The organism is Duganella sp. AC237 (assembly GCF_979254035.1).
The window spans coordinates 1714091-1769785 of record NZ_CEEDEW010000003.1; the positions used below are offsets into that span (position 1 = coordinate 1714091).

The 55695-nt window shown below is 63.7% G+C and carries 54 protein-coding genes (2 of these 54 only partly in view); 36 read left to right on the top strand and 18 right to left on the bottom strand.

All coding sequences use genetic code 11. The annotated features are described in order from the left end of the window. From alaS to AC0IYS_RS07975, 6 genes are all read left to right on the top strand, one after another. Positions 1–2063, top strand: the 3' portion of a protein-coding gene (gene alaS, locus AC0IYS_RS07950) for an alanine--tRNA ligase (protein ID WP_471704657.1). 556 nt of this gene lie to the left of the window's left edge; 2063 of the gene's 2619 nt are visible here — the last part of the coding sequence; its start codon lies beyond the left edge, outside the window; its stop codon occupies positions 2061–2063. A 246-nt stretch (positions 2064–2309) separates the two neighbouring features. Continuing rightward, entirely contained in the window at positions 2310–2537 is a 228-nt protein-coding gene (locus AC0IYS_RS07955) for a sulfurtransferase TusA family protein (protein WP_036623531.1), read from the top strand. A 185-nt stretch (positions 2538–2722) separates the two neighbouring features. Next, positions 2723–3472, top strand: a complete 750-nt coding sequence (locus AC0IYS_RS07960; RefSeq protein WP_090315761.1) for an electron transfer flavoprotein subunit beta/FixA family protein — start codon at positions 2723–2725, stop codon at positions 3470–3472. 10 nt (positions 3473–3482) lie between these two features. After that, a complete protein-coding gene (locus AC0IYS_RS07965) occupies positions 3483–4412 on the top strand; it encodes an electron transfer flavoprotein subunit alpha/FixB family protein (protein WP_471704658.1) in 930 nt (309 codons plus the stop codon). A 73-nt stretch (positions 4413–4485) separates the two neighbouring features. Next, complete coding sequence (locus AC0IYS_RS07970; protein ID WP_471704659.1) at positions 4486–6276, top strand: acyl-CoA dehydrogenase; 1791 nt, start codon at positions 4486–4488, stop codon at positions 6274–6276. Positions 6277–6498: 222 nt separating this feature from the next. Further along, positions 6499–6729 carry a hypothetical protein gene (locus AC0IYS_RS07975; protein WP_471704660.1) on the top strand — a complete coding sequence of 77 codons (231 nt, stop codon included), beginning with the start codon at positions 6499–6501 and terminating at the stop codon, positions 6727–6729. Here the strand turns inward: AC0IYS_RS07975 and AC0IYS_RS07980 are convergent, their stop codons facing one another. Together AC0IYS_RS07980 and AC0IYS_RS07985 are read right to left on the bottom strand one after the other, a co-directional pair. Further along, a complete protein-coding gene (locus tag AC0IYS_RS07980) occupies positions 6730–7092 on the bottom strand; it encodes a VOC family protein (protein ID WP_471704661.1) in 363 nt (120 codons plus the stop codon). A gap of 10 nt (positions 7093–7102) precedes the next feature. Then, positions 7103–8101, bottom strand: coding sequence for a proline dehydrogenase family protein (locus tag AC0IYS_RS07985; RefSeq protein ID WP_471704662.1), 999 nt, complete (start codon positions 8099–8101; stop codon positions 7103–7105). 354 nt (positions 8102–8455) lie between these two features. Here AC0IYS_RS07985 and AC0IYS_RS07990 point away from each other — a divergent pair, with 354 nt between their 5' ends. Both AC0IYS_RS07990 and AC0IYS_RS07995 read left to right on the top strand, forming a co-directional pair. Then, on the top strand, positions 8456–11653 hold the full coding sequence (locus AC0IYS_RS07990) for a TonB-dependent receptor (protein ID WP_471704663.1): 3198 nt from the start codon (positions 8456–8458) through the stop codon (positions 11651–11653). Continuing rightward, positions 11653–13767 (top strand): family 43 glycosylhydrolase, encoded by a 2115-nt coding sequence (locus tag AC0IYS_RS07995; protein WP_471704664.1) that lies wholly within the window; start codon positions 11653–11655, stop codon positions 13765–13767. Before AC0IYS_RS07990 ends, AC0IYS_RS07995 begins: the two co-directional genes overlap by 1 nt. Before the next feature lie 97 nt (positions 13768–13864). On the opposite strand, the gene AC0IYS_RS08000 is transcribed toward AC0IYS_RS07995, so the two are convergent. Both AC0IYS_RS08000 and AC0IYS_RS08005 read right to left on the bottom strand, forming a co-directional pair. Further along, complete coding sequence (locus AC0IYS_RS08000) at positions 13865–14461, bottom strand: glycine zipper 2TM domain-containing protein (protein ID WP_471704665.1); 597 nt, start codon at positions 14459–14461, stop codon at positions 13865–13867. 22 nt (positions 14462–14483) lie between these two features. After that, a complete protein-coding gene (locus AC0IYS_RS08005; protein ID WP_471704666.1) occupies positions 14484–14936 on the bottom strand; it encodes a TM2 domain-containing protein in 453 nt (150 codons plus the stop codon). Positions 14937–15153: 217 nt separating this feature from the next. Between AC0IYS_RS08005 and rpsP the strand changes: the two genes are divergently transcribed. The 10 genes from rpsP (at position 15154) to AC0IYS_RS08055 (ending at position 23899) form a co-directional block, all read left to right on the top strand. After that, complete coding sequence (gene rpsP, locus AC0IYS_RS08010) at positions 15154–15399, top strand: 30S ribosomal protein S16 (protein ID WP_090315733.1); 246 nt, start codon at positions 15154–15156, stop codon at positions 15397–15399. 14 nt (positions 15400–15413) lie between these two features. Further along, positions 15414–15974, top strand: a complete 561-nt coding sequence (gene rimM / locus AC0IYS_RS08015) for a ribosome maturation factor RimM (RefSeq protein ID WP_471704667.1) — start codon at positions 15414–15416, stop codon at positions 15972–15974. A gap of 21 nt (positions 15975–15995) precedes the next feature. After that, the gene (trmD, locus tag AC0IYS_RS08020) at positions 15996–16742 is read left to right on the top strand and encodes a tRNA (guanosine(37)-N1)-methyltransferase TrmD (RefSeq protein ID WP_471704668.1); all 747 of its coding nucleotides are present in this window, start codon (positions 15996–15998) and stop codon (positions 16740–16742) included. A gap of 120 nt (positions 16743–16862) precedes the next feature. Continuing rightward, positions 16863–17249 carry a 50S ribosomal protein L19 gene (gene rplS, locus AC0IYS_RS08025; RefSeq protein ID WP_090315727.1) on the top strand — a complete coding sequence of 129 codons (387 nt, stop codon included), beginning with the start codon at positions 16863–16865 and terminating at the stop codon, positions 17247–17249. Positions 17250–17317: 68 nt separating this feature from the next. After that, entirely contained in the window at positions 17318–17986 is a 669-nt protein-coding gene (locus AC0IYS_RS08030; RefSeq protein WP_471704669.1) for a CoA pyrophosphatase, read from the top strand. An 86-nt stretch (positions 17987–18072) separates the two neighbouring features. Beyond that, entirely contained in the window at positions 18073–19041 is a 969-nt protein-coding gene (locus tag AC0IYS_RS08035; RefSeq protein ID WP_315216836.1) for a CobD/CbiB family protein, read from the top strand. A 236-nt stretch (positions 19042–19277) separates the two neighbouring features. Continuing rightward, positions 19278–19610, top strand: coding sequence for a DUF3579 domain-containing protein (locus AC0IYS_RS08040; protein WP_471704670.1), 333 nt, complete (start codon positions 19278–19280; stop codon positions 19608–19610). Between the two features lie 98 nt (positions 19611–19708). Then, complete coding sequence (locus tag AC0IYS_RS08045) at positions 19709–22492, top strand: M16 family metallopeptidase (RefSeq protein WP_471704671.1); 2784 nt, start codon at positions 19709–19711, stop codon at positions 22490–22492. A 44-nt stretch (positions 22493–22536) separates the two neighbouring features. Beyond that, positions 22537–23001 carry an Rrf2 family transcriptional regulator gene (locus tag AC0IYS_RS08050; RefSeq protein WP_471704672.1) on the top strand — a complete coding sequence of 155 codons (465 nt, stop codon included), beginning with the start codon at positions 22537–22539 and terminating at the stop codon, positions 22999–23001. After that, positions 22976–23899, top strand: coding sequence for an NAD(P)/FAD-dependent oxidoreductase (locus tag AC0IYS_RS08055; protein WP_471704673.1), 924 nt, complete (start codon positions 22976–22978; stop codon positions 23897–23899). Before AC0IYS_RS08050 ends, AC0IYS_RS08055 begins: the two co-directional genes overlap by 26 nt. A 5-nt stretch (positions 23900–23904) precedes the next feature. Here AC0IYS_RS08055 and AC0IYS_RS08060 read toward each other — a convergent pair whose 3' ends face one another. Continuing rightward, entirely contained in the window at positions 23905–24645 is a 741-nt protein-coding gene (locus tag AC0IYS_RS08060) for a GntR family transcriptional regulator (protein ID WP_471704674.1), read from the bottom strand. Positions 24646–24848: 203 nt separating this feature from the next. On the opposite strand from AC0IYS_RS08060, the gene AC0IYS_RS08065 reads away from it, so the two are divergent. The 4 genes from AC0IYS_RS08065 (at position 24849) to AC0IYS_RS08080 (ending at position 30330) form a co-directional block, all read left to right on the top strand. Beyond that, positions 24849–25025 (top strand): hypothetical protein, encoded by a 177-nt coding sequence (locus AC0IYS_RS08065; RefSeq protein WP_471704675.1) that lies wholly within the window; start codon positions 24849–24851, stop codon positions 25023–25025. Continuing rightward, positions 25026–27920 carry a TonB-dependent receptor gene (locus AC0IYS_RS08070; RefSeq protein WP_471704676.1) on the top strand — a complete coding sequence of 965 codons (2895 nt, stop codon included), beginning with the start codon at positions 25026–25028 and terminating at the stop codon, positions 27918–27920. Between the two features lie 78 nt (positions 27921–27998). Continuing rightward, positions 27999–29024, top strand: coding sequence for a cupin-like domain-containing protein (locus AC0IYS_RS08075; RefSeq protein ID WP_471708821.1), 1026 nt, complete (start codon positions 27999–28001; stop codon positions 29022–29024). Between the two features lie 16 nt (positions 29025–29040). Further along, positions 29041–30330 (top strand): glycoside hydrolase family 18 protein, encoded by a 1290-nt coding sequence (locus AC0IYS_RS08080; RefSeq protein ID WP_471704677.1) that lies wholly within the window; start codon positions 29041–29043, stop codon positions 30328–30330. Between the two features lie 139 nt (positions 30331–30469). Here the strand turns inward: AC0IYS_RS08080 and AC0IYS_RS08085 are convergent, their stop codons facing one another. From AC0IYS_RS08085 to AC0IYS_RS08115, 7 genes are all read right to left on the bottom strand, one after another. After that, positions 30470–31771 (bottom strand): tetratricopeptide repeat protein, encoded by a 1302-nt coding sequence (locus AC0IYS_RS08085; protein WP_471704678.1) that lies wholly within the window; start codon positions 31769–31771, stop codon positions 30470–30472. A 203-nt stretch (positions 31772–31974) separates the two neighbouring features. Then, entirely contained in the window at positions 31975–33297 is a 1323-nt protein-coding gene (locus AC0IYS_RS08090; protein WP_471704679.1) for an MFS transporter, read from the bottom strand. An 18-nt stretch (positions 33298–33315) separates the two neighbouring features. Next, positions 33316–34821, bottom strand: coding sequence for a beta-N-acetylhexosaminidase (gene nagZ, locus AC0IYS_RS08095; protein WP_471704680.1), 1506 nt, complete (start codon positions 34819–34821; stop codon positions 33316–33318). A gap of 18 nt (positions 34822–34839) precedes the next feature. Further along, positions 34840–35853, bottom strand: a complete 1014-nt coding sequence (locus AC0IYS_RS08100) for an SIS domain-containing protein (RefSeq protein ID WP_471708822.1) — start codon at positions 35851–35853, stop codon at positions 34840–34842. A gap of 5 nt (positions 35854–35858) precedes the next feature. Next, complete coding sequence (gene nagA / locus AC0IYS_RS08105; protein ID WP_471704681.1) at positions 35859–36956, bottom strand: N-acetylglucosamine-6-phosphate deacetylase; 1098 nt, start codon at positions 36954–36956, stop codon at positions 35859–35861. Continuing rightward, the gene (locus AC0IYS_RS08110) at positions 36953–37630 is read right to left on the bottom strand and encodes a GntR family transcriptional regulator (RefSeq protein ID WP_471708823.1); all 678 of its coding nucleotides are present in this window, start codon (positions 37628–37630) and stop codon (positions 36953–36955) included. Before AC0IYS_RS08110 ends, nagA begins: the two co-directional genes overlap by 4 nt. A 72-nt stretch (positions 37631–37702) precedes the next feature. Next, positions 37703–38596, bottom strand: coding sequence for a glucosamine kinase nucleotide-binding domain-containing protein (locus AC0IYS_RS08115; protein ID WP_471704682.1), 894 nt, complete (start codon positions 38594–38596; stop codon positions 37703–37705). Positions 38597–38892: 296 nt separating this feature from the next. Between AC0IYS_RS08115 and AC0IYS_RS08120 the strand changes: the two genes are divergently transcribed. Continuing rightward, positions 38893–39159 (top strand): hypothetical protein, encoded by a 267-nt coding sequence (locus AC0IYS_RS08120; RefSeq protein WP_090315688.1) that lies wholly within the window; start codon positions 38893–38895, stop codon positions 39157–39159. Positions 39160–39168: 9 nt separating this feature from the next. Here AC0IYS_RS08120 and AC0IYS_RS08125 read toward each other — a convergent pair whose 3' ends face one another. Next, the gene (locus AC0IYS_RS08125) at positions 39169–40551 is read right to left on the bottom strand and encodes a GIN domain-containing protein (protein WP_471704683.1); all 1383 of its coding nucleotides are present in this window, start codon (positions 40549–40551) and stop codon (positions 39169–39171) included. Positions 40552–40759: 208 nt separating this feature from the next. Here AC0IYS_RS08125 and AC0IYS_RS08130 point away from each other — a divergent pair, with 208 nt between their 5' ends. From AC0IYS_RS08130 to bufB, 9 genes are all read left to right on the top strand, one after another. Then, positions 40760–40945 (top strand): hypothetical protein, encoded by a 186-nt coding sequence (locus tag AC0IYS_RS08130; protein ID WP_471704684.1) that lies wholly within the window; start codon positions 40760–40762, stop codon positions 40943–40945. 2 nt (positions 40946–40947) lie between these two features. Next, positions 40948–41472, top strand: coding sequence for a hypothetical protein (locus AC0IYS_RS08135; RefSeq protein ID WP_471704685.1), 525 nt, complete (start codon positions 40948–40950; stop codon positions 41470–41472). Positions 41473–41496: 24 nt separating this feature from the next. Then, positions 41497–43206 carry an ExeA family protein gene (locus AC0IYS_RS08140; protein WP_471704686.1) on the top strand — a complete coding sequence of 570 codons (1710 nt, stop codon included), beginning with the start codon at positions 41497–41499 and terminating at the stop codon, positions 43204–43206. 1 nt (position 43207) lies between these two features. Next, positions 43208–43882 (top strand): general secretion pathway protein GspB, encoded by a 675-nt coding sequence (locus AC0IYS_RS08145; RefSeq protein ID WP_471704687.1) that lies wholly within the window; start codon positions 43208–43210, stop codon positions 43880–43882. Positions 43883–43949: 67 nt separating this feature from the next. After that, positions 43950–44138, top strand: a complete 189-nt coding sequence (locus tag AC0IYS_RS08150; RefSeq protein ID WP_471704688.1) for a hypothetical protein — start codon at positions 43950–43952, stop codon at positions 44136–44138. Positions 44139–44221: 83 nt separating this feature from the next. Beyond that, positions 44222–44779 (top strand): molybdopterin-guanine dinucleotide biosynthesis protein B, encoded by a 558-nt coding sequence (gene mobB, locus AC0IYS_RS08155; RefSeq protein ID WP_471704689.1) that lies wholly within the window; start codon positions 44222–44224, stop codon positions 44777–44779. A 53-nt stretch (positions 44780–44832) separates the two neighbouring features. Then, positions 44833–45033, top strand: coding sequence for a YjfB family protein (locus AC0IYS_RS08160; RefSeq protein WP_471704690.1), 201 nt, complete (start codon positions 44833–44835; stop codon positions 45031–45033). Between the two features lie 113 nt (positions 45034–45146). Beyond that, positions 45147–45401 carry a BufA1 family periplasmic bufferin-type metallophore gene (locus AC0IYS_RS08165; protein WP_471704691.1) on the top strand — a complete coding sequence of 85 codons (255 nt, stop codon included), beginning with the start codon at positions 45147–45149 and terminating at the stop codon, positions 45399–45401. A gap of 43 nt (positions 45402–45444) precedes the next feature. Next, positions 45445–47118, top strand: a complete 1674-nt coding sequence (bufB, locus tag AC0IYS_RS08170) for an MNIO family bufferin maturase (protein ID WP_471704692.1) — start codon at positions 45445–45447, stop codon at positions 47116–47118. A gap of 6 nt (positions 47119–47124) precedes the next feature. On the opposite strand, the gene AC0IYS_RS08175 is transcribed toward bufB, so the two are convergent. Together AC0IYS_RS08175 and AC0IYS_RS08180 are read right to left on the bottom strand one after the other, a co-directional pair. Then, entirely contained in the window at positions 47125–47418 is a 294-nt protein-coding gene (locus AC0IYS_RS08175) for a hypothetical protein (protein WP_471704693.1), read from the bottom strand. Between the two features lie 176 nt (positions 47419–47594). Next, positions 47595–47813, bottom strand: a complete 219-nt coding sequence (locus AC0IYS_RS08180; protein ID WP_315216879.1) for an RNA-binding S4 domain-containing protein — start codon at positions 47811–47813, stop codon at positions 47595–47597. Positions 47814–48002: 189 nt separating this feature from the next. Between AC0IYS_RS08180 and AC0IYS_RS08185 the strand changes: the two genes are divergently transcribed. Then, positions 48003–48923: a hypothetical protein gene (locus tag AC0IYS_RS08185; RefSeq protein ID WP_471704694.1), complete on the top strand. Its 921-nt coding sequence runs from the start codon at positions 48003–48005 to the stop codon at positions 48921–48923. A 70-nt stretch (positions 48924–48993) separates the two neighbouring features. Here AC0IYS_RS08185 and fumC read toward each other — a convergent pair whose 3' ends face one another. Further along, entirely contained in the window at positions 48994–50391 is a 1398-nt protein-coding gene (gene fumC, locus AC0IYS_RS08190; protein ID WP_471704695.1) for a class II fumarate hydratase, read from the bottom strand. Between the two features lie 141 nt (positions 50392–50532). Here fumC and AC0IYS_RS08195 point away from each other — a divergent pair, with 141 nt between their 5' ends. Next, entirely contained in the window at positions 50533–52245 is a 1713-nt protein-coding gene (locus AC0IYS_RS08195; RefSeq protein WP_471704696.1) for a type IV pilus assembly protein FimV, read from the top strand. A gap of 95 nt (positions 52246–52340) precedes the next feature. After that, positions 52341–53558 (top strand): aspartate aminotransferase type Ic, encoded by a 1218-nt coding sequence (locus tag AC0IYS_RS08200; RefSeq protein ID WP_471704697.1) that lies wholly within the window; start codon positions 52341–52343, stop codon positions 53556–53558. 131 nt (positions 53559–53689) lie between these two features. Here the strand turns inward: AC0IYS_RS08200 and AC0IYS_RS08205 are convergent, their stop codons facing one another. Together AC0IYS_RS08205 and AC0IYS_RS08210 are read right to left on the bottom strand one after the other, a co-directional pair. Then, positions 53690–53968, bottom strand: coding sequence for a flagellar protein FliT (locus tag AC0IYS_RS08205; protein ID WP_471704698.1), 279 nt, complete (start codon positions 53966–53968; stop codon positions 53690–53692). 172 nt (positions 53969–54140) lie between these two features. Next, on the bottom strand, positions 54141–54968 hold the full coding sequence (locus AC0IYS_RS08210; RefSeq protein ID WP_471704699.1) for an HDOD domain-containing protein: 828 nt from the start codon (positions 54966–54968) through the stop codon (positions 54141–54143). A gap of 129 nt (positions 54969–55097) precedes the next feature. On the opposite strand from AC0IYS_RS08210, the gene AC0IYS_RS08215 reads away from it, so the two are divergent. Continuing rightward, positions 55098–55695, top strand: partial view of a class I SAM-dependent methyltransferase gene (locus tag AC0IYS_RS08215; RefSeq protein WP_471704700.1) — the 5' portion only. Its footprint extends 23 nt past the window's final position; 598 of the gene's 621 nt are visible here — the first part of the coding sequence; the start codon lies at positions 55098–55100; the stop codon falls past the right edge of the window.

A 55695-nucleotide genomic window follows, 5' to 3' on the forward strand; every position in this document is an offset into this window, starting at 1 on the left:
GCGCCGACATTCCAGGCGGCCCGCCGGGCTCGCCGGACGAAGACGGCGACCGTTTCATCGAAATCTGGAACCTGGTGTTCATGCAGTTCAACCGCGACGAAGCGGGCGTGATGCACAAGCTGCCGAAGCCGTGCGTCGACACCGGCATGGGCATGGAGCGCCTGGCCGCCGTGCTGCAGCACGTGCATTCGAACTACGAGATCGACCTGTTCCAGGCCCTGATCAAGGCCGCCGCGCGCGAAACCGGCGCCACCGACCTGGAAAACAAGTCGCTGCGCGTGATCGCCGACCACATCCGCGCTTCGGCGTTCATGATCGTCGACGGCGTGATTCCGGGCAGCGAAGGCCGCGCCTACGTCCTGCGCCGCATCATCCGCCGCGCGCTGCGCCACGGCCACAAGCTGGGCCAGACCAAGCCGTTCTTCTACAAGCTGGTGGCCGACCTGGCGATCGAGATGGGCGGCGCCTATCCGGAGCTGGAAGAAGCCAAGGAGCGCGTCGCCCAGATGTTGAAGGCCGAGGAAGAGCGTTTCGGCGAGACGCTGGAAACCGGCATGAAAGTATTGGAAGCCCAACTGGCCAAGGACAGCACCGGCATCGACGGCGCCACCGCCTTCACCCTGTACGAAACCTACGGCTTCCCGCCGGACCTGACGGCAGACATCTGCCGCGAGCGTAACATCAGCTTCGACCAGGAAGGCTATGACGCCGCCCTGAAGGAAAGCCAGGAGCTGTCGCGCAAAGGCGGCAAGTCCATCAAGGACAGCAAGGTCGAATACGCGGGCGAGAAGAACAAGTTCGTCGGTTACGACAACCTGAGCCATGCCACCGCCAAGATCGTCGCGCTGTACGCGGGCGGCACCTCGGTGCAGGAACTGACGGCCGGCCAGTCGGGCATCGTGGTGCTGGACACCACGCCGTTCTACGCCGAATCGGGCGGCCAGGTCGGTGACCAGGGCACGATCACTGCCGGCGCCGCCGCCTTCAGCGTCGACGACACGCTGAAAATCCAGGCCGACGTGTTCGGCCACCACGGCACCTTGTCCGCCGGTTCGCTGAAAGTGGGCGGCGCGGTCAGCGCCGACGTCGACCAGGGCAAGCGCGCGCGCACCATCCGCAACCACTCGGCGACCCACCTGATGCACAAAGCCCTGCGCGAAGTACTGGGCGGCCACGTGGCGCAAAAGGGCTCGCTGGTCGACGCGGACAAAACCCGTTTCGACTTCAGCCACAACGCGCCGCTGACGGCCGAGCAGATCGCCGAAGTGGAAGCCAAGGTCAATAAAGAGATCCTGGAAAACCACGCGACCAAGGCGCAGCACATGTCGTTCGACGACGCCGTCAAGCATGGCGCGATGGCGCTGTTCGGCGAGAAGTACGGCGACGAAGTGCGCGTGCTCGACATCGGCACCTCGAAAGAGCTGTGCGGCGGCGTCCACGTGCAGCGCACCGGCGACATCGGCCTGTTCAAGATCATTTCGGAAAGCGGCGTCGCCGCCGGTATCCGCCGCGTCGAAGCGGTGACCGGCGAGGGCGCGCTGGCGCTGGTGCAGTCGATGAACCGCCGCCTGCTGGAAGCGGCCGCCGCGCTGAAGTCGAATCCTGAGGAACTGACCGCGCGTATCGGCCAGGTGCAGGACCATGTCAAGGCGCTGGAGAAGGAACTGGCCGCGCTGAAGTCGAAGCTGGCTTCCGGGCAGGGCGACGAGCTGGTCACGCAAGCGGTGGACGTCAACGGCATCAAGGTGCTGGCGGCCACGCTGGACGGCGCCGACGTGGCCCGCCTGCGCGAGACCATGGACAAGCTCAAGGACAAGCTGAAGACCGCGGCCATCGTGCTGGCAAGCGTTGCCGACGGCAAGGTCAGCCTGATCGCCGGCGTGACGGCGGACGCCACCTCCAAGGTCAAGGCCGGCGAGCTGGTGAACTTCGTTGCACAACAAGTGGGCGGAAAAGGCGGTGGTCGCCCCGATATGGCGCAGGCCGGCGGTACCGATCCGAGCGGCTTGCCGGCGGCGCTCGCCGGTGTGGCGGCCTGGGTGGGCGAGCGCGCTTCGAAATAAGTGCGGTAGCTATCAGCCTGCAACCACGGCGCTAACGCACCACCTGAGCGGCCCGCGTGTCAAGCGCGGGCCGCTGTTGTTTAAGCAGACTTATTGTAAAATCGCAAGTTCCCGTTGCGAACTTGCAACGCGCAATGAACTATTTTGGTGCAGCGCGTCAACGGCTGCAAATTGGAGTACTATGGCGAAAGTGCTCAACAAACTAGCGGGTTCTTGATGACCGACACGATACTTGAAAACGAAATCATGGAATTCCATAAAGAACTCGACGCGCGCGGCCTGAATTGCCCGCTGCCGATTCTTAAGGCTAAAAAAGCCTTATCCGAGCTGCAAAGCGGCGAAGTGCTGCGCATCATGGCAACCGACCCCGGTTCCGTGCGCGACTTCCAGGCGTTCGCCAAACAAACCGGCAACGCGCTGCTGTCCCACGTGCAAACCGGACGCGAATTCGTCTTTTTGATGCAGCGCAAATAAGCGCCTGCCATCCCTGCGTCACTCTTCCCTCGTAGAACCGCCGTCTAAGGAAATAGTTTTTAGACGGTTTCTACTAGCGAAAAATCGCACGATCGTGCTTTAATTTCTTGTGCGCGGCGGATTTCTCATATAATCTAGCCCACATTTAGTCCCGAACATTTATACATTTTCCCAAAGGCACAGCTATGAAAGTCTTGGTACCCGTCAAACGCGTGGTCGACTATAACGTCAAGGTTCGCGTCAAGTCCGACGGCACTGGCGTCGATATCGCCAACGTCAAAATGTCGATGAACCCTTTCGATGAGATCGCGCTGGAAGAGGCGATGCGCCTGAAGGAAGCCGGCAAGGTCACCGAAGTGGTGGCGGTGTCGTGCGGCGTGACCCAGTGCCAGGAAACCCTGCGTACCGGCATGGCGATCGGTGCCGATCGCGGCATCCTGGTCGAGACTTCGGTCGAGCTGGAGCCGCTGGCCGTCGCCAAGCTGCTCAAGGCGCTGGCCGACAAGGAACAGCCACAGCTGATCATCCTGGGCAAGCAGGCGATCGACGACGACTCCAACCAGACCGGCCAGATGCTGGCGGCCCTGCTGGGTTGGCCGCAAGCGACGTTCGCGTCGAAAGTGGTGCTGGAGGATGGCAAAGTGACCGTCACCCGCGAAGTGGACGGCGGCCTGGAAACCCTGGCGCTGACCCTGCCGGCGATCGTCACCACCGACTTGCGCCTGAACGAGCCGCGCTATGTGACCCTGCCGAACATCATGAAGGCGAAGAAAAAGCCGCTGGACGTGACCAAGCCGGAAGACCTGGGCGTCGATGTGACCCCGCGCCTGAAAACCCTGAAAGTCGTCGAGCCTGCCAAGCGCTCGGCCGGCATCAAGGTCCCGGACGTCGCCACCCTGGTCGCAAAACTGCGCACCGAAGCCAAAGTCATCTAAAGGAACAATCATGGTCGCATTAGTCATCGCAGAACACGACAACGCCAGCCTGAAGGGCAGCACCCTCCACACCGTGACCGCGGCCGCCCAGTGCGGCGGCGACGTGCACGTGCTGGTCGCAGGTTCCAACGCCGGCGCCGCAGCAGCCGCCGCCGCGCAAATCGCCGGCGTGTCGAAAGTCATCGTGGCCGACGCCGCGCACTTTGCCGACGGCCTGGCCGAGAACGTCGCCGAGCAGGTGCTGGCGCTGGCAGGCTCGTACAGCCACATCCTGGCCCCGGCCACCGCCTACGGCAAGAACATCCTGCCGCGCGTGGCCGCCAAGCTGGACGTCGCGCAGATTTCTGAAATCACCAAAGTCGATTCGCCCGACACCTTCGAGCGTCCGATCTATGCCGGTAACGCCATCGCCTACGTGCAATCGTCGGACAAGATCAAGGTCATCACCGTGCGCTCGACCGGCTTCGACGCCGCCGCCACCGGTGGTTCGGCCGCGACCGAGACCGTCACCGCCGTCGGCGATTCGGGCAAGTCGAGCTTTGTCGGCCGCGAGCTGGCCAAATCGGACCGCCCTGAGCTGACCGCCGCCAAAGTCATCGTTTCCGGTGGCCGCGGCATGGGTTCGGGCGACGCCTTCAAGATCCTGGAACCGCTGGCCGACAAGCTCAACGCCGCCATGGGCGCCTCGCGCGCAGCGGTTGATGCCGGCTACGTGCCGAACGACTGGCAAGTTGGCCAGACCGGCAAGATCGTCGCGCCGACCCTGTACATCGCCGTCGGTATCTCCGGCGCGATCCAGCACTTGGCCGGCATGAAGGATTCGAAGACCATCGTCGCGATCAACAAAGATCCGGAAGCACCGATCTTCTCCGTGGCCGACTACGGCATCGTTGGCGATCTGTTCGAAATCGTGCCGCAACTGGTCGCAGAACTGGGCTGACAGCCTGAGCGCACCCGAGCCACGCTGATCCGGCACCGCCGGATTGCCGTGGCTTTTTTCTTGGAGACATAAGATGCCCTATCAAGCACCCCTGAAAGACATGCTGTTCGTCATGAACGAACTGGCGGACCTGGCCGGCGTCAACGCGCTGCCGGGCAATGAAGACGCGACCCCGGACACGGCCGAAGCCATCCTGGAAGAGAACGCGAAATTCGTCAGCAACGTCATCGCGCCGTTGAACCATCCGAGCGACAAGGAGCCGAGCTATTGGCACGACGGCCAGGTGACCACGTCCAAGGGCTTCAAGGAAGCCTTCAAGGCGTTCGGCGAGGCTGGCTGGCAGGGTGTGCAGCATCCGGTGGAGTTCGGCGGCCAGGGCTTGCCCAAGCTGCTGGCGACGCCGTGCATCGAAATGCTCAACGCGGGCAGCATCTCGTTCGCGCTGTGCCCGTTGTTGTCGGATGGCGCGATCGAAGCGTTGCTGACGGCCGGCAGCGACGAGCAGAAAGCCATCTATCTGGAAAACCTGGTGTCGGGCAAGTGGACCGGCACCATGAACCTGACCGAGCCGCAAGCCGGCTCCGACCTGGCCGCCGTGCGCACCCGCGCCGTGCCGCAGGGCGACGGCACCTACAAGGTGTTCGGCACCAAGATCTACATCACCTACGGCGAGCACGATTTCTCCGAGAACATCGTCCACCTGGTGCTGGCGCGCACGCCGGATGCACCGGCTGGCGTTAAAGGTATCTCGCTGTTCATCGTACCGAAGTTCCTGGTCAACGCGGACGGCTCCATCGGTGAGCGCAACGACGCGCACTGCGTCTCGGTCGAACACAAGCTGGGCATCAAGGCCAGTCCGACCGCCGTGCTGCAATTCGGCGACCACGGCGGCGCCATCGGCACCCTGGTCGGCGAGGAAAATCGCGGCCTGGAATACATGTTCATCATGATGAACGCGGCGCGTTTCGGCGTCGGCCTGCAGGGCATCGGCCTGGCCGAGCGCGCGTATCAAAAGGCTGTGGCGTTCGCCAAGGACCGCGTGCAGTCGCGCGATCTGGCCGGCTCGGCCGGTCCGGTGGCGATCATCCATCATCCGGACGTGCGCCGCATGTTGATGAATATGCGTTCGCAAACCGAGGCGGCGCGCGCGCTGGCCTACGTCGGCGCCGGCATCAGCGATGTCGCCCACAGCCACGCCGACGCGGAAACGCGCAAGGCCAATCTGGCGGTGTACGAGTATCTGGTGCCGATCATCAAGGGCTGGTCGACCGAGATGTCGCAGGACGTCTCCCGTGATGGCGTGCAGGTGCATGGCGGCATGGGCTTCATCGAAGAAACCGGCGCCGCGCAGCACTATCGCGATGCGAAGATTTTGACGATTTACGAGGGCACGACGGCGATCCAGGCCAACGATCTGGTCGGCCGCAAGACCGTGCGCGACGGCGGCGCTGTCGCCAAGGGCATCATCGCCCAGGTGCGCGCGACCGAAGCGGAGCTGGCCGCAGGCGGCTCGGCCGACTTCAAGGCGATCCTGGCGCAGCTGTCGGCCGGCAGCAAGGATCTGGAGGCGGTGGTGGAGTACGTGGTCGCCAACATGAAGAGCGACATCAAGGGCGTGTTCTCGGGCAGCGTGCTGTACCTGAAACTGGCCGGCATCGTGCTGGGTGGCTGGCAGATGGCGCGTGCCGCCGTGATCGCGCAGCAGAAGCTGGACGCCAATGACGGTGACGCCGGCTTCTACAAAGCCAAGATCGCCACCGCGCGCTTCTTCGCCGATCACATCCTGTCGCAATCGTCGGGCCTGCGCACGGCGATCATTGACGGCAGCGCCGGCGTGCTGGCGTTGAGCGAGGACCAGTTCTAAGCTCGCATCAGGCGTTGACGTTAAAACTGACGTTGAGACACGTAGGGCGGATTAGCGAAGCGTAATCCGCCATGCATGCGCCGCCGACGGCTCATCCATGGCGGATTACGGCGTCCCGCCTAATCCGCCCTGCGTGGAACCGTGGCAACGGTTTCTTTACTGGAGTTGAATCCATTTTCGTGCGCGTTGCGTAAAACGAGGATGTTCACAGTGAGGTTTGCCATGAAATCCATCGTTATCGCTCCCATCAAAAATACCCGCAAAGCCTATGCCGTGCAACGCATGAACGAGGCTGCCCGCCGCATGCTGCAAGCAAAAACTGCGTCCGAGGAAATCACGGCCGGCCACTGGGTTCTGGCCTGGGCCGTCGCCGCTGGGGCGCGCCCATCAGCCCGCTCGGTACGCGAGGCCGAGGCAGCCATTTCGACACTGGTCGAATTCCGACTTCATTGACTAGAGTTCCTGTCCGAACATGATGCGATGGCCGTCGATGGTGCGAACGCCAAACTCGCGCATGCCCCACGGCTTGTCCGCCAGCGTTTGCGTGAACTCGGCGCCGGCGGCCTGATACTCGGCAAACACGGCGGCGGCGTCCGATACCGTCACATACCCATACCAGGAATGGTCGCCCAGCTGCGCCGGCGGGGTGGCGTCGATGCACTCGCCGAGCATCACGCGAAAGCTTCCGCGCGACAGAAACGTCCAGCCGGGCGCCGTGAAGTCTATCTCCAGACCGAGAACCGACGTGTAGTAGTTCGTGGACCTGGCGAGATCAAGCACGCCCAGCGTGAATCTGACATTGGTGAAATCTGCCATCGGTGTCTCCTTATTGAATCGCCGCCATTGCGGGCGTACCCATCACATCCACAATCGCCTGATACACCCGCACCGGTTCCTCGGCGATGCGGTTGAGCACGTAGAGGAAATGCTCCTCGCCGAAGACCACGTATTCGCGGGTGGTGAAGCCGCGCGCCTTGAGTCCGGCGATGTTTTCGGCGCCCAGGCCGATCAAGGATTCGAATTCATACCAGCGCGGATCGATGCGCTCCTTCAGAATCAGTTCGCCGAGGTCCGCCTGGATCGAACGGTCGTGCGTGGCGATAGAGCACTTGTGGCCGCTTAGCAGCAGCTCTCCGGCGTACGTGCGATACGCCGCCGCCAGCTCCGGGCTGTTGCGGTCGTAGGAAATCTCCGCCGACTCCAGAAACGCGCCTTTGACCAGCCGGATGCGGCCGGGAATCTTCATCAACTCCGGCAGGTCGCGCGCGGTGCGGTGGCGCTTGGCCGGCACCGTGATGCCGACATTATGCAAGCCGTCCTCCTGGTGCAGCCGCGCGTAGATGGCGTAGATGTCGTCGGCGCGGTCCGCGCCTTCCATCGAGATCATCACTTCGCGGTTGATTTCGGCGGCCGCCAACGCCACGCGGCGCAGGTTCCGGTAGCCCAGCTCCAGGTCCACCATCGACCCGACGTGCGACAGGTCCAGCGAGATCGAGCAGTTCAGGTTGCGCTGGCCGACCGCGCGTGTCAGTTCCATGAACACTTCCGTCTCCGCCATCGCGAAGGCTTCGTCGCGCACGCTCTCGCCCATGTATTCGACCGAGGCCGCGTGGCCCTGGGCGATGATGCTCTCGACGCGCGCCAGCGCTTCCGCGACCGTCTGGCCCGCCACGTAGCGATGCGAGACCTTGTGCATGTAGGCGCGCAGCAGCGGGTCGTTGCAGAATTTTTCCTTGGCCGATTCGTCGAGCGCCAATGCGCGCAGCGCCGTCGCGGCTTGATCGACGAGGGCTTGCCATTGGGCAGGGAAGCTGGGTGCGGACACGGTGTCTCCTGAAATGATGGAATAAACAACACATTGTGTCACAGCGAGGCCGGCTCGTCCAAGCCGCCGCCGACGGCCTCGCCGATGCCGCGCCCGATGATTGCGCAATCTCAGGCGCGTGAATATACGCCGAAAAATACCCGGAATACTGTATTTTTTTGGCAACTTACCGCAAATTAAACGGTTGACGGCGTTGTCATAAAGGCAGAATATCCAAAAATGATTGCGTATAACATTTTTCGTGTTAGGAGGTGCGGAGGCTATAAAGGTAATAAAGATTGGTAGAGAAAAACAAAAAATAATGCGCCCAAGGCGCTGACCACACAGGCAACAATGCCTGGTAGAGGAGACAGTATGGACAGTAAGTTGATCGACGCGCCACGGCGCGGACCAGGTATGGGCGGGCGCATTGCCGCCACCTTCGTCGCAGGCATCATTTCAAGCGCGCACGCGCAGACCACTCCTGCACCGGCAACCGTGCCGGCCTCGTCGCAGACTCCGGCCCAGGCTTCCGAGGCGACCGAGGACAAAGACGCGCAGCAGCCCGTCAAGCCGACCGTGGTCGTCAACGGTTACCGCAGCTCGCTGGCGCTGTCGGCCAACGAAAAACGCGAGAACGTCGGCCTGAGCGACACCGTGTTTTCCGAAGACATCGGCAAATTCCCCGACCCCAACATCGCCGACGCGCTGGCCCGCGTGCCCGGCGTGACCGTGCGTCGCGCCGAGATCGACGGCGAGGGCCTGAACATTTCCATTCGCGGCATGGGCGCGGCCTTTACCCGGGTGCTGCTCAACGGCGCGCCGATGGCGTCGGCCTCGGCCGGCAGCTGGGGCGGCAACATCAGCGCCAACCGCGAAGTGGACATGGACTTCCTGCCATCCGAGCTGTTCCGCAGCGCCAGCGTCTACAAAAGCCAGCAGGCCAGCCTGATCGAGGGCGGCATCGCCGGCACGGTCAACATGCGCAGCGTGCGTCCGTTCGATAAAAGCGGTTTCCGCTCGGCCTTCACGCTCAGCGGCAACTACCGCGAGCAGAACGGCAAGATGGGCACCACCGGGTCGGGCCTGATCAGCAACACCTGGACCAGCAACACCTGGGGCAAGTTCGGCCTGCTCGGCGGCGTGGCCTTCGGCGACACCAAGTACAAAACCGACGGCTTCCAGTCGGTCGACATGCGCAACTTGCAGCTCAAGTCGTTCCAGGCCAACGCCGCCGACAAGCCCAACAGCACTGGCGGCGGCTCGCAGTCGACGCCGGACACGGTGCCGTCCGGAATGGCGCTGAACGATTTGCCCGAGTACGCCCGCTCCATCCTGGTGCCGGGCAAGCAGATCGACCGCGCCATGCTGCTCGCGCTCAATCCCGGCGCCACCATCCAGCAAATCGACAACGCGCTGATGGCCCGCCTGGGCCGCCATCTGGTGTACGAGGGCGAGCGCAAGCGCGTCGGCGAAGTGCTCAGCATGCAGTGGCAGCCGAACGACAAGTGGGACGTGTACCTGGACCTGGTCGCGGCGCAGAAGCGCAACCAGATGACCTACCAGGCGATGAACGTCGGCACCCGCGCCAACACGGTCATCCCGATCGGCATGGAGTTCGACCGCAGCGATTGCACCTATGGGTGCGTGGTCAACAAGGCGGTCCTGGCCAACACCTTCTGGTCGCTCGAATACCGTCCGATGGAGGAGAAGACCAAGTTCCACAGCATCAATCCAGGCTTCGAATTCCGGCCGACCGACAAGCTGACCATCGACGCCCACTTCAACGCCACCAACAGCACTTTCTACCGCGACATGCCGACGGTGCTGTTCGCCACGCGCTCGCCCAACTCGGTGATTAATTACGACAACAGCCGTCCCGGCCTGCCGCCCGTCTACACCGGCAACCTGGACATCAACGATCCGTCCAACTTCGGCTGGAACCAGGGCGGCCAGGGCCTGTCGGGCCTGCGCATGGACCTGTACGAGCGCACCAACACCACCCGCGGCACGCGCCTGAACGTGGCCTGGGGCGACAACGACTTCAACATCAAAGTCGGCGGCGCCTACGACGACATCAAGCGCCGCTACCGTGGCTTCTCGGTGGCCGACGCCTGGATGAATGTCGCTTGCGGCAACAACGTGAGCGTGCGCTACTTCGCGCCCAACCCGCAGCTGCGCTCGCCGCAAGGATGTGATGGCCGCAGCGCGCCGGGTCCGGTCACCGACGCCGCCACCGCCTATCCGGGCTATGGCACCGGTTCGACCAGCGGCATGACCGCGCCGCTGACCTACCTCGGTTCGGTGGTGCCGAATGCCGCCGTGCCCAATTACGCCCAGCCTTCGGGCAACGGCTTCATCACGGTCGACTGGCCGAAGTTCGCGAAGGACACCGACTATCAATACTTCCGCGACAATATCTACCGCGGCTTCGGCAACGGCAGCGGCGGTTACATCCGCGAGGCGGTGAGCGCGTTCTATACCGAAGTCAATGGCCGCAACCAGGTGTTCGGCCGCACCTTGCGCTACAACGCCGGCGTGCGCTACGCGCGCACCAAGCAGACCATCGGCGCGCTGACGGTGGGCGCCGATCCGCGCAACGCCAACCTGCGCAACGGCGGCCTGTACGATAACCTCAGCGTGTGGGCCTATGAATCGACCACCTACAGCAATACGCTGCCGTCGGCGACGATGGCCTACAACCTCACGCCGTCGCTGATCGCGCGCCTGTCGGGCTCGAAATCGCTGACGCGCGCCAACCCCGCCGACCTGCGCCAGACCCAGTTGACGATCGGCGACCAGGGGCTGCGCCAGGGTAACCTGACCAATCCCAACCTCAAGCCGTTCGAGGCCAACAACCTCGATCTGGGGCTGGAGTATTACATCACCCGCGAGGCTTACGTCTCGGTCAGCGGCTTTGCCAAGGACATCATCAGCCGCCCCGGCCAGCGCGTCACCCAGTACTCGCTGGCGCAGCTCGACGCGCGCTTCGGCACCGTCGGCTTGACCGACGCGCAGCAGCAGTCGGTCAACGCCAGCGGCGGGCGCGACAAGCATCTGGTCGAGATTTCCGAACCCTACAACATCGACACCAAGCTCAAGGTGCGCGGGCTGGAATTCACGTGGCAGCAACCGCTGGATATGTTGCCGGTCAAGGGCTTCGGCCTCGCCGCCAACTTCACTTACGCCAAGCAAAAGGACGAGGCGAAGGATGCGCCGCCGGTGGCCGGCGTGCCGCCGCGCACCAACAACCTGACCTTGTACTACGAGCGTAACGGCTTGAACGTACGTGTCGCGCGGCAGTACACGGCCTCGCACGTGGTCAACACCGGCACCGGCCTGACCGTTCCCGGCGGCGCCTATGCGTACACGACGGAGCGGTCGCAGGTCGATCTGTCGGTGGGCGCGAATCTGAAGCAGCTGTTCAATTTCCGCTACAACACCGATCTGACGTTGAGCGTGTGGAACGCGAACAAGGCCATCAGCCGCACCTACACGCAGTTCAGCAACGCCGTGGCCGACGAGTACAAGCCCGGCGCGGCGTACACCTTGTCGCTGCGGACGACTTTCTGATGAAGATGGCCCGGCTCACGCACCATCGGCTCGTCGCGCGCATCGTTTGCGCGGCGTTGCTGGCGGCCGCGCCGGGCCTGCCTCCGGCGCAAGCCGGAAAGCAGGCCAAGGCGCAGGCCAAGGCGCAGGCCAAGGCGCCGGCCCAGCCCAGGACCTGGACCGCAGACAACGGCAATGGCACCTTCAGCAATCCCTTGTTCTACGACGAGTTTTCCGATCCGGATCTGATCCGCGTCGGCGACTGGTTCTATATGACCGGCACCACCATGCACGCGATGCCAGGCTTGCCGGTGATGCGGTCCAGGGATCTCGTCAACTGGGAATTCCTCAGCTACGCCGCGCCGAAGCTGGATTTCGGTCCGCAGTTCCGGCTGGAGGAGGGCAAGGAGATCTATGGGCAGGGGATCTGGGCGCCCAGCCTGCGCTTCCATAACGGCACGTTCTATATCTTCACCAACATCAACCGCCGGGCGACGCAGGTCTACTCCGCAACCGACCCGCGCGGACCGTGGAAACATCACGAAATGCGGCGCAGCCTGCACGACCTGTCGGTGCTGTTCGACGACGACGGCAAAGCGTATGCCGTCTGGGGGCACCAGACCCTCCAGGTCGCCCGCCTCAACGACGACCTGACCGACATCGTGCCCGGCTCGGAAACGACCTTGTTCGACAAGGATGACGGCATGGGGGAGGGCGCACACTTTTATAAAATCGACGGCAAGTACTTCATCCTCAGTGCCAACTACGCCGGCGGGTTCCGCATGCCGGCCGCGCGTGCCGACAACGTCTACGGTCCCTACGAGGTCAACCGCGCGATCAGCAAGGACGAGGGCTTTGGTTTGGCGCGCGGCAACCGCATGAAGGAAGCCAGGCCGCCGTTCGTCATCGACCGGCCCAAGCCGGGGTCCGGCGACGCGACGACACTGCACCAGGGCGGCATCGTGCTCACGCCGGCGGGCGAGTGGTGGGCCTTTTCCATGATGGACTACAACTCGGTCGGACGCCTGACCGGTCTGTCGCCGGTGACATGGAAAGACGGTTGGCCTTATTTTGGCCTGCCGGGCAATCCGGGGCGCAGTCCGCGCACGTGGGTCAAGCCGAAGACCGCCGCTCCCCAGCCGACCCGAGTACCGTACGAGCGCAGCGACGACTTTTCCGGCGATAAGTTAAAGCCGATCTGGCAATGGAACCACGTGCCGGTCGACGATAAATGGTCGCTGACGCAGCGGCCGGGGTTCCTGCGCCTGCACTCGCTGCCGGCGACATCGTTTTGGGACGCGCGCAATAGCCTGACCCAGCGCGCCATTGGGCCGGTATCGTCACCGACGGTCGCGCTGGACCTTACGGGGATGAAAGAGGGCGACATCGCCGGCCTTGGTTTGCTGAATCTGCCCTACGCCACGCTAGGCGTCGAAAAAACCACCGAAGGCCTGAATGTCGCGCTATTCGACCAGATCAGTGGGCAGACCACGCGGATTCCGCTGGCCGCGCATCGAATCTGGCTGCGCGCCGACTGTGATTTCCTGACGGAGCAGGCGAGCTTCAGCTATTCGGTGGACGGCAAGCGTTTCGTCGACATCGGCGGCCTCTGGACTATGGTGTTTCAGCTCAAGACATTCCAGGGCGTGCGCTATGCGCTATTTAATTACAATGTTACCGGAGCGGAAGGTGGATACGCCGATTTCGACAGCGTCGATATCGCGGAGCCGATGCCGCGTGGCTTGATGCGTGCGATTCCGTTCGGCAAAACCATTCGACTGGCCTCTTATCAAGCCGAGACCGGTCTGACCATCACCGGAGACAAGCTGAGCGCTTCCGTACCGACAAGCTTCAAGGTGAAGGATATGGGGCTGGGCCGGGTCGCGTTGGCATCCGGTATGCGTTATCTGGCGGTGGACAAGGAGGGTGTTGTCAGCCTGCAGGCCGGAAAACCTGGCGCGGCGCACAGTTTCCAGTGGATGGAAACGCCGACGGGGGAGTTGCTGCTGATGTCGATCGCGAACAATCGCTACCTGCGCATCGATCCGAAGACAGGGGAGGTGGTGGCAAACAGCCCGGGACCTTTGCCGGACGGCAGCGATGGCGTGCGATTCATCTGGTCGCACGCCAACTAACCAAACCCCCCGGGGTCAAGTCTAACATTCGTACACGAACACAACCATCAGGTAGTTCAGCTCGTGTATGAATGTTAGACTTGACCCCAGGTGGGGGTTAGCGGCGGACGATGCTGCCGTTCGAGCGCTTGACCTGGTCGCCCTTCATCATGCCCGGGTCTTCTTCGAAGACGTAGCTGTCGTGCTTGCCGTCTTCGTATTCGACGTTGACGGTCCATTGCTTGCTCGAACGCGCGTGTTCCTCGACCTTTTTGCCGGCGTAGGCGCCACCGGCGGCGCCCGCCACGGTGGCGAGCTTGCGGCCGCCGCCGCTGCCGACCTGGTTGCCCAGCAGGGCGCCGGCGACGCCACCGGCGATCAGACCGACCGCGCTGCCTTCACCCTTCTTTTCGCCCAGCACGACCGAGGTGACCCGGCCGCAGTCGATGCAGTTGGCGGCCGGCTTGGCCGTACCGGCACTTTTATAGTCGGCCTTCGCTTGCGTGTTGGACTTGTTGAATTCGGACTTGGCGTCGCGCAGACATTGCATGCGGGCGCTCGATTCGGTTTCCTCGGCGCACAGCTTCTTGTCTTCCGCGTAGCGGGTGGCGATGCGCTTGGTTTCGGCGTTGTAGTGCTGCTTTGGAGTCTGGGCTTGCGCGGCGGACGTCAGGGCGGCCAGCGTAATCGCCAGCACAATTGAACGTTTATTCATCAGTATGTCTCCTATTGTTGGCTTAGCCATAAGCGCCCCCAGTGTACAGTAAGTCAAATAATCGTGAGATTGTGGCAATCAAGCTGGCGGCCCCTACCATCATGCTGGCGACCAGGATGATGGCCAGCGGCCAGCGCGACTCCGATTGCTTGCCCGATGCCGGGTTGAAGCGCGCATCCCACTTCTCGTCGGCCATCAATCCCAGCACCAGCGCCTCCAAGAAACCGACCAGTCCGGAGATCATGATCGGCAGTACTTTATAGAAGCCGTCCACATCCGGCGCCCCCTTGGCGATGATCCAGGCCAGAGGGAGGCAGGCCAGATGCGCCCACAGCCACGGATCGCGCGGACCGCGCAGGTACAAACGGTGCAGGCCGAGCCCGCCGAACAGGAAGGCCAGCAGGGCGGCGACGGTCTTGTTCTTGTGGCGTGCGGAAGGGGCGGTGGGATGCGCGGTGTGGTGCGGATTCATCATGGTTATCGATTAAATAGCCGGAAAGCATGCAGTATCGGTCATAATACCGGCCCGGCCCACCTTTTTATCGCTGTGGCTATTGCCCCGTGCGCCGGAACGGGGGATAATCTTCGATTACCCCAATTCGCCCGATTATTTCATTAACGCTTGCTGCTTCGCGGCAAAGCGCGCTATAATTTGCGGCTTTTTCCGTCCTAGCACACTTTTTGGAAATATTATGGTCGTTATTCGTTTAGCTCGTGGAGGCGCCAAGAAGCGTCCGTTCTTCAACATCGTTGCAACCGACTCGCGCAATCGCCGCGATGGCCGTTTCATCGAACGCATCGGTTTCTACAACCCGATGGCGCAAGGCGGCGAAGTGCCACTGCGCATCACCGCTGACCGTCTGGCTCACTGGCAATCGGTTGGCGCACAATTGTCGCCTACCGTCGCTCGCCTGGTAGCGTCGAACAAAGCCGTTTAAGTCTGGCTGCTGGTTTGACCGATAAGAATGCATCCGGGGTGCAAGTCCCCGACGATCTGGCACAGGTAGGCTTTGTCTTCGGTGCTTACGGCGTCGCTGGCTGGGTGAGGATACGTCCTTTCTCGGAAGATGCGGATGCGCTCCTCTCGGTGAAAACCTGGTGGATCGACAAGCCAAGCTTGCACAATGTCGAAGTCAAGCAGTCCAAACTGCATGGCGGCGACGTGGTCGCACAGCTGGTGGGAGTGACCGATCGGGACGTCGCAGAAGCGCTCAAGGGCGCCGCTGTTTCGGTTCCGCGCAGTTCGTTCCCGGCCTTGTCCGATGATGAGTTTTACTGGACCGAGCTGATTGGTCTGGATGTAGAGAATTTGCAAGGTGAGCACCTCGGTACGGTGACTGACATGATGAGCAACGGTCCGCAGTCGATCTTGCGCATTACGGCAGCCGTCGCTGAAGGCACTGACCCAGAAATTGCGGCGCAAGAGCGCCTGATCCCATTTGTCGAAGCGTTCATCATCAAGGTGGACAAGGCGGCGAAAAAGATCACCGTCGACTGGGGCCTTGATTACTAAAGAACATAAGGGCGGCCCGCCGTGCAATTCGATGTCGTGACCCTGTTCCCCGAAATGTTCGCCGCACTGACGCAGTCGGGGGTCACCCGGCGCGCGTTCGAACAGAATAAATGTGGCTTGTCGTTGTGGAATCCGCGTGATTTCACCACCGACAATCACCGCACCGTGGATGACCGCCCCTATGGCGGCGGCCCCGGCATGGTGATGCTGGCCAAACCCCTGGAAGCGACGCTCAACGCGGCGAAGCAGCGCCAGACCGACGCCGGTCTGGCCGCGCCCCGCGTACTGTTCATGTCGCCCCAGGGCAAGCAGTTGACGCACGAACGTGTCATGGCGCTCAAGCAGGAACCCGGTCTGGTGATCCTGTGCGGCCGCTACGAGGCGGTGGACCAGCGTTTGCTGGACCGCTGCATCGACGAGGAAATCAGCCTCGGCGACTTCGTGCTGTCCGGCGGCGAGCTGCCGGCGATGGCCTTGATGGATGCCGTGATCCGCCAGATTCCCGGCGTGCTGAACACGGATGCGTCGGCGATCGAAGACAGTTTCGTCAACGGTCTGCTCGATTCGCCGCACTACACGCGGCCGGAAACGTACGAAGGAGTGGGTGTGCCGCCGGTACTGATGGGCGGCAACCACGCCGAGATCGAAAAATGGCGCCGCCAGCGCATGCTGGAAGCGACCGCGCGCAAGCGCCCCGATCTGCTGGTCAAGGCGCGCGAGGGCGGCCTGCTGACCAAGCATGACGAGAAATTTTTGGCAGGTTTATAAAAACCTGTTGTTGTAGAAGCTTGCGGACATGTTGTCCGCCTGTTTAACCCCATCCTCTACTGGGCGAGTGTTTGAACAGCACTCATTGCGCGCCAGCACGATGGTTTTTGGAGTCTTAAAATGAATCTGATTCAACAACTCGAGCAAGAAGAAATCGCTCGTCTGGGCAAGAAGATCCCTGATTTCGCCCCTGGCGATACCGTGATCGTCAACGTCAACGTCGTCGAAGGCACCCGCAAGCGCGCCCAGGCATACGAAGGCGTCGTCATCTCCCGTCGTAACCGTGGCCTGAACTCGAACTTCATCGTTCGTAAGATCTCGTCCGGCGAAGGCGTCGAGCGTACGTTCCAGCTGTACTCCCCGCTGATCGCTTCGATCGAAGTGAAACGCCGCGGTGACGTACGTCGCGCTAAACTGTACTACCTGCGTGATCGTTCCGGTAAATCGGCACGTATCAAGGAAAAACTGCCAAACCGTCGCCCAGCGGCGAAAGCAACCGCAGCTTAATAGCCGCGCTTGTGTTTGGAGGAAAGGGCACCACATCAAGGGGTGCCCTTTTTTATATGGAGGTCCGTTTGGCCAAACCGCTCTTTGATCCGAAACTGCTGCCGATCGACGCCATCGCCGGCGAGCCGGCCGTCGCCCGCGAGCGCCTGGTGCCGCAATGGCTGCGCAGCCGCTTCGCCGAGCAGCCGCTCTGGACGCCGGAGAGCACCGACGAGCGCCACCTGCAGCGTCCCGACGGCACGCCGGCCACGGCCGCCTCCGTGCTGATCCCGCTGGTGCTGCGCGAGACCGGCCTGACCATCCTGCTAACCCAACGCAATCCCGACCTGACCGACCATCCCGGCCAGGTCAGCTTTCCCGGCGGCCGCGCCGAATCCTACGACAGCGGCCCGGTCGACACCGCGCTGCGCGAGTGCGAGGAGGAGATCGGCCTGGACCGCGCCCACGTCGACGTCATCGGCACCATGCCCGACTATTACACCGGCACCGGCTACCGCGTCACCCCCGTCGTCGGCCTGATCGCGCCGCCGTTCGAGCTGCGGGCCGACCCGTCCGAGGTGGCCGAGATCTTCGAAGTGCCGCTGGCCTTCCTGATGGACGGCCTGAACCACCAGCGCCTGTCGGCCCAAATCGCCGGCGGCGTGCGCAGTTTCTACGCCATGCCCTATGGCGACTACTATATCTGGGGCGCCACCGCCGGCATGCTGCGCAACCTGTTCCACTTCCTGCGTGCTTGATGTCCGAACTAATAAGTTTGATTCTCCCACCACGGTGGGTTATCGTAGCGGGCATCAAGGCGTCGCCGACCTAAAAAGGACCATTAATGACATTTCTTTCCATTTTGTGCGCGCTGCTGCTCGAGCAAATGAAGCCGCTGCGCGCGGACAACCCGATTTACGCCGAGATCAAAAGTCTGGCGTTGCGGATGGAGACATGGTTCAACGCCGGCCACTCGAGCCACGGCCGCCTCGGCTGGTTCCTGATGATGGCCATCCTGATGGTGCCGACCGCGCTGATTTACTGGGTACTGAAGTACTACGACTGGTTCCTGGCCGCCTTCGCCTGGAACGTGCTGGTGGTCTACCTGACCCTCGGCTTCCGCCATTACAGCCACTATTTCACCTCGATCCAGCTGCACCTGAGCGCCGGCGACGACGCCGCCGCGCGCGCCTTGCTGGCAGAATGGACCAAGCAGGACACCGTCGGCATGGATGTCAGCGAAATCTCCCGCGTCGCCGTCGAAAAGGCGCTGATCACCACGCACCGCAGCGTGTTTGGCGTGTTCTTCTGGTTCCTGATGCCGCTCGGCCCGGCCGCCGCCGTCATGTACCGCGTCTCCGAATACCTGGCGCGCGCCTGGAATGAACCGGAACACATGCGCAATGAGGCGTTCGGCCAGTTCGCCGCGCGCGCCTTCTACTGGATCGACTGGATACCGGTGCGCTTGACCGCCGTGGCCTTCGCCGTGGTCGGCAACTTCGAGGACGCGATCTACGCCTGGCGCAATTTCGCGCACCGCTGGAACGACAAGGCGATCGGCATCATCCTGTCGGCCGGCGGCGGCGCCATGGGCGTGCGCCTGGGTACCCCGGCCGAGAACGCGGCCAAGGTGGTGCTGGTGGACGCTTCGACCGTCGACGTCAGCGACATGGAGCCGGACATGCTGCCGGGCGAGGAGCCGGGTATCCGCGCGCTGCAAAGCACGGTGGGGCTGGTGTGGCGCGCATTGTTGCTGTGGATGATGTTGTTATTGCTGTGCTCGGGCGCGGCCTGGCTCGGCGGGACGCCGTAAAAGGACGCGGAGCAGGGTACAATAGCGGTATTGCCTTGGTGCGGAATGATGAGTTTTCTGCACCAATTTGGTCATCTGTGAGGAAAGGTCGATTGAAATCAACGACTTACGTATTTAGGTCTTCTATAAGATATAATACGTAAGATTCTTCTAGAATGATATCCGCCCGGCGCACCTCGCCGGGACTTTCCACGCATTCTTGTTACCAACAAGTATCTACCCACAAGCCCCCGCTCATGGCAGAGTCAGTTCAAAAACCGGCAGAACAGCAGGAATCGTTCTTCATCCTTGGCCTCACCAGCAATGGCAGGCAGTTCCGTCCCAGCGACTGGGCCGAGCGCCTGTGCGGCGTGATGTCCTGCTTCAAGCCGGAAGGCTACGGCGGCGGACGCGACTCCCATCTGCAGTTCTCGCCGTACGTCACGCCGACGGTGGTCAACGGCGTCAAGTCGGTGGTCGTCAACGGCAAGCTGCGCGGCCTGGAGCCGCTGGCGTACCACTTCGTGATCTCGTTCGCCAAGGATAACGACCTGCAAATGGTCGACGCTTGTCTGGTCCCCGAGAAGTAAGCACTTAAGTCTCCCCTCAGAAAAATTTCGTTTTTGCCACTACCCACGTCGGCGGGGTGGGGCTATGCTGCCTGTTCATTCGTTTTTAGCGAGACACCATGAACAACAGCCGTTTGAAACACGCAGCCGTCGCCAGCATGATGCTGTGCGGCCTGTCCTTCGCCGCCACCGGCACCGCCTGGGGCGCGCCCGCAGTTGCCACGGCCAACGCCACCTCGAACGCGCCGGCCAACGCCGCCGCGATCAAACTGCCGGCTGGCGTGGTCAAGGGACCGTCGGTGGAAGGCATCACCGAATACCGGCTGCCCAACGGCTTGAAAGTGCTGCTGTTCCCGGACGCGTCCAAGCCGACGGTCACCGTCAATGTCACCTACCTGGTCGGCTCGCGCCACGAGAACTATGGCGAAACCGGCATGGCCCACCTGCTCGAACACATGCTGTTCAAAGGCTCGCCGAAGAACGGCAGCATCCCGCAGGAATTCGCCAACCGCGGCATGGACTTCAACGGCACCACCTCCTTCGACCGCACCAACTACTATGAGGTGTTCCAGGCCAGCCCCGAGAACCTGAAGTGGGCGCTCGACATGGAAGCCGACCGCATGGTGAACTCCTTCGTCGCCCGCAAGGACCTGGACTCGGAAATGACGGTCGTGCGCAACGAGTACGAGAGCGGCGAGAACAGCCCGTCCGGCGTGCTGCTCAAGCGCATGGAGAGCGTCGCCTACGACTGGCACAGCTACGGCCGCGACACCATCGGCAACCGCAGCGACATCGAAAACGTCAAGATCGACAATCTGCAGAAGTTCTACCGCACCTACTACCAGCCGGACAACGCGGTGCTGCTGGTGGCCGGTAAATTCGATCCGGCGCAAACGCTGGCGTGGATCGGCAAATCGTTCGGCGCGATCCCGAAACCCAAGCGCGTGCTGCCGCCATTCTGGACGGTCGAACCGACCCAGGACGGCGAGCGCAGTTTCGTCGTGCGCCGCAAGGGCGACATGCAGCTGGTGGTCCTCGGCTACAAGATCCCTTCAGCGCTGCAGGAGGATAGCGACGCCCTCAGTTTCATGTCCGAGATCCTCGGCGACACCCCGACCGGCCGCCTGCACAAGGCGCTGGTGGAAACCGGCAAGGCGGCGCAGGTGTTCAGCTTCCCCCAGACCGGCTACGCGCCCGGGCTGCAATTGATCGGCGCCATGGTCAAGGCCGGCGAGCCGCTGGAACCGGTGCGCGACGCGCTGATCGCGACGGTGGAGGGCTTCGCCAAGACGCCGCCGACGGCCGAGGAAATGGAGCGCGTGCGCCGCAACGTCGCCAACGGCATCGAGAAGTCGCTCAACGATCCGCAAAAGGTCGGCGTGACCTTGTCCGAGGAGATCGCGCTGGGCGACTGGCGCCTGCTGTTCCTTGACCGCGACAAGCTGCCGACGATCACGGCGGAGCAGGTCAGCGCCGCCGCCGCGCGCTACCTGAAACGCGACAACCGCACCGTCGGCACCTTCATCCCCGAGGACAATCCGCAGCGCGCCGAGATCCCGGCCGCGCCCACCGTGGCCGAGGTGATGAAAGACTTCAAGGGCAAGGACAGCGTGCTGACGTCGGAGGTGTTCGATCCGAGCCAGGACAACATCAACGCCCGCACCGAGATCAAGACCATCGGCGGCCTGCGGGTGGCGCTGCTGCCGAAGAAGAATCGCGGCGAAGCGGTGTCGGTCAATATGTCGCTGCACTGGGGCGACGAGAAGAATCTGTTCGACACCAACGCCGTCTCCGCCGCCACCAGCGCGATGCTGATGCGCGGCACCGACAAGTTCACGCGCGAGCAATTGTCCGACGCCTTCGCCAAGCTGAAAATCTCCGGAGGGCCGTTCAACTTCGAGACCACCGGACCGAATCTGGACGCGGCGCTGCGGCTGGCCGCGCACGTGGTGAAGGACGCCAGCTTCCCGGCGGCGGAGTTCGAGCAGCTGCGCCAGCAATGGCTGGTCGGTATCGAAGCGTCGCGCAACGAACCGCAGTCGCTGGCCAGCACGGAAATGGACCTCTACTTCAACCCCTATCCGAAAGGCGACGTGCGCGCGGCGGTGTCGGTGGACGAGCAACTGGCGCAGGTCAAGGCGCTCAAGCTGGAAGACGTGGTGGCCTTCCACCGCAAATACTACGGCGCCAATCACGGCGAGATCGCCGTCGTCGGCGACTTCGACAAAGCCGTGATCGGCAAGACCATCGAGGATGTGTTCTCGGGCTGGGACAGCAAGGTCTCCTACGCGCCGATCACGCGCGTCAACGCCGACAAGGCGCCGATCGTCAAAATGATCAACGCGCCGGAAAAGGAAAACGGCTTCTACACCGCGCGCCTGAACCTCGACTTGAATGTCAACGATCCTGACTATCCGCTGCTGGACCTGGCCAACTACATCTTCGGCGACGGCGGTTTGAAATCGCGGCTGATGGACCGCATCCGCCAGAAGGACGGCTTGTCGTACGGCGGCGGCACCGGCTTGCAGGCGGGCGAAATCGACCGCGCCGGCAGCTTCGAGGTCAGCGCCATCGCCGCGCCGCAGAACCTGAAAAAACTGCGGGCGGCGATCAGGGAAGAACTGGACCGGGCGGTGAAGGAAGGCTTCACGGCGACGGAACTGGCGGGCGCCAAATCCGGGCTGCTGCAGCAGCGCATCCAGAACCGCTCCAAGGACGCGGTGCTGGCCGCCGGCTGGACGCGCAACCTGTACCTGAACCGCACCTACAGCTGGAGCAAGGAATACGAGGACAAGCTGCGCGCCGCCACCCTGGCGCAAGTCAACGCCGCCTTCCGCAAAGCCATCGACCCGGCCAAGCTGACGGTGATTGTGGCCGGCGACGAGTCCAAAGCCAAAAAATAAGGGCAGTTCTGCACGATTTCCAATTATGTACTATCATTAGTTACATGAGACGAGACAGCAAACTATCCTCCATCCTGCACTTGCTGCTGCACATGGCGCACGCCGACCGGCCGTTCACCTCGGACGAGCTGGCCGGCTTCCTGGGCACCAATCCGGTGCTGGTGCGCCGTGTGCTGGCGGGCCTGCGCGAGCGTGGCTATGTCGGTTCGGACAAGGGCCACGGCGGCGGCTGGACCATTACCTGCAACCTGCGCCAGGTGACCCTGCGCGACATCTACGAGGCGGTCGGTTCGCCCACTGTGTTCGCGATGGGGAACCGCAGCGAGCAGCCCGAGTGCCTGGTGGAGCGCGCCGTCAACGACGCGCTTTCCAGCGCCTTCGACGAGGCCGAGGCTTTGCTGATCGAGCGTTTCAAGGACGTCACGCTGGCCGATTTGTCGGCCCGCTTCAACGACGAATACGCCAAGCACAAAGGAGCCTCCCATGCACATCCCACATCCGAGCACTGAATTCGACGTCATCGTCATCGGCGGCAGCTATGCCGGCCTGTCCGCCGCGATGCAGCTGGCGCGCGCCCGCCGCCGCGTCCTCGTGATCGACGCCGGCCAGCGCCGCAACCGGTATGCGCGGCATTCGCACGGCTTCCTCGGCCACGATGGCCGCGAGGCGGCGGCCATCGCCAACGACGGCCGCGAGCAGGTGATGAAGTATCCGACCGTGCGCTGGATCGAAGGCTCGGCGCAGCGGGCGGAGAAGGTGGAGCAGGGCTTCCGCGTGACCTTGCAGGACGGCGCCGCCTACAACGCGCAGCGTCTGGTGCTGGCCACCGGCGTGGTCGACGAACTGCCGCCGGTGCCGGGTTTGGCGGAGCGCTGGGGCGGCACCGTGTTCCACTGCCCCTACTGCCATGGCTATGAGCTGATGGAGGGACGCATCGGCGTGCTGGCCACCGGGCCGCTGTCGATGCATCATGCGATGATGCTGCCCGATTGGGGGCAGGTGACGTTGATACTCAATGGCGCTTTCGAACCGGACGCGGAGCAGTTGGCGTCGTTGGAGCAGCGCGGCGTGGCAATCGAGCGCACGCCGGTCAAGGCGATCACCGGGCAGGCGACGGTTGAATTGCAGGATGGGCGGGCGTTGGAGATGGCGGGTCTGTTCGTCGTCAGCCGCATGCATAGCGGCAGTCCGATGGCCGAGCAGTTGGGCTGTGAACTGGAGCAGGGTCCGATGGGTATGTACGTGCGCACCGACGCGATGAAGGCGACCAGCGTGGCCGGCGTGTACGCGTGCGGCGACGCGGCGCGCATGGCGGGCAATGTGGCGTTGGCGGCGGCCGACGGAACGCTCGCCGGCGTGTCGGCGCACCAGTCGCTGATCTTCGGTGCGACCGCCGCAGCGGCGTAGATCGCCTAAGCCGCGTTAAGCTCCGCCACAAAATCGTATAGATCGCCGCGAAAATACGAGCGGCAAAACTCCACCGCGCGGCCGTCGCGCAGAAAACCCAAGCGTTCCACGGCCAACCCCGCATCTCCCGCCCGGGCCTGGAGCAGCGCCGCCTGCTCCTCGTCGAGCAGCAGCGCGCTCAATCGCTGCAGCGCGCGCACCGGCCGGTTGTGCGCGTGCTCCAGCGCCTCGTACATCGACACCTGCACCGACTCCAGCGACGGCAAACAGGTCGCGACGACGGTGGCGTACTCGATGCACATCGGGATGTCGTCCGCATACCGGATACGGTGAAACCGGTACACGGCAGCCCCGGGGCTGAGCCGCAGCCTGAGCGCCTCCTCCGGCGTCACCGTCCCCTCGGACCGCTTGAGCCACACGCTGCGCGGCGTCCGTCCGCGCGCCCGCATGTCCTCCGAAAACGATGTCAGCTTGGCGAAATTCTTCTCGATCCGCGTGTTGATGAAGTTGCCCGAACCGGGCCGCCGCACCAGCAGTCCCTCGTCGACCAGGCCGTCGATCGCTTTCCTGACCGTGATGCGAGAGATCGACAGATCGGCCGCCAGGTGCCGCTCGGCCGGCAGCGCTTCGTCGGGCCCGAACACCCGCTGGTCGATGGCTGTGCGCAGCGCCCGTTGAAGGCGCTGGTAGAGCGGCTGGCTGCTGCCTTGTCCCAGCGTGTGCATGATCTCTGCAAGCGGTGTCATCCGTTTCGTCTCCCCTCATCCCGGGCCGGGCCGCCGTGAATTGGTCTCTACCCGGTAGTTGTCTTACCTGTTTTGATAATACCAAAAAGAACCAGCGCGCTGGTATCACACTGGTTTTACTGTGGACCGCACGGCCCTATAGATGCTCCCCTGCAACGAAGAGGGAATTGGTATGTGTACTTCGCACAACATATGAAAAAAATATGGCAATTGGTAGTATTCTGGTATTGGTACTGCGGTATATTGGCGTTGAATTGGTTTTGTATAAGGTTGTAAAAAGGGATCTGCATGACATCGCGGCGGCGATGACCGGCGAAACGATCGACGTTAAAACAGCACGGGCCTTTCCAAAAAAACAGGCCGCAATCAAGGGGGAGTAAATGAAAGAGAATCTGCCAGGTAAGACGAACATGCCACGCAGCGCGGTCGAGCAGTTGACGCCGATCGCCGCAGCGGTGGGCCTGATGGTGCTGGGCATGTCGTGGTCGGCCCAAGCGCAGGCCCAGGCGCAGGCTCAGGCCGACGCCGGCAAGAAGGACGGCGAGGAAATGCAAACCGTCCAGGTGCAGGGCATTCGTGCGGCCCTGCAACAGTCGCTGAACCAAAAGAAAAATGCGGAGTCGCACCTTGAGGTGATCACGGCCGAAGACATCGGCAAGATGCCCGATAAAAACGTCGCCGACTCCCTGCAGCGCGTGCCCGGCGTCAACGTCAGCAACGCCGGCGCCAGCGAAGGCGGCTTCGACGAGAACGACCGTGTGTCGATGCGCGGCACCAATCCCAACCTGACCCAAACCCTGTTCAACGGCCACAACGTGGCCTCCGGCGACTGGTTCATCCTGAACCAGACCACCCAGGTCGGCCGCAGCGTCAGCTACACGCTGGTGCCGTCGGAGCTGGTCGGTTCGGTGGTCGTGCACAAGAGCTCGGAAGCGAACCTGGTCGAGGGCGGCGTGGCCGGCTCGGTCAACATCATCAGCCGCAAGCCGCTCGAATTCAAAGAGAACTTCACCGGCGAAGTGTCGCTGGGCGCGGTGTACGCCGATCTGCCGAAAAAGACCGATCCGCAATTCAGCGCTTTGCTGAACTGGAAGAACGAGCAGAAAACCTTCGGCGCCTTGCTGCAAGTGTTCTCGGAAGAACGCCACCTGCGCCGCGATGGCCAGGAAGCGCTGTCCTACGACAAGATTCTGCCCGGCAGCCCGATGGCGCTCGCCCATCCGGACCTGGCCAACGCCTACTATCCCGGCTTCCTGGGCGCCTCGCTGTTCCAGCAGGAGCGTAAGCGCCAGGGCGGTTTGATCGACCTGCAATTCAAGCCGAGCCGCGACCTGAACTTCGACCTGACCGGTTTCAGCTCGACCTTGAAGGCCTCGAACACCAACGACAACTACCTGCTCAACGGCGGCGCCATCATCAACCAGGGCAACGGCCAGGCGCCGCTGCCGGGCTATGTGGTCAAGACCCAGAACGGCGTCAAGACCCTGGTCAGCGCGAACTTCGCGCCGGTGGCAGGCACCAACTACAACGAGTACGACCAGATCTCGCGTCCCGGCGCGGAAGCGACCGCCAAGTTTGTCGCGCTGGACGGCAAATGGCGAGCCTCCGAGAGCCTGACCTTCTACGGCAAGGCCGGCAGCTCGAAGGGCGAGGGCAAGACCCCGGTCCAGGACGTCATCGCCTGGAACGGCGCCACCGGCACCGGCGCCTCGTACAAGTTGAACGGCACCGGCACGGCGGCCGACTTCTCCTTCAATAACAATCCGGCCGCCACCCCCGGCACCGACGCCACCAGTGGCTTCAGCTGGATGTTCGGCGACCAGAACGTCACCGTCACCGACAAGGAAAAATGGCTGCAGCTGGACAGCGACTTCCAGCTCGAAGCCGGTCCGCTCAAGCTGCTGAAGTTCGGCGTGCGCGGCGCCGACCACGATCGCTATTCGGACAACGTCGTCGGCCAGGGCCCGACCTGCTCGACCCGCACCGACGCCGCCGGCGGCCCTGGCTTCTTCTGGGCCGCGCCGCTGCCGACCCAGTACAGCTGCATCAACGGCGCCAACTCGCCGTACAACCCGGCCAACTGGCCTGCCGCGGGCGCGTCGTATCCATCGAATTACGCCAGCGGCCTGGGTGGCAATTTCCCGCGCGGGATCTTCCGCTACACCGCCGAGCAGCTGGCGGCGTTCTCCAAGCTGTTCGCCAACCGCGCCACCGACGGCACGCGTGAAGACTTCGGCAATGAGTTCAACCTGAAGGAAAAGAACCGCGCCGCCTACGTGCAGGGTAACTTCGAAGGCGAAGGCTGGAGCGGCAACGTCGGCGTGCGCTATGTGCAGACCAAGGAACGCGCCGTCAGCAATGTCGGCATGCCGGGCGATACGCCGGCCGGCCAGCCGGGCGTGGTCTACACGTCGGCGTTCGGCATCTTCAAGCCGACCACCGTCGAACACACCTACAACGACTACCTGCCGAGCGCCAACCTGCGTCTGGAACTGAGCAAGGATCTGGTGGCCCGCTTCGCGCTGTCGCGCACCATGACGCGTCCGGACTTCTCGTCGCTGGTCGGCACCTTCACCCTGACGCCACCGGCGGCCAAGGGCGGCGTCGGTTCCGGTTCGGGCGGTAATCCGGATCTGAAGCCGATCACGTCGAACAACTTCGACGCCTCGCTGGAGTACTACTTCGCGCCGCGCTCGCTGGTGTCGGCCAGTGTTTACTACATGGACCTGACCAATTACATCGGCCAGGGCACCCGTGTGGGCACCTACCGCACCTACACCGAGGCGACCAAGATCACCGATCCTAACGGCTTCGACGCCCAGTACCTGATCTCGTCGCCGATCAACAGCACGGGCAAGGTCAAGGGCATCGAGCTGTCGTATCAGCAGCCGCTGTTCGGCTACTTCGGTATCGACGGTAACGCCACCTTCACCAACGCCAGCGACAGCAGCGGCGCCAAGGTGCTCGGTTCGTCGAAGCGCACGTACAACGCCAGCGCGTTCTACGAGGACGAGCGTTTCAACGCCCGCCTGACGTACAGCTACCGTTCGGATTCGTACGTGGGCCTGGATCGCGGCACGGAGTTCAACCAGGTCGGCATGGGTTACCTGAACGCGTCGCTGGGTTACAAATTCAGCGAGAAGATCGGCTTCTCGCTGGACATGCGTAACCTGAACGATCCGAAGCTGAAGTACTATGCGCTCAACGAAGACCAGCCACGTTCGGTCTACAAAAACGGTCGCCAGTTCTTCCTGACGATGCGCGTGAAGTACTAAGCCGGTCGCACCGCGTCCACCCCGTTAAAGGGGCGGGCGCGGTGCTGCATCAGGGGATTTCAACGCTATACTTTGCCGATGCACCCAATTCCGCAACCGATACCCGAGTGGCGCGATGTCGACGCCCGCGTCTTCCATGAGCAGATACTGCCGCTGCACCGCCCCGCCGTGATGCGCGGCGTGGTGCGCGACTGGCCCGTCGTCGCCAAGGCGCTTGCGTCGCCGCAGGCGGTGGGCGGTTACCTCAAATCCTTCGATAGCGGCGTCGATGTCAACGCCATCATGACGCCGCCCGCCGCGCAAGGGCTGGTGACGTACAGCGACGACGTCAGCGCTTTCAGCTTCGTGCGCAACCGCCTGCCGATATCGAGCATCATCGATCAGTTGATGCGCTATCTGCCGGCCGGCGCACGCGCTCCGGCGCTGGCGGCGCAGAGCGCGGTCATCGCCGAATGCCTGCCGGGCTTTTTAGCGGATAACCGGCTGCCGTTGCTGGGGGCGGAAGTGCAGCCGCGCATCTGGCTGGGCAATCAAATCACGGTGCCGGCCCACTTCGACGAGGCGCAGAACATCGCGGCCTGCGTCAGCGGCCGGCGGCGTTTCACCTTGTTCCCGCCCGAGCAGGTCGCCAACCTGTATGTCGGCCCGCTCGATTACACGCCGGCCGGTGCGCCGATCAGCATGGCCTCGCGCGCGCAACCGGATTTCGACAAGTACCCGCGCTTTCGCGATGCGCTGGCGGCGGCCCAGGTGGCCGAGCTGGAGCCGGGCGATGCGATCTACATTCCAGCGATCTGGTGGCATCAGGTCGAATCGATCGGCCAACTGAACATCCTGGTCAACTACTGGTGGGGCGGCTCGCACACCGCCAACGACCGCAGCATGTCGCCATCGAACGCGTTGATGCACTGCCTGCTGAACATGAAGGATCTGGAGCCGCAAGTGCTGCAGGCCTGGCGGGCAGTCTTCGAGCATTTTGTTTTCAATCCCGATCCGCAGCGGCTGGAACATATTCCCGAACAGCGGCGCGGGGCACTGGGCGCGATGTCGCCCGAAGAGGTGCGCCGCTTCAAGGACGTCTTGATCGCGCAGCTACAAAAATAATCCTACTGGAGACACCATGAAACTACACGCCGGCGCAGTGTTCGCCGCAGCTGTCATCGCAGCTTTTTCGTCATCGTCCGCAATGGCCGATGAAGTGATCGGCTACTACCCCGGCTGGAAATCGGCGACGTATCCTGTCACCGCCGTCAACGTCGGCGCCGACAAATTGACGATGGCGCTGTACGCGTTCATCGACGTATGCTGGGACGGAAAACATGGCAACCCCGAACCGTCCATCAATGACGAGGCATCTTGCCAGGACGCGGCCGGCGATCCGGTGTCTGCCAACGGCGCGCTGGTGTTCGGCGACGCCGTCTCGGACGGCGCCAACCTGCGCGCATTGGTGGCACTGAAGAAGCAGCATCCCAAGTTCAAGGTGGTGGTGTCGGTCGGCGGCTGGAACTGGTCGAACCGGTTTTCCGACGTCGCCGATTCGCCCGCCGCCCGCGCCAACTTTGTCGCCTCGTCGGTGAAGCTGATGCGCCGCTTCGCTCTGGACGGCATCGACATCGACTGGGAGTACCCGACCGAGGTTGGCGTGCCGTGCGTGGCGGGCAGGGTGTGCGCGCGGCCGCAGGACAAGCCGAACTACGTCAAGCTGGTGCGCGAGCTGCGCACCGCCTTCGACGCGGCGGGCAGGAAGGACGGCAAGCATTACAGCATCACTATCGCGTCGGGCGCCAACGCCAACTTCGTCAACGACGGCGCGGCGGGCAGCGGATGGATGAAGGAGCTGGCGCAAAGCCTCGACTGGATCAACATCATGACCTACGACTACCACGCGCCGTGGGAGAAAACCACCGGGCACCTGGCTGCGCTGGGCGGCGATCCGAAAGATCCGGTGGTCGACAAGGGGTTGTACGCGGAGGCGTCGGTGCAGCGCTATCTGGACGCCGGCATCCCGGCGGACAAGCTGGTGATGGGAGTGCCATTTTACGGGTATGGGTGGAAGGGTTGCGCGCCGGGTCCTGCGGGCGATGGGCAGTATCAGCTATGCGAAGGCGGCGCGACCGGCGGCGCCGGTGGCGGCAACGCGTATGGCTTCAGCCATCTGCTGAAGCAGGGGATACTGACGCCTTCATTCGAAGGTGGCAACGGCTATAAGCGGTATTGGAACGCCTCTGCCAAAGTGCCTTACCTGCATAACGCCAGGGAGAAGATCTGGATCACCTACGAGGACCAGGAATCGCTGAAGGGGAAGGCGCGTTTCATCAAGTCGAAGAAGCTGCGCGGAGCGATGTTCTGGGAGTTGAGCGCCGATGGTGAGCACCAGCTCATCGAGACGTTGTGGTCCGCGATGCGATAATGGCCTGGACCGTGTGATTTATTCTGAAACACGTAGGGCGGATTAGCGAAGCGTAATCCGCCATTGCGTGCGTCACAAGCGGAGCATGCAATGGCGGATTACGGCGTTCCGCCTAATCCGCCCTACGTGTTTGTGTGGATTACTTGGCTGCGGCTGCCGCAGGTTTGTTCTGATACATGATCCAGTAGCGCGCCAGGTCGCCACGGCCGTCGTTGCCGGTGACGGTTTCCAGTACCTTGATCGATTCGTCCTTCTTGCCGGCCATCGCCAGCGCGTAGCCCAGACGGAGCTTCGCATCTTCAGGATTCTTCGACACGCCTTTGGCGATACCTTGCTTCATCAGGTCGATACCCTTGTCGAACTGGCCCAGGGTGATGTAGTTGTAGCCCAGGTTGACCAGGCCGACGCCGTCCTTCGACTTCTGCGCGGCGGCGACGCCCGAATCGATGTTCTTCGCATCGTCGGCGGCGCCCTTGTTGGCGCTGTCGCGGATCTTCTGGATCGCGGCTTTGTCTTTGCCGGCCGGGATGGCGCCAGGATAAGCCTTGTCCATCGCGATTTTACCTTCGGTGAAGAAGCCGCCCAGCACGGCCAGTTCGGCCTGTTCCAGGTAGTCTTCAGGTTCCATCTTCGATGGCGCGGCGACGCCTTTCAGACGCGCCATGTCCAGGTCCAGGCGCGGGGCGTAGGTCTTCTTGCCGCGCGTGCGGTTCAGCAGGTCGAACCAGTAGTCTTCCGAAGGGTAGTAGCGCACCAGCTCTTCGATCGCCGTCAGATACAGTTCGGTGTCTTTCAGCTTGATGCCGACGTTACCCAGCAAATTGAGTTCGTCCTTGGTCGGCGGGGTGCCGGCTTTTTTCGCCGCTTCGATATCCTTCAGCACTTCGGTCTTGGCGGTGGCGAAGTCGTTCTTCAGGAAGTACGAACGCACGATGTACTGGCGCTGCTTGGCGTTGTCGCCCGATTCGGTGCCGTAGCGGTTGAACCAGGTGATCGCCTTGTCGTAGTCCTTGATGGAGCTGTAGTAGATGCCGGCGACGGCGTCGATGAAGCGCAGTTTGTCTTCCTGCTTCAGGCGGCCCGAATCGATCATCGCCTCCAGCGCCTTCAGGGTCAGTTCATTGTTGCCGGAGGCCTGGCCCAGTTGTACGCGCATCTGGTTCAGCACAAACGTCTCGTATGGAGTCAGGTTGGGCGCGGCGGCGGCGGTGTCGATGCGGGTCTGGTATTCCTGGTAGTTCTTGGCATCGAGCAGCGGCTTGGTTTGCGCCGGGTCGATCAACTTGAAGATCTCCGGACGAACCGTATCCTTCGGCGCTTCGGCGGCGGCTTTTTCCTTGTCCTGCGCGTGGGCTGCGGTCACGCCCAGCATGGCCGGTACCGCGTTCAGGCCGATGGCGGCCAGGATCAGACTAATACGAGCGAGACGAATATGGGACATGTTTAATCCTTCAATCAAAGACATAAGATGGCCGGCGCAGAAACGCCATGCCGTCGCTATTGGAGTTATGTTCAGGGCCGCGCTGCGCGCGATCCGGCAAACCGCACATTCTACGATCCCTTTATGGGAAGTAAAAGAGCCTGCCGGTCAAACCAACGTATTGTTACATAAATCATGGTTGATGCGCTTAATTCAAGGGTGCGTCAACCGTGCGCTGGTCGCGCAACCACCGGCTCCGGCTCCGGCTGCGCGCGCGCGGCCATCGGAATGATCTGCGACAGGACGGCGACAGGGATCGCGCACAGCATCACCCAGATGAAGAAGTGCTGGTAGCCGAGCGCGATCTGGATGTCGCCGCTGAATAGTTTAAACAAGACAAACCCGAGCTGCATGATGCCGGTCGCGAAGGCGTAGTGCGCGGTCTGGTATTTGCCCGGCGCGACCACCTGCATCATGTAGAGAATGAGGCCGACGAAACCGAAGCCGTAGCCGAACATCTCGACGCTGAGCGCCGCGCCGATCACCGCCAGGTCGGTCGGCTGGAAGTAGGACAGCAGGTAGAAGGCGGCGTTGGGCAGGTTGACCGCGAGGATCAGCCACAGGATGGCGCGCTTGAGGCTTAGCCAAGAGGTGAAGTAGCCGCCGGCGATGCTGCCGACCAGGAAGGCCACCGTGCCCACGGTGCCGTAGACGGCGCCCACTTCGGCCGTGCTGAGGCCAAGGCCGCCGAGGTGGCGCGCCTCGCGCAGAAACAAGGGACCGATCGATTGCACCTGCGCCTCGCCGGCGCGGAACAGGATGATGAACAGGATCGAGACCCAGATGCCGGGCTTCTTGAAGAATTCGACGATCACTTCCCACAGCGTGCGGGCGACGGCGGCGGCGTTGGTGCCGGTGCTCACCGCGTTTTTCGACTGCGGCAGCGCCCAGCTGTTGTAAAGCCCTAGGCCGACCATGACCGCGGCCAGGATGAGGAAGCAGATGGTCCACGCGGGCACCACGCCGATGGTTTGCTCGAAGTGCCCGGCCAGCACCAGCAGCCCGCCGGTGGTGAGGAATTTGCCGGCGTTGAAGAAGGTGCCGGTCCAGCCGGCGTATTGCGCCTGGCCTTTTTCATCGAGGCTGGTGATATACAAACCGTCGCAGGCGATATCGTGCGTTGCCGCCGAAATGGCCACCAGCGCAAGCATCGACATGCACGCGGCGAACCAGAAGGGCGCGTGCAGCGCCAGCGCGACGCCGCCGAGGCATACGCCGCCGAAAATCTGGAAGGTGACCACGATCAGTTTTTTGCTGCTGGCCAGCTCCAGGAAGGGACTCCACAACGGTTTGAAGACCCACGCGAAGCCGATCAACGCGGTCCAGCGATTGATTTCGCTATTGGGCATGCCCATGCTCTTTAACATCTGGTTGGCGACGATGGCCACCGCGAAGAACGGCAGGCCTTGCGCCAGATAGAGGCTGGGCACCCAGAACTTCGGGTTGCGGATGGTTTGCTTGCGGGTGTCTTCTTTGTTGTTGTCCACGTCGTCCCCGGATGATTTTTACTCGAAGCCCGGCACCGGCGCGCGACCGGTCGCGGGCAGCTGGTCGGCCAGCCACAGGTTGACCGCGTCCAGCGCCGGCTTGGCGAAGCCGTAGGTCATCAGCGCCGGCGCCTGGATGTCGAGCGCCTGGTACGGATTCCACAGCGCCAGGTGCAGGTCCGGGCGCCAGGTGGCGCGCGCATGCTCGCCGTAGCGCAGGCGCGAGGTCGACGCCAGCATCGTGAAGCGGCCGTCGTTGGGCAGGGCGCTCCAGTCGAAGGCTTCGGCGTCGGCGAAGGTCACCAGTTCGACGTCGTACAGGCGGCGTAACGACGCGGCCACCGTTTCCGCCGGCACGCCGGCTTCCGAGACGCCGTCGCTGACCACGTCCTGGCGAACCACCAGGCGCACCTTTGCGCCGTTGGCCGGACGATCCGGCTGGCCGTAGGCCGTCAGCGCGCGGCACCAGCCTTCGGCCATCACGTCGCGGTCGGCCGCGTCTTCCTTGTACGAGCGCGGTTTGCATGGATAGGCCAGCGCCAGCGCCGACAGGCGGTCGAGGCGTTGCTGAACGTCTTGCGCGGTCAGCTTGCCCGAGGCCAGCGCCGCCGCGATGGAATTGAGCGTCTCGTCCTGGGTTTCCGGGGTGCCGAGCGCCATCACCATGTCGGCGCCGGCGGTGAGCGCGCGCACCGCCGCGTTGCCCACGCCATAGCGCCCGGCGATCGCGTGCATGTCCATGCCGTCGGTGATGACGATGCCCTTGTACTGCCATTCGTCGCGCAGCAGGCCGGTGAGGATGCGGCGCGACATCGTGGCCGGATTGTCCGGGTCCAGGGTCGGATAGACGATGTGCGCGGTCATCATCGCCGGGGCCGAGGCCGAGGCGATGCGGAACGGCGCCAGTTCCAGGCGGTCCAGTTCCTCCACCGGCTTGTCCACGGTCGGCAGGTCGCGGTGCGAATCGACGTTGGTGTCGCCGTGGCCGGGGAAGTGCTTGACGCAGCAGGCCACGCCTTCCGCGTGGCTGCCGGCCATCCAGGCCATCGCCAGTTCGGCGGCGCGTTGCGGCTCGGCGCCGAAGGAGCGCTCGGCGATGACCGGGTTGTGCGGATTGTTGTTCAGGTCCAGCACCGGCGCGAAGTTCCAATTGAAGCCGAGCGCCTTGACGGCGCGCGCCACGGCGGCGCCGGTGCGGTGGGCCAGGTCGGTGTCGTCGGCCGCGCCCAGGCCCATCGCCGCCGGCGGCGCCGGCACCCAGGTCGAGCGGACCACGGCGCCGCCTTCCTGGTCGATGGCGATCAGCGATTCCGGGCCCATGACCGCGCGCAGGTCGGCGGTTAGCTTGCCCAATTGTTCCGAGTCGGTCATGTTGCCCCGGAAAAGGCAGACGGCGCGGATGCTGTTCGCCTTCAGGAAGTCGGCGGTGGCCGCGTCCAGCACCGTGCCGGGGAAGCGGATCATGATCAGTTGGCCCGCGATTTTCCGCAACTCGTCGTGAGTCTTGTTTGTTTGGTCGGTCATTGGGGTGCTCCGGCGTGCTTAATTTGTTTTGGTGACTTTGCTCAGATGGCGCGGTGCGTCCGGGTCCATGCCGCGCGCGGCCGACAGTTTTGCCGCCATCACGTAGAAGGCCTGGATCGCCACGATCGGATCGAGGTCCGGCGTCGCCGCCACCGGCAAGGTCAGGTCGCGCTCGGCCACGTCGGCCGGCGCGGCCAGCAGCACGCGCGCGCCACGCCCGCGCATCTCGCTGGCCAGTTGCAGCAGGCTTGCCTGGGTCGGGCCGCGCGTGGCGAAGATCACCAGCGGGTAGCCGTCCTCGATCAGCGCCATCGGGCCGTGCTTGATTTCCGCGCCGCTGAAGGCTTCCGCCTGCAGCGCCGAGGTTTCCTTGAACTTCAGCGACGCTTCCAGCGCCACCGGGAAGCTGATGCCGCGGCCGACCACCATGATGTTGCGGGCCGGGGCCAGCACTTCCAGCGCTGCGGACCAGTCCTCGGTGGTAGCGGGGCACAGCGAATCGGGCAGCGCTTCCAGGCCGGCTTGCAGCTCCGGATCGTTCTGCCACGCGGCCACCAGGCGCGCGCCGGCCACCAGGCTGGTGATGAAGCTCTTGGTCGCGGCCACGCTTTGCTCTTTGCCGGCGCGCAGCGGCATCGCCCATTCGGCGGCGTGCGCCAGCGGCGAATCGATGTCGTTGACCAGCGCGATGGTGGTGGCGCCGCCGTCGCGGAAGTATTTGATCGGCTCGACCACGTCCGGGCTCTGGCCCGATTGCGAGATCGAGATCGCCAGGGTGTCGCGGGTGATCAGCGGCGATTTGTTCAACGTCACCAGCGACATCGGCAGCGACGCCACCACGCGGCCCAGGCGCGCCATGATCAGGTAAGCGGCGTAGGCGCAGGCGTGGTCCGACGAACCGCGCGCGATGGTCAGCGCGGTCGTGAACGAGGTGCTCCTCAATTTTTCGCCCAGCTCCGCGTAACGGTCGCCATCGTGGGCCAGTTGCAGGGCCACGCAATCAGCGGCGGACAAGGCTTCTTTCAACATCATTGAGGTCACAACAGTTCTCCTTCGATATAAACGGCTTTGAGGTTCAGGTCACGGTCGAGCACCACGAGGTCGGCGTAGGCGCCGGGGGCCACGCGGCCCCGCTCTTGCAGGCCGAGATAGTCGGCCGCATACGTCGAGACCCGTGCCGAGGCATCCGCCAGATCGAGGCCGAGTCCGACCAGGTTGCGCAGCGCCTGGTCCATGGTGAGGGTGCTGCCGGCAAGGGTGCCATCAGGCAGGCGCACGCCGCCCATGCACTTGTGGACGACCTGGCGGCCCAGCATATATTCGCCGTCCGGCATGCCGGTGGCGGAGGTGGAATCGGTGACGCAGTACAGGCGCGGAATGCAGCGCAGCGCGGTCTTGATGGCGCCCGGGTGCACGTGCAGCAGGTCGGGTATCAGTTCGGCGTACTGCGCGTGTGCCAGCGCCGCGCCGACCATCCCGGGCTCGCGATGGTGCAGGCCGGTCATGGCGTTGAACAGGTGGGTGAAGCCGTGGGCGCCGTTTTCCAGCGCCGCCTTGCCGTCCTCGTAGGAGCCCAGCGTGTGGCCGATCTGCACCCGCATGCCGGCGTCCGACAATTCCTTGACCAGTTCCAGGTGGCCGTCGATTTCCGGCGCCACGGTGATCAGTTTTAAGGGCGCCAGCGTTTCGAGGCGTTCGACGTCGGCCAGCTTGGCCGAGCGCGCGTAGTTGGGCTGCGCACCGAGCTTGCCGGAGTTGATGTACGGGCCTTCGAGGTGGGCGCCTAGCACCCGCGCTTCGCCTTTGCCGCGCTGGCCGGCTGCCTTGCCGATGCCGGCCAGGGCGAGGTCGATATCCTCCGGCGGCGCCGTCATGGTGGTCGCCAGCATGCTGGTGGTGCCGTGCCGCGCGTGGATGGCGGCGATGGTGCGGACCGCGTCGCCGCCTTCCATCACGTCCCTGCCGCCGCCTCCGTGCACGTGCAGGTCGATGAAGCCGGGGATGATGTAGTCGTCGGCGTTGAGGGCCGGATCGATGCCGCCGCCGGTGATGGCGAGCACGCGCTGGTCGAATGTGACTTCGCCACGGATCCAGCCCGCCGACGTGAGGATATTACCTTTGATTGCACTGCTCATCTGCGCGACTCCGCTACGAATTCATAATAATCACTTCGGCAATACGAGTGGGTCAGTTCCACCGCTGCGCCGTTGTCGAGATAACTGACGCGGGTGATGTGCAGCATCGCGGCACCCGCAGGTATGTTGGCCAGGCGCGCCTGTTCCGCGCTGGCGTTGACGGCGCGGATATGCTGCAGCGCGCGCATCGGGATCGTGCCCTTCGATTCCAGGTAGCCGTACAGCGAATCGGTCACGCTGTGCGGATTGGGCATGTACTGGGCCGGGATGGTGGTCGTTTCGATCGCCATCACCACGTCGTCGGCGGTGCGCAATCGCTTCAGTCGCGCCACCGGCATGTTGGGCGAGAGGCCGAGCGACAGCACCTCCACCGGCGAGGCCACGCCGATGTCGCGTTGTAGCCAGCGCGAGCCGGCATTGAAACCGCGCTCGCGCAGTTCCTCGGAAAAGCTGGTCAGGCGCGACAAGGGCTGTTCCAGTTTCGGCGTGATGTAGGTGCCCGAGCCGCGTTTGCGGGTCAGCATGCCGCGCTCGCACAGCATGTCGATCGCCTTGCGGGCGGTGACGCGCGAGATATTCAGCATCTCCGACAGCACGCGCTCGGAGGGCAGCGCCTCGTTGGCGCGCCACTCGCCGTTGACGATACCGTCCGACAGCTTGTTCGCCAGCTGCATGTACAACGGCGTGTCGCTGCCGGCGTCCGGTTCGAAGTCTTTCAGCTGTTCGCTCGACTGGGCCAGCACGGGCTACTCCTTCAATCGTTGTTGGATCAGCCGCAGCGCACCGGCCGCCGAATCGCCTTGCGGCGTCACGCTGCGCGCCAGGACCGCCGCCGGCAGGTAGGGGCGCAGCGGCGCACCGAGACCGCCGCACAGCGCGATCGGCAGCGTGCCGCCCGGATCGAGCGCGTCGGCCATGCGTTCCACTTCGCGTCCCGCTTCGAGCAGGATGGCGCGCGCAGTGGGATTCGATTCGCCATGGCGCAGCACCGCGCGCGCCAACTGCGCGTATTGGGTCTGCGTGGCCTTGGCCAGCCATTGCTGGACCGACAGGCGCGTCTGCGCGAGGTCCGCGCCTTCGGCCGCGCCGCAGGCCTGCGCGACATCGGCGGCGAAGGCGTCGTCCGGCTTGCGGCCGTCGAGCACTTGCTGCAGGTGGTTGGCCGCGCGCAGTCCCATCCAGGCGCCGCTGGCCTCGTCGCCGGCCGGGAAGCCCCAGCCGCTCACTTCGACATGCGGGCCGCGGACCGGTTTGACCTCGCCGACGCTGCCGGTGCCCAGCGCGATGATGGCGCCCGGCTGGCCAGCGTGGGCGCCCAGCACGGTGGTGTGGCCGTCCGACTCCAGCGCCAGGCGCGCATAGCCGGGATTGGCGGCGACGAATTCGGCGGCCCACTGGCGGTTATGCACGCCGGCCATGCCGAGGCCGATCGCGATGGACGATCTGGCCGGGAAATCCAGGCCGGCGGCGGCGAACGCTTGCGCTGAGGCGTCCTCGACGGCGGCCCAGGCGCCGGCGATGCCGTGCGACAGGGCCGAGGGGCCGCTGGTGCCGTTGGCCAGTTCGACGCCGTCGGTGCGCGCCAGGCGAACCCTGGTGCCGCTGCCGCCGCCGTCGACGCCGATTAAAAATTCGATCATGGGTATCCGAAAACGCTGTCGCTGGGAAATCCGGCCGGGCCGGGGTGGTTGAGGGCACTATATGGTTGCCCAACCAGCTTGTCAACAGGTATTTAACTGGTATTATAAAATATTGAAGTGGACTGGGGTTGTCGAGTTGGTATTTATCGGTAACTATTTGTTTTTAATGGGAATTGACGAGCCGGGGTAAGCTGGCAAGCTGGGCGGCAGTGCATGCCACTTTGGTCTGGTTTTGGTAGGAAGGATGGCGGAAGGAGTACAATTCCGCTTTGTTAAGATATTTAAAGGTAAGACAAATGACTGACTATTGGGACGACTGGCAGCGCGAAGCGTTGGCTGCGGGCGTGAAGGCGCCGTTGGCCAAGCTGGGAATGGAAGTGCTGAAGACGCACCGCAAGAATCGCTGGCCATCGCACTTTTTGGGCCGCATGGAAGACGGGCCGATGATGATTGAAATGTGCCTGGAAGAGCCGGACGAGACGGAGCTGCTGTTCGTCGAGAACCTGCATCCGTACGACGACAAGCTGATTGCCGCCACCAAGAAGCGGCTCTGCTTCGATTAAAGCCTTGGGCTAATTGTTGGCTTTGTCGCGGGTGCCGGTGCGCTCGTACGTCACCAGCCGCGATGGTTCCGCCGTTTTGCCGTTGACGTTGACCACCGCGTTGCCGGGGCCGCGCACGATGACGTCGGCTTGGCCGGTCCACAACTGGCGTGCATTCAGGTTGCCCGAGCCGCTCAGCTGCGCGGTCAGGGTCGCGGTTTTGCCGTCGAGCTTGACCTCGCCCGGGCCGTGCATGTTCAGCCGCACGCTCTTGCAGTCTGCCGTCGCCGTCAGGTCGCCCGGGCCGCCCACTTCCGCTTCCAGCGTTTCGCTGACCCTGTTCAAATGAATATTGCCCGGCCCGCGGCTGCGCGCCACCGCGCGGCCGACCTGCAGCGTTTTTGCGTCCAGGTCGCCGGGGCCGCTCACTTCCGCGCTCAGCATTGCCGTCGCCCCCGACAAGGTCATGTTGCCCGGTCCGCTGAGGATGGCGCGCACCGTTTGCGCCTGCAGGCCGCGCACCGTCAGGTCGCCCGAGCCGTGCACTTCGGCGTCGAGTTTCTTGATGTTGCCGGCGATGCAGGCGTCGCCCGGTCCGTGCAGCATGGCGCTGGCCGCTTCCGTGTTCAGCGCGCAGGCGTCGAGGTCGCCCGGCCCGGCCACCTCGGCGCGGATTTCGCGGGCGTTGCCGCGCAACGTGACCGAACCCGGCCCGTGCATCGCGGTGTTGATCTTGCCGGCGTTGATGTCGCCGATGTCGAGGTCGCCCGGCCCGTTGACCGAGATGTTCAGATCCTGCGTGACGCCGGCCGCGTTGATGTCGCCGGGACCGTTCGAGACCACGTTCAGGCTGCCCGCCTTCAAGCTGCGCAAGTCGAGGTCGCCGCTGCCGGAGGAGGTGACCGTCAGGTCCGTCACCGTGCCGCTGGCGTGGATGTCGCCGGCGCCGTCCGACGTCAAACTGAGCGCCTGGCCCTGGAATTGTTGCAGATCGACGTCGCCGCTGCCGCCGCTGCGCAGGCTTTTCAGGGTGGCGGCGTTGATTCGTATCGTGACCTGCGACTTGTAGTCGCTGTTCCAGTTAAAGTTGAAGACCCAGCCGCTGCTCTTTTTGCGCGGCTGCCGCACGGTGAGCGTGTCGCCGCTGACCGTGGTTTCGATGTCGGCGAATTTCTTGCGCGGGCCGGACAGTTCGATGCCGTTGCCGGCCTGGTTGGTGACGATCACGCGGAACGGTCCGCTCAGGTTGATGCTGGTGAACGGCGCGACAGTGCGGGTCTCGGTGGCGCTGCCGTTGTCAGACCTGCTGTCAGCCTTGCTCTCGGACTTGCTGTCGGCCTGGGCGTAGCCGCCGGCGATGGCGGCCGCCAGGATGGTGCAGGCCAGCGCCTGGTGTTTGATCGTCTGCGTCATTTTTTTATCTCGATGGTGGAAGTGGCGAGGAATGAACGATATGACAAAAGCAAGCATGCGGCGCGCGGAATGGGACGGATGCGCGGAATAATGGGATCAACGGCAAAAAAGCGGCGCTGAACTGCGATTCAACTTGCCGTCGCGGGCGCCGATAATGTCATAATCGGGTTATTGATGCTCGAGCGGGGAAAAGGAAGCGGGGGCGCATATGATTAAATACATGGGGACAAAAAACACGGACGACGGTTCGGTGCTATATGTGTTCTTAATCAATGGCTTACAGAAGGAAATCCGGGAGGCGGCCTTGAAGCAGTACCCGGGATGCTACGAGGCGTTGCCGGCCACCGCCAAGGCGCGTATCAGCGCCAACCGCTCCTGGTTATCGAAACTTTAATGATGATGTCTTCTTCACTGCCGCGCCGCGCCGGTTTTTGCGCGCTGGCGGCATCCGCCATGCTGGTTTCCGGCGCCGCCGTGGCCCAAGCGGTGCCCACCACCTTCGGCACCGTCATCGGCAATGGCCTGCTGTGCCGCGACCAGACCGCCAATTTCTATTACTACGATTACCTGCTCAAGGCCTTCGGCCCGGCCTACAAGCACGAGGGCGGCGCCTTCTGGTTCAAGACCGAGGGCGCCAACCTGTGGGGCACGCCGGTCTCCGAGGTGATGGTCAGCGACGACACCAGCACCTATATCTTCGTCGGCGCCGTGGCCGAGGCCACGCCCGAGGAGCTGGAGAAGGCGATCATCGCCCAGGTCGGCTTGCATTATGCGAGAATCGACACGTCGGCCTTTCCGGTGCGCGAGGCCAAGCCGGCCAGCCGCATCGTTTATTTCGATACCAAATCCAAGATTTACTGCGCGAAGTACAAGCCCTTGCCGCCGGTGCAGCCGCCTGCCGTGCGCCAGCGGCTAAAATAGGGCACGCGCACTCCCAAGGTCTTCATGTACACCCACTTTTTCAATCTGAAGCAATCGCCGTTTTCCATCGCGCCCGATCCGCGCTACCTGTTCATGAGCGAGCGCCACCGCGAGGCGCTGGCCCATCTGCTGTACGGCATCGGCAGCGGCGGCGGGTTCGTGCTGCTGACGGGGGAGATCGGCGCCGGCAAGACCACCGTGTGCCGCTGCTTCATGGAGCAGATCCCCGAGAACTGCAAGCTGGGCTATATCTTCAATCCGAAGCTGTCGGTGGAGGAGTTGCTGCTGTCTATCTGCGACGAGTTCGGCATCGAGCTGCCGCCGCAGGGTGGCGGCGCCGTCAGCGTCAAGGGCTATGTCGACGCGATCAACGCCTATTTGCTGGCCAGCCACGCGCAGGCCAAGAACAATGTGCTGATCATCGACGAGGCGCAGAACCTGTCGGCCGAGGTGCTGGAGCAGCTGCGCTTGCTGACCAACCTGGAAACGAGCGAGCGCAAGCTGCTGCAAATCATCCTGATCGGCCAGCCCGAGCTGCGCACGATGCTGGCGCGGCCGGAGCTGGAGCAGTTGGCGCAGCGCGTCATCGCCCGCTATCACCTGGGCTCGCTGACCGAGGCCGAAACCGGCGCCTATATCGAGCATCGCCTGGCGGTGGCGGGCGCGTCGGCGATCGCGCCGTTTCCGCGTCGGTTGATGGGACTGGTGCACACCTTGGCGAAGGGCGTGCCGCGCCGTATCAATCTGCTGTGCGACCGCGCGCTGCTGGGCGCGTATGTGGAGAACCAGCCGCAGGTGACGCGGGTCATTTTGCGGCGCGCCGCGTCGGAAGTGTTTTCCGGGCAGGAAGTGGCGCCGGGGCAGGGTGCTTTGCTGGCCTCGGGTTCGCGTTGGCCGCTGGTGGCCGCCGGCGCGCTCGGCGGCGTGATCATCAGCGCGGTGCTGTGGCAGTTGGCGGCGCATGATGCCAAGCCGGGCATGCAGAGTGCACAGGCGGCTTCTGCACCTCCGGCAGCCGCCAGGGCCGCTGTGGCCGCGCCGAAGACGGCGCCGGCGGCCGGCATGCCGGCGCCCGCGCCCGCGATGGCTCCCGCGGCACCGGCCGCAGCGGTCGCAGCGGCCGGGGATGGCGGCGGCAAGGCGGCGGCGTTGCGCCAGCTGGCCGGCATGTGGGGGCTGGCGCTGGTTGACGGCGATCCTTGTCCGACGGCGGCGCGGCTGAATCTGCGTTGCCTGCAAACCAAAGGTGTCATCGAGGATCTGCGCCTGCTGGACCGTCCGGCGGTGCTGACCTTGCGCGACGATCCCGTCGCGCCCAACTACGTGCTGCTGACCGCGCTGGACAAACGCAACGCGATCATCACGCCACCCGGCGGCGCGCCGCAGACGATCAGCCTGGATGCGCTGGCCGCGCGCTTCGGCGGCGAGTTCACCACCTTCTGGCGCGCGCCGCGCAGTTGGCGCGACGAGGTGTCCGTCGGCGATCACGGTCCCGATGTGGACTGGCTCGCCAAGCGCTTGTCGCAGCTGTACGAGCTGAAAAAGCCGCAGGAAAATCAGCCGCTGGACGCGGCATTGCGCAGCCGCCTGACCGAGTTCCAGACCGAGCAGCATCTCAAGGCGGACGGCGTGGCCGGTCCAAAAACTTTCATCCGACTGTATCAGTTGGGTGGCGTACAGGAGCCACGTTTGCTGGCCCGTGCCGGCAAGGCCGACGTCGTGGCAGGGAAATAATATGTCCTATATTTTGGAAGCGCTGAAAAAAGCGCAGGCGGAGCGTCAACTCGGCAACTCGCCGACCCTGCACGCGCCGACGCTGCAATCGATGGACCGCTCGTCGGCGGGCGCGCGTCTTAAAAAGCCGTTGCTGCTGGTGATAGTGGCCATGGGCGTTGTGATTGCCGCGTTGTTGTTCATTGTCTTGAAACCGGCCGCCGCGCCAGCCGACGCTCCGGCGGTTCCGGTCTTCGCCACGCAAACTCCGGTCCAGGTTGTCGCCGACAATTCCGCGCCATTGCCGGCGCCCGTCGCCGCGCTGCCGCCGCCTGTCGCCACGCTTACGCCGGCGCCGCGCACGCACGCGGAGCCGCAGACGATGCCCGCCGCGCCTGCGCCAGCCGCCAACGCCAACCCCTCGGCCGCGCCGGCCGCTGCGTCCAAGCCGGCCGTCGCGTTCGAGGAGCCGGTCCAGAACCTGCGCGATTTGCCCGAACCCATCCAGCGCTCGATTCCACAGGTCGCCGTCGGCGGTTACATCTATTCCAAGAATCCGTCCGATCGCCTGCTGCTGATCGACAAAGTGCTGCGCCGCGAGGGGGATGAGGTCGCCCCCGGCTTGAAACTGGAAAAGCTGAATCCCAAGGAAGCCGTGTTCAATTTCAAAGGCTATCGCTACCGCGTTCCGTATTGATCTGTCATCAACTTGTCACTTCGTAGTGATATTTTCTTATCATTGAAAACAATGCATGGGGAATATCATGAAACATCTCAAACTGTTGCCTTTCCTGATAGCCGCCGCCTTCGCCATGCCACGCGCCCAGGCGGCGCAAATCGATACCCAGCCCGAACCGCTGGGCTACGGCGCCGGGCTGATATGCCTGGGCCTGGTCCTGCTGGCCAACGGCCGTTCGCGCAACGACGTCTTCAACCAGAAGAGCGACAAGTAACACCTGGCCGAAAGCCTCGCTACGTCCTTAAATGTTGCTGCGTATAATGGCGGTAACAGCTTGGGGTAGGGAGAGGTCGATCAATGCAGCACGAGAGTTCCGCGCATCTGCGCAATGTTCTGGGCGTCGTCGGGACGTCCGGCAGCGGTAAGACCACGTTGCTGGAATTCCTGATCGCCCGGCTGGCGGCGCAGGGGCTGAAGGTCAATGTGATCAAGCACAGCCACCACGACCTGGAACTGGAGCCGCCGCGGAAGGACAGCGCCCGCCTGCGCATGGCCGGCGCCGCCGAAGTGATGGTGGCGTCGCCGTTCCGCGTGGCGATCATCCGCGAACTGCGCGGCGCGCCCGAACCGACCTTGCAGGAACAGCTGGACCGCCTGTCTCCGGCCGACCTGACGCTGCTCGAAGGGTTCAAGACTTATCCGATCGACAAGCTGGAAGTCTACCGTGCCGAGCAGGGCCGCGCGCCGCTGTATCCGCTCGATCCGCATGTCCTCGCGGTTGCGTCGGACTTGCCCCGGCCCGCCGATTTGTTGCCCGGCACCGTATGGCTGGACCTGAACGCGCCGGCCGAGGTGTTGGCCTGGCTGCTGGCCCACGTCGAGAAAAAACGTCAAAATAAATCGACGGAAGGCTAAAGTTCTTTTCGAATCGTCCGTAAAACAAGGGATACCCCTTAAAGGAGGATGATATGGACGTTTCAAGTATTGCTCAAGCCGCAACCTCGATCGCGGACACCGGCACCAAGCAGGCAGTCGGCGTTGCTGTGCTGAAAAAGGCCCAGGATATCCAGGCTTCCAGCGCGCAAGCATTGATTGAAGCCATTCCTCCGGTGCCGTCGGCGCCGAGATTGCCTTCCAACCTGGGTAACACCATCAATACAACCGCCTGAGCGGCGGTTGTGCCTCTCCTCGATTTGAATCCGGTCAACAGAAACAAGCGTATAGACGTTATTGCTGGTACGCTGCGATTCTGAATTTAACCATCCATTCGAGGAGACTTACCATGAACAAACGTCAAGCCCTGATCGCCGCCGCCCTGGCCACCGTCTGCGTCACGGCCGCCGCCGTCGACCAAGATACGCCGAAAGAGAAGTGCTTCGGCATCGCCAAGGCCGGCCAAAACGATTGCGCCGCCGCCAATGGCACGCACTCGTGCGCCGGCCAGTCCAAGGTCGACAACGCGGCGACCGAGTGGAAATACGTGGCAAAAGGCACCTGCGAAAAAGCCGGCGGCAAAACCACGCCACCAGCCAAGTAATCTCGGCGGGACGCGCATAGCAATCGTGGCAAACAGCGGAGCCATGCCGCCACCACGCCTGCCGGAGCCGAAGCCCGGCGTCGGCGTCGGCTTGCGGGCGCCGCACTATCGCCAGTTTCTCGAGCAGCGGCCGCGCGCCGCCTGGCTCGAGGTCCATACTGAAAATTACCTCGATCAAGCCGGCTGGGATAACCACGTGCTGGAGCAACTGCGGCGCGATTATCCGATCAGCCTGCACGGCGTCGGCCTGGGACTGGGCTCGGCGCGCGGCTTTTCAGACCATCATCTGGAGGGCGTGCGCAGCCTGGTGGAACGGGTCGAACCGGTGCTGGTGTCCGAACACCTGTGCTGGGGAGCCGTCGGCGACCGCCATCTCAACGATCTCTTGCCGCTGATGCTGGACCATGCCGCGCTCGACCTGCTGAGCGCGCGCGTGAGCCGCGTGCAGGACACGCTCAAACGGCAGCTGCTGCTGGAAAACGTTTCTACCTATGTACGGTTTCACCGCGATGCGATGAGCGAGGCGGAGTTCATGGCGGCGCTGGCGGCGCGCACCGGTTGCGGCCTGCTGCTCGATATCAACAACCTCTATGTCAATCAGTGCAACCACGGCGAGGACGCGCTGGCCGCCATGGCCGCGATCGCGCCCGGCACCGTCGGCGAAATGCATCTGGCCGGCCACCTGGTGACGCCCGGGGCCGTCATCGATCACCACGGCGCGGCGGTGGCCGACCCCGTCTGGCGGCTGTACGAGGCGGCGCTGGAACGCTTCGGCGCCGTCCCGACGCTGATCGAGTGGGATACCGATATCCCGCCTGTCGAGGTGCTGCTGGAAGAGGCCGCCAAGGCCGAGGCGCTGCACCGCCGCTATGTCGCCAAGCCTGCGGCGCCGTCGCGCGTGGCGGCGCCGGGCGCTGCGGAGGCGGATGCCCCCGAACTTGCCGCGAGCCAGCAGCGGTTCGCCGGTGCGCTGCTCGACTCCGCCCAGGCGCCGCACGCGTTATCGCAATTCAAGGGCGGCGACAACGCGCACCGCTTCGCGCTCTATCGCGGCAACCTGAGCGCGACCTGGGACAAGACCTTGTCGTCCGCGTATCCGGTGGTGCGGATGCTGGTGGGGGAGGAGTTCTTTAGCGGTCTGAGCAAGGCCTATGGACTTGCCCATCCCTCCACCAGCGGCGACCTCAACCGTTTTGGCGCCGACTTCGACACGTTCCTGCGCCACTTTCCGCATGTGGCCGACTATCCCTACCTGCCCGACATGGCGGCGCTGGAGTGGGCGCTGCACCGCGCGCACTACGCGCCGGCGGCCCGGGGCGTCACCGCGCAGCGGCTGGCCGCCTTGTCGCCCGAACAGATGGAGACGGCGCGGATGACATTGCATCCGGCCTGCCGGCTGGTGTCGTCCGAGTGGGCCGTGATTCCGCTGTGGCAGGCGCACCAGCCAGACAGCGGGATCGGTTTCCCCGAACAAATGGCGGCGCCAAGTCATGGCGTGGTCGCGCGTCCGGCCTGGAAAACACAGGTGGTTCCGCTCGGCGGCGCCGGTCACGCGGCGCTGCGGGCACTGGGGGAGGGGAGGGATTTCGGCGCCGCGCTGGACGCCGCGTTCGACATCGACGAAGCCTTCGACGTGGCCGGCAATCTACAACTATGGCTGGCGCACGCGCTGATCGTCGAAATAGAGGGGATAGAGGGGACGGCCGAAACGGCCTGAGCAATATCAGTTGCCGGGCTTGAACGCGCGCAGCAGCTTGGCTTCGCCCGTCAAATCGCGGTGCAGTTTGTTGGCCGCGGCGGTCAGCTCGATCATGCGGCCGATCTGGACGTCTTCGAACCTGGCCAGTTCCTCGGTCGCGGTCAACAACGCCTGCGCCAGCTTGGCGCGGGCGCCCTGGTACAGCGAACCGTGGTATTGATTCGTGTTCTTGAGCAGCTCCTCGGCGTTTTCTATCACCTGGCGCAGATCGTCGAGCAGTTTTTCCTGAGTTGGGCTATGTGGTTCAGGACCGTCCATGACGTCCCCCATGATCGAAAAGAAACTAGTTGAAAAAGCCGGGTGGCAAGCAATCCCAATATAACTACGATATCGCCAGTCGGTTTGCGCGTAATCAAACACGCTCACCCCCGTCTGCAGCGTTTTCTCGGCTGCGCTTACAGATTAGTACGTTATTGCTTAAAAGCAAGAGGAAATTACACCGCGTCAATGCTGATGTTGACGTCGCCGACGCTGACCCGCTGGCCGGCGCGGATTTTGGCGGTCTTGCGCAACTCTTGCTTGCCATCGACTTTGACCGCGCCGCTGGCCACCATCATCTTGCCGGCGCCGCCGCTGTCGCACAATCCGACCAGCTTCAAGAGCTGGTTCAGTTCCACAAATTCACCGTTCAATTCAAAGCTTACTTTTTGCATTTTATCCTCTGTTGCCATGATATAAACCCGGCGCCGACGTCACTTCTGATAGTGTAGCGGCATTCCGACAGCCGCGCAGTTTACCCCAACGAATCGGGTTGTCACCCCGAAAAAAAATGTTATCCTGAAGTGACTGCCGAATATTTGAGCAGTGCGATGTGTCTTACGGATGTCTTACCGAGCAGCATCATGAATAAGCTTTCCCTGACCATGCTGGTAATCGTCTCCCCGCTCTCGACAGCGGCTGGCGCGGCTGCATCCGATCCTTTTACGCAGCAGCAAGCCACTCCGGCGTTCGAAGCGCGCGCCAATTCCACGCTGCTGTTCGACGCCGCCGACCGGCAGTCGGCAATGATCGACCAATTGCAGACCGATGGCGCGCGCCGTTATGCCGCGTTCGCTGGTGCGCCGCGCCTGCACTTTGGCGCCTTGCCGGAGAACCTGTCCCTGCTCGATCCGCTCGGTCCGATGTTGAACGAGCGCAGCCGGCGCTACCTGAGCAGCGCCGAGTTCGAAAAGAAGACCGGGCGCGCGGTCGGCATCGTGACCTTCGGCTTGCTGCGCGAGACCGGCTCGACACTGGGCGGTGGCCAGCCCGGCACGTCATGGGGCATGAACAGCCGTCCCACCACCAAATTCACATCCTTGTCGCTCGGGTACGCGCTGACGCCGCGCAGCTCGGTCATGGCGATGGCCTCGTATGGCAAAACCGAAGGCTTTGGCGCGCCGGATAGTTTGATGGCGCAGGTATCGTCGGTACGGACGATGGCGTATAGCGTCGGCGTGGCGACAAGGCAGATTTTTTCGACCCGGGACCGCTTGGCGGTGACATTGTCGGTACCTGCCAAGGTGCGCACCGGTTCGATGCAGAACGCCGACGGCGACACCCGCGTCAGCTACGCCGGCGCACAGGAGTTCGGCGCGCCGACCCTGAATCTGCGGCCCACCGCCACCGAGCGGGATCTGGAGTTCGGCTACACCACCATGGTCGGCAAGGCCGGCAAGATGGGCAAGCTGACCGGCGCGGTGATGCTGCGCGTGAATCCAGGGCACGATGCGAACGCCGCGCCGGATGTGTTGACCGGCGTGCGCTACTCGTACGGTTTCTGATCAGGCCGCTAGCGGAGCTTGGCGGATTACGCTGCGCTAATCCGCCCTGCGTGTATCCGTGGATTTTTGACTAGCCCTTGGCGTTCGGACGCGTCATGTCCAGCGGTACGATCCACTCGTCGAATTGCGTAGCCGTCACGTAACCCAGCGCCAGCGACGCTTCCTTCAACGTGGTCCCTTCATGCTGCGCCTTTTTGGCGATCGACGCCGCCTTGTCGTAGCCGATGTGCGGCGCCAGCGCCGTCACCAGCATCAGCGAACGCTCCATCAGTTCGGCGATGCGGCCGCGATTCGGCTCTACCCCATGGACGCAATGTTCCTCGAAGCTGCGCATGCCGTCGGCCAGCAGGCGCGCGCTTTGCAGGAAGTTGTGCGCGATCAGCGGCTTGTAGACGTTCAGCTCGAAATTGCCGGAAGCCCCGCCCATCGTGATGGCGACATCGTTGCCAAACACCTGGCAGCACAGCATGGTGACCGCCTCGCACTGGGTCGGGTTGACTTTTCCCGGCATGATAGAGCTGCCCGGCTCGTTCTCGGGGATGGTGATCTCGCCCAGGCCCGAGCGCGGACCGGAGGCCATCCAGCGCACGTCGTTGGCGATCTTCATCAGCGCGGCCGCCAGGGTTTTGAGCGCGCCATGCGCCGACAGCAGCGCGTCGTGGCCGGCGAGCGCGGCGAACTTGTTGTCGGCGGTGCGGAACGGCAGCGACAAGGTATGTTCGAGCTCGGCGGCGATGCGCACCGCGTATTCCGGATGCGCGTTGAGGCCGGTGCCGACCGCCGTGCCGCCGGCGGCCAGCCGCAGCACGCCGGGCAGCGCGGCGCTGATCGCGTGTTCGGCGAAATCCAGGTGGGCGACGTAGCCGGAGAATTCCTGGCCCAGGGTCAGCGGCGTGGCGTCCTGCAGGTGGGTGCGGCCGATCTTGACGATGTCGGCGAAGGCCTCGGACTTGGCGTGCAGGCTGTCGCGCAGCTGGCGCAGCGACGGCAGCACCGTGTTGGCCAGCGCCTGCGCGGCGGCCACGTGGATCGCGGTCGGGAAGATATCGTTCGACGATTGGCCCTTGTTGACGTCGTCGTTCGGGTGCAGCTTGCGGCTCTCGCCGCGCACGCCGCCCATCAGCTCGGAGCCGCGATTGGCCAGCACTTCGTTCATGTTCATGTTGGACTGGGTGCCGGAGCCGGTCTGCCACACCGCCAGCGGAAACTCGCCGGTGTGCTTGTCGGCCAACACCTCGTCGGCGGCCTGGGTGATGGCGATCGCTTTTGCGCCGTCCAGCAGGCCCAGGTCCAGGTTGACGCGGGCGGCGGCGCGCTTGACGCTGGCCAGCGCGTGGATCAGTTCCGGCGGCATGCGCTCGGTGGAGATGTGGAAGTGTTCCAGTGAGCGCTGGGTCTGCGCGCCCCACAGCTTGTCGTCGGGGACATCGATCGGGCCAAAACTGTCACGTTCGCTTCTGTTGCTCATAATTCATCCTTGTTCGGAAGTCATCACTTGGGGGCTTTTCAGTGTAGCGCAGTTTGGAAAAATTATCCTGGGGCTACAAAATCGGGAAATTCTGCCGTTATAGCCGTATACCTCAAGATTGCGCGTTACCGGCGACCCTTTATGCAGCGTTTCACACCTACAGATTTGCTCCGCTCCCTGGCCTGCGCCGTATTGCTGGCGCCGACAGCTATCGTGGCCAACGTGGCCGGCGCTGCCGAGCTGGGCGACGTTTCCGCGCGCTCGTACATCGGCCAGCCGCTGTCGGCCGACATCGAACTGGTGGCGCTGGCGCCGGACGAAGTGAACGCCTTGCAGGTGCGCCTGGCGCGGCCGGACGTGTTCCGTGGCGCGAACATCACGATGAATCCGGCGCTGTCGTCGGTGCGCATGTCGGTGGTCAAGCGCGACCAGAAGCAGTTTTTGCATGTGACCACCACGCGCCCGATCGACGCCGACTACGTCCATATGTATGTGGAGCTGGGCGCGGCGGGCCGGCAGGATGTTCGTTTGGCAACGGTGTGGTTGCAGGCGGATCCCAATCCGCCGCCTCCGCCGGCGCCGGTGGTGGCGTCCGTGCCGGCGCCCAGCGCGATGACGTCGGCCGACGCCGAGCGCATCGGGGCGCAGGCCAGGGCGGAGCGGGTTGCCGCAGCGCCGCCCGTGGCTGCCGCGCCGCCGGTGCGGGACCGGTCGCGCCCGGCGCCGTTGCCGTCGTTGCATGAATCCGAGACTGGTACAGCGGGGGCGCTCAAGGCCGCCGCAGCGGCCGCGGCGCCGGCTCGGCCGACATCATCGGTGGCGGTGCGGGATTTGCCATCGCGCATAGCCGAAGCGATGGGCACGCCGCGTAACGCGTCGGCGGCCACGCCCGCATCCCCTCCGGCAGCGGCCAAGCCGGCGGCGAAGCGGGAAGCTGCCACGGCCGACAGCGCGGTGCCGTTGCCGGTGGCGCAGGCTTTGCTGCCGTTGGGTCCGTTGCCATTGCCAGCCGGGGTCAAACGCGCGGCCGTGCCCGCCGCGTGCGCGCCGTCCGGGACCAGCGCCAGCGAATGCAAGGCGCTCGATACGCATAGCCAGGCTTTGTCCAGCAAGCTGGTGGAGCTGGAGGGCAAAATGAAGGCGCTGCAGGGCGCGATCAAGAATTCGGCTGCAACGCCGGCTGCAACGCCGGCGGCAACAACTGCCGCAACGGCTGCTCCTGCCGCCGCGCCCAAGGTGGGGCAGGCGGGGACGGCGGTGTTGGCGGCGGCTGGCAGCAGCGTGGCGGCCGCTGTGGCGGCGCCGGCGACGGCTAAGGAGGCGCCGAAAGCCGCCTCGGTAGCATCGGCGGCACCTGGGGCGGTGGCCGGCCCGGAAGCGGCATCGGCCAAGGCGGCAGGGGACAACGCCGGCAAGGCCGGCAAACCGGGCAAAGCCGGCGAAGCGCAGGCGGCGACGATGGATGGCGCCTCCGCGTCGGCCTCCGCAGGAGCGGCTTCCGCGTCCGCATCGGCGTCCGCCGGCGAGCACGGCGCCAAGGCGTCGGCCTCGGCGGCCGGCGCTTCCGCCTCGGCGTCCGCGCCGGTGCCGCTCAAGCGCGTGCTGCCCAAACTGAAATACAAGAAGGAAAAGCCGGTCGAACGTCCGACCAACTATGTCGCCTGGGGTGCCGGCGTGGTCGGCGCGTTGCTGCTCGCTGGCGCTGGCCTCATCTATTGGCGCCGCAAAAAGTCGGGCGCCGGGCCGCTGAAAATCTGGCAGGGCTTCCGCAAGAAGAAGCCGGACGAGGCGGGGGGCAAGCCCCAGGAGGCACAGCCGCTGCACGAAGTGACGCCCGAATCAATAATGCAATAGTAATAAGCTTATTACCTCAGCTTTGCCTGCGGTGCCTCGATCTGGGTTATAGTATTCGACGCTTTTTGCACGCCATACCCATTTTGAAAGAGCATATGACCGCAACGTCGCAATATCAGGAACAGTACCAAGCCTTCAAACAACTCGGCCTTAAACTGGATATGTCGCGTGGCAAGCCAGCGCCCGAGCAACTCGACTTGTCCAACGCGCTGACCGAAGCGCTGGGTGGCTTCAAAGCCGCCGATGGCACCGACGGCCGCAACTACGGCGGCACCATCGGCCTGCCGGAAGCGCGCGAGCTGTTCGGCAAACTGCTGGACGTGCCGGCCGCGCAAGTCGTCGTCGACAGCAGCGCCAGCCTGTCCCTGATGCATGACGTCATCATCTACAGCCTGCTCAACGGCACGCCGGGCAACGCCCCGTGGGTGCGCGAGCCGGTGACCTTCCTGTGCCCGGTGCCGGGCTACGACCGTCACTTCTCCATCTGCGAAGCGCGCGGCATCAAGATGATCAACATTCCGATGACCGAAGCCGGTCCGGACATGGACTTGGTCGAAAAACTGGTGGCCGAGGACGCCAGCATCAAGGGTATGTGGTGTGTGCCGAAGTACAGCAACCCGGGTGGCGTGGTCTACTCGGACGAGGTCGTCAACCGCCTGGCCGCGATGAAAACCGCCGCGCCGGACTTCCGCCTGATGTGGGACGACGCCTACCGCTTCCACCACCTGAGCGCGAAAAAGCTCGACGTGGCCAACATCCTCGAAGCGTGCGCCAAGGCCGGCAATCCGGACCGCGCGATCGTGTTCGCGTCATCGTCGAAGGTAACCTGGGCCGGTTCGGGCATTGCCGCGCTGGCCGCATCGCCGGCCAACATCGCCTGGTGGACCAAGCACGCCGGCATCCGCAGCATCGGCCCGGACAAGATCAACCAGCTGCGTCACGTGCGCCTGTTGAAGGACGTGGCCACCGTTGAAGCGTTGATGGAACAGCATCGCGCGCTGCTGCAGCCGAAATTCGAAGCGGTGCTGGCGCAGTTTGACGCCTACCTGGGCGACGTGCCCGGCGTATCGTGGACGCGTCCGCTGGGTGGTTACTTCATCGACCTGGTGACGCCGGACGGTTCGGCCAAGCGCACCGTGGCGTTGGCGAAGGAGGCCGGCATCACCTTGACGCCGGCCGGCGCCGCCTTCCCGTACGGGAACGACCCGAAGGACAGCCACATCCGCATCGCTCCGAGCTTCCCGTCGCTGGACGAGATCACCAAGGCCGCGCAAGGGATCGCGCTGTCGTTGCGCGTCGCGCTGGCTAGCTAAAAAAGCAACTCCGGGGTCAGGTCCGCCATTTCTACACGGGCTCGACCTTTGGAGGCGTTGTCGGCGGTTCGTCGACGGTGTTTGGGCATAAAAAAGCGCCTCGATGAGGCGCTTTGTTATTTGGCGGGCGTTTATTGACGCGCCATGCCGGGTACCTGGTTCATCCATGGATCGGCGATGTCGCGGATTTCGCGGTCGTTCGCCAGGATCTGCTTGAGCAGGTCGATCTTGCGCAGTCGCGGCGCGCCGCTCAGGGCCGGCACGCCGGTCGCGACCGCGCGGGCCTCGGTGGCGCACTGGGTTTCCAGCTTGCTCAAACCATCCCAGTCGCCCATGCGCGCGGCGGCGGCCATCTGGTTGCTCAAACCGGCAATGTTTTCGTACATCGAGAGGACTTCGGTAGCGATCATATACCCACCCAGGCTAGTTATCTTCGGCAAAACGGATTACCGCATGTCCTGATTAACGTCGCCTTAAACGGGAACTTTAGGGTATTTTGAAAAAATATTTGAAAAAGTCGAAAAAAAACCGCCGTGCTTAAAAGCAGGCGGCTTTGGTTGCCGTTAAGGCAAGCTTGCGTTGTTACTTGACCAGCTCCTCCAGACCAGCGCTGAGCTCGTCCGGCGATGGCATATCGTCAATCAGTGCGTTGTCGTCCAGGCCCAGCTCCTCTGCCAGTTCGGTCGGGTAGCAGGCGGCGATTTCCTCGTCGCTCAGTTCGGCATGCTCGACGCGGGCGCGCCAAGCGGCCAGCGAGACGACGGCCGCCAGGCGATTGAGCTCGCCATTGTGATGCGGCTCCGGGAAGGCTTCGATGGTTTCCGAGAAGGCGACCGGGAACTTCCAGCGCTTGGCCAGCTCGGCGCCGACATCGGCGAAGGTATAGCCGAACGAAGCGGTCTCGGCATCGAGACGGCGCGCGTCCATCGGCCCGGCGATCTTGTCGATTTCCATCGATTTTTCCGGCATGGCCGAATGCATCACCAACTGGCCGATCGCGTGCATCATGCCGATGGTAAAGGCGAGGTCGGTGTTTTCCTTGGTCTTCTTGGCGATCCACTTCGCCGACACGGCGGTGTGCAGGCTGTAGCGCCAGAATTGTTTAAGGTCGAGGCCGGGAACGGTCTTGAAGCCGCTCACCAGGCCCGAGCTGATGACCAGGGTGCGCACGGTGACGAAGCCGAGCATCAGCACGGCGTCCTCGACGGTGCCGATGCTGCGCGAGACGTGATAGTAGGCCGAGTTGGCCAGGCGCAGCAACTTGGCGCTGAGCACTGGATCGGTCGCCAGTTTTTTCGCGATCTCTTCAGTCGAGACGCTGGCCTTGTCGAAACTGCTGATCAATTCCTCGACGACCTTGGGCGCGGTGGGCAGCGCGGTCGGATTCTGGAACAAGGCGTCAAGTTTCATTTTTATCTCCTCGATACTTTTCATAGGGGCATTGCTATGGGCTAACTATATAGCGATTCCCCGAATGACAGAAGCGTTTTGATACCTGAGCGTATCTTTTCTGCCGTGTCGATACGCTACACTGGCGTCATGGAACCCGATCACATTGAAGCAATCACGCAGAAAACCCTGCAACACTACGAGCAGAGGGCGCAGCAATTTTTCGCCGGCACCATCGATCACGATGTCAGCCAAAATATTGCCGCGCTGCTCGACGCGATCGAAGCGCCGGCGCCGTTCCGGTTGCTCGACCTGGGCTGCGGTCCGGGCCGCGATTTGAAAACTTTCCGCGAGATGGGACACGAGCCGATCGGCGTCGACGGCTCGGCCCGCTTCGTGGAGATGGCGCGCGCCTACAGCGGTTGCGAGGCGTGGCAGCAGGACTTCGTCCAGCTCGATTTACCGGCCGACTATTTCGATGGCGTGTACGCCAACGCCTCGCTGTTCCACGTGCCGAGCGCGGCATTGCCGGACGTGTTGCGGCGCCTGCAAGCGGCCCTGAAACCGGGCGGCGTTTTGTTCAGCTCGAATCCGCGCGGCGACAACCGCGAAGGCTGGAACGGCCCGCGCTACGGCAGTTACTACGATTACGAAACCTGGGAACGTTACCTTGTCGCAGCAGGTTTTAGCGCTGTCCAACATTACTATCGGCCGACCGGATTGCCGCGCGATCAGCAGCCCTGGCTGG

Bases quoted from the DNA above. Each gene is read 5' to 3' on its own strand.
- AC0IYS_RS07955 (WP_036623531.1), top strand. From the start codon at position 2,310: ATGGAATTCCATAAAGAACTCGACGCGCGCGGCCTGAATTGCCCGCTG.
- AC0IYS_RS07960 (WP_090315761.1), top strand. From the start codon at position 2,723: ATGAAAGTCTTGGTACCCGTCAAACGCGTGGTCGACTATAACGTCAAG.
- AC0IYS_RS07965 (WP_471704658.1), top strand. From the start codon at position 3,483: ATGGTCGCATTAGTCATCGCAGAACACGACAACGCCAGCCTGAAGGGC.
- AC0IYS_RS07970 (WP_471704659.1), top strand. From the start codon at position 4,486: ATGCCCTATCAAGCACCCCTGAAAGACATGCTGTTCGTCATGAACGAA.
- AC0IYS_RS07975 (WP_471704660.1), top strand. From the start codon at position 6,499: ATGAAATCCATCGTTATCGCTCCCATCAAAAATACCCGCAAAGCCTAT.
- AC0IYS_RS07980 (WP_471704661.1), bottom strand. From the start codon at position 7,092: ATGGCAGATTTCACCAATGTCAGATTCACGCTGGGCGTGCTTGATCTC.
- AC0IYS_RS07990 (WP_471704663.1), top strand. From the start codon at position 8,456: ATGGACAGTAAGTTGATCGACGCGCCACGGCGCGGACCAGGTATGGGC.
- AC0IYS_RS07995 (WP_471704664.1), top strand. From the start codon at position 11,653: ATGAAGATGGCCCGGCTCACGCACCATCGGCTCGTCGCGCGCATCGTT.
- AC0IYS_RS08000 (WP_471704665.1), bottom strand. From the start codon at position 14,461: ATGAATAAACGTTCAATTGTGCTGGCGATTACGCTGGCCGCCCTGACG.
- AC0IYS_RS08005 (WP_471704666.1), bottom strand. From the start codon at position 14,936: ATGATGAATCCGCACCACACCGCGCATCCCACCGCCCCTTCCGCACGC.
- rpsP (WP_090315733.1), top strand. From the start codon at position 15,154: ATGGTCGTTATTCGTTTAGCTCGTGGAGGCGCCAAGAAGCGTCCGTTC.
- rplS (WP_090315727.1), top strand. From the start codon at position 16,863: ATGAATCTGATTCAACAACTCGAGCAAGAAGAAATCGCTCGTCTGGGC.
- AC0IYS_RS08035 (WP_315216836.1), top strand. From the start codon at position 18,073: ATGACATTTCTTTCCATTTTGTGCGCGCTGCTGCTCGAGCAAATGAAG.
- AC0IYS_RS08040 (WP_471704670.1), top strand. From the start codon at position 19,278: ATGGCAGAGTCAGTTCAAAAACCGGCAGAACAGCAGGAATCGTTCTTC.
- AC0IYS_RS08045 (WP_471704671.1), top strand. From the start codon at position 19,709: ATGAACAACAGCCGTTTGAAACACGCAGCCGTCGCCAGCATGATGCTG.
- AC0IYS_RS08050 (WP_471704672.1), top strand. From the start codon at position 22,537: ATGAGACGAGACAGCAAACTATCCTCCATCCTGCACTTGCTGCTGCAC.
- AC0IYS_RS08055 (WP_471704673.1), top strand. From the start codon at position 22,976: ATGCACATCCCACATCCGAGCACTGAATTCGACGTCATCGTCATCGGC.
- AC0IYS_RS08060 (WP_471704674.1), bottom strand. From the start codon at position 24,645: ATGACACCGCTTGCAGAGATCATGCACACGCTGGGACAAGGCAGCAGC.
- AC0IYS_RS08065 (WP_471704675.1), top strand. From the start codon at position 24,849: ATGGCAATTGGTAGTATTCTGGTATTGGTACTGCGGTATATTGGCGTT.
- AC0IYS_RS08070 (WP_471704676.1), top strand. From the start codon at position 25,026: ATGAAAGAGAATCTGCCAGGTAAGACGAACATGCCACGCAGCGCGGTC.
- AC0IYS_RS08075 (WP_471708821.1), top strand. From the start codon at position 27,999: ATGCACCCAATTCCGCAACCGATACCCGAGTGGCGCGATGTCGACGCC.
- AC0IYS_RS08080 (WP_471704677.1), top strand. From the start codon at position 29,041: ATGAAACTACACGCCGGCGCAGTGTTCGCCGCAGCTGTCATCGCAGCT.
- AC0IYS_RS08085 (WP_471704678.1), bottom strand. From the start codon at position 31,771: ATGTCCCATATTCGTCTCGCTCGTATTAGTCTGATCCTGGCCGCCATC.
- nagZ (WP_471704680.1), bottom strand. From the start codon at position 34,821: ATGACCGACCAAACAAACAAGACTCACGACGAGTTGCGGAAAATCGCG.
- AC0IYS_RS08100 (WP_471708822.1), bottom strand. From the start codon at position 35,853: ATGATGTTGAAAGAAGCCTTGTCCGCCGCTGATTGCGTGGCCCTGCAA.
- nagA (WP_471704681.1), bottom strand. From the start codon at position 36,956: ATGAGCAGTGCAATCAAAGGTAATATCCTCACGTCGGCGGGCTGGATC.
- AC0IYS_RS08110 (WP_471708823.1), bottom strand. From the start codon at position 37,630: ATGCAGCTGGCGAACAAGCTGTCGGACGGTATCGTCAACGGCGAGTGG.
- AC0IYS_RS08115 (WP_471704682.1), bottom strand. From the start codon at position 38,596: ATGATCGAATTTTTAATCGGCGTCGACGGCGGCGGCAGCGGCACCAGG.
- AC0IYS_RS08120 (WP_090315688.1), top strand. From the start codon at position 38,893: ATGACTGACTATTGGGACGACTGGCAGCGCGAAGCGTTGGCTGCGGGC.
- AC0IYS_RS08125 (WP_471704683.1), bottom strand. From the start codon at position 40,551: ATGACGCAGACGATCAAACACCAGGCGCTGGCCTGCACCATCCTGGCG.
- AC0IYS_RS08130 (WP_471704684.1), top strand. From the start codon at position 40,760: ATGATTAAATACATGGGGACAAAAAACACGGACGACGGTTCGGTGCTA.
- AC0IYS_RS08135 (WP_471704685.1), top strand. From the start codon at position 40,948: ATGATGTCTTCTTCACTGCCGCGCCGCGCCGGTTTTTGCGCGCTGGCG.
- AC0IYS_RS08140 (WP_471704686.1), top strand. From the start codon at position 41,497: ATGTACACCCACTTTTTCAATCTGAAGCAATCGCCGTTTTCCATCGCG.
- AC0IYS_RS08145 (WP_471704687.1), top strand. From the start codon at position 43,208: ATGTCCTATATTTTGGAAGCGCTGAAAAAAGCGCAGGCGGAGCGTCAA.
- AC0IYS_RS08150 (WP_471704688.1), top strand. From the start codon at position 43,950: ATGAAACATCTCAAACTGTTGCCTTTCCTGATAGCCGCCGCCTTCGCC.
- mobB (WP_471704689.1), top strand. From the start codon at position 44,222: ATGCAGCACGAGAGTTCCGCGCATCTGCGCAATGTTCTGGGCGTCGTC.
- AC0IYS_RS08160 (WP_471704690.1), top strand. From the start codon at position 44,833: ATGGACGTTTCAAGTATTGCTCAAGCCGCAACCTCGATCGCGGACACC.
- AC0IYS_RS08165 (WP_471704691.1), top strand. From the start codon at position 45,147: ATGAACAAACGTCAAGCCCTGATCGCCGCCGCCCTGGCCACCGTCTGC.
- bufB (WP_471704692.1), top strand. From the start codon at position 45,445: ATGCCGCCACCACGCCTGCCGGAGCCGAAGCCCGGCGTCGGCGTCGGC.
- AC0IYS_RS08175 (WP_471704693.1), bottom strand. From the start codon at position 47,418: ATGGACGGTCCTGAACCACATAGCCCAACTCAGGAAAAACTGCTCGAC.
- AC0IYS_RS08180 (WP_315216879.1), bottom strand. From the start codon at position 47,813: ATGCAAAAAGTAAGCTTTGAATTGAACGGTGAATTTGTGGAACTGAAC.
- AC0IYS_RS08185 (WP_471704694.1), top strand. From the start codon at position 48,003: ATGAATAAGCTTTCCCTGACCATGCTGGTAATCGTCTCCCCGCTCTCG.
- fumC (WP_471704695.1), bottom strand. From the start codon at position 50,391: ATGAGCAACAGAAGCGAACGTGACAGTTTTGGCCCGATCGATGTCCCC.
- AC0IYS_RS08195 (WP_471704696.1), top strand. From the start codon at position 50,533: ATGCAGCGTTTCACACCTACAGATTTGCTCCGCTCCCTGGCCTGCGCC.
- AC0IYS_RS08200 (WP_471704697.1), top strand. From the start codon at position 52,341: ATGACCGCAACGTCGCAATATCAGGAACAGTACCAAGCCTTCAAACAA.
- AC0IYS_RS08205 (WP_471704698.1), bottom strand. From the start codon at position 53,968: ATGATCGCTACCGAAGTCCTCTCGATGTACGAAAACATTGCCGGTTTG.
- AC0IYS_RS08210 (WP_471704699.1), bottom strand. From the start codon at position 54,968: ATGAAACTTGACGCCTTGTTCCAGAATCCGACCGCGCTGCCCACCGCG.